Source organism: Vibrio sp. A2-1 (genome assembly GCF_021728355.1).
Classification (GTDB): Bacteria; Pseudomonadota; Gammaproteobacteria; order Enterobacterales; family Vibrionaceae; genus Vibrio; species Vibrio splendidus_K.
Map to the genome: position 1 here is coordinate 1 of NZ_JAKKCO010000010.1, position 57,671 is coordinate 57,671.

Here is a 57,671-nt window from a genome sequence, read left to right on the forward strand (position 1 = left end):
CATTGAAACCAAAGTTGATTCCGAGGAATCTGTTTTACTTCTCTTAATAAAAAGGGAAGATAAAACGTTTTGATATTCATCAACGAGTGCCCACACAGATTGATAGGTTTAAATTGTTAAAGAGCTTTACTTATTGAGCGTTCCTTTTAGTAAGGAGCCTCTCTAAGTGGACGGCCATTCTAGCGAATTGGGTTCCAGTGTCAAACACTTTTTCCAGCTAATTTTTCAAAGCATCTTAAATGCTTAATGTCGTCTCGTTACTTAGTTCAAACCGCTTAGTTATCCCTGGCAACGGAGGCGCATTATAGAGAGAATCCCCCTTTGCACAAGGCCAAAAACGAAAAAAGACCGCAGCAGGCGATCGTTCGGACACTATTCACACAAAGCGTTCAAAATAGGTACGATTACGTCTTAATTTCGACTAATCGTACCTATCGTTCTTACCTTGATTATTGGTGAGCAATAATTCGGTCGTTATTCACTAATAGCTGCACTTTCTTATCCGGATTGATTTTCCCTGCAAGTATCGCTTTCGCTAATGGGTTCTCAACACTCTGCTGAATTGCTCTTTTAAGAGGCCTCGCACCATAGACAGGATCAAAACCGACTTGAGAGATCAACTTCAGTGCTTTGTCCGAAACTTCAAGCTCATAGCCGTTGTCTTCCATTCGTTTCTTCAAATGCTCAAGCTGAATAGCGGCTATTGACTCGATGTGAGCTTGGCCTAATGGATGGAACACGACACTTTCATCAACACGGTTCAAAAACTCAGGGCGGAAATGCTTACCTACCACTTCCATCACTTCATTCTTTATTCCTTGGTAATCGAGCGTATTGAAGTTTTCTTGAATTCTCGAAGAGCCAAGATTAGATGTCATGATCACTACGGTATTTCTGAAATCGACCGTGCGACCTTGTCCATCGGTTAATCGTCCATCATCTAAAACCTGCAATAGAATATTGAAAACATCAGGGTGCGCTTTCTCTACCTCATCAAGCAGAATCACAGAATAAGGTTTTCGACGAACAGCTTCAGTTAAGTAACCACCTTCTTCATACCCAACGTAACCTGGAGGAGCACCAACCAAACGAGCCACTGAGTGTTTCTCCATAAACTCAGACATATCGATACGAACCATGGCATCGTCACTATCAAACATGAAGTTAGCCAATGTTTTACACAGTTCGGTTTTACCTACGCCCGTTGGACCAAGAAATAAGAAAGAACCAATCGGCTTATTTGGATCGGATAAACCAGCACGACTACGACGAATCGCATTCGATACCACTTCTACCGCTTCGGCTTGCCCAATAACCCGCTTATGCAGAACACCTTCCATTTTCAGAAGCTTCTCTTTTTCTGCCTCTAGCATTTTAGAAACCGGAATGCCGGTTTGCTTTGAAAGAACATCGGCAATTTCAGCGTCAGTTACCTTATTACGTAATAAGGTCATTTCTTGCATTTCAGCTTGAGTCGCGAGGTCTAACTGCTTCTCTAACTCTGGGATTCGACCATATTGCAATTCAGACATTCGGTTAAGATCGCCAGCACGCCTTGCAAAGTCCATATCCATACGAGCTTGTTCTAACTCTGATTTGATATGTTGCGTCCCGGAAAGCGCCGCTTTTTCAGCGTTCCAAACTTCTTCAAGCTCTGCAAAATCCCGCTCCTTCTCAGAAAGTTCACTTTGCAGCGTGCGAAGCCTCTTTTCACTGGCTTCATCATTTTCATTAGTGAGAGCTTGCTGTTCGATCTTCAATTGAATGATTTTACGCTCGAGCTTATCTAGCGACTCAGGTTTTGAATCGATCTGCATACGAATGCTCGAAGCCGCTTCATCAATGAGATCAATCGCCTTATCTGGTAACTGACGATCTGAAACGTATCGATGAGATAACGTTGCCGCCGCTACGATAGCTGGGTCAGTAATTTCTACATGATGGTGAAGTTCATAGCGCTCTTTCAAACCACGAAGAATCGCAACTGTGTCTTCAACGGTTGGCTCATCGACTATCACTTTTTGGAATCGACGCTCTAATGCAGGATCTTTCTCTATATACTGACGATGTTCATCGAGTGTCGTTGCGCCTACACAATGCAGCTCACCACGAGCCAATGCTGGTTTCAGCATATTACCGGCGTCCATAGAGCCTTCGCCTTTACCTGCTCCTACCATGGTGTGAATTTCATCGATGAAGAGAATAATGTTGCCCTCTTCTTTCGATAATTCGTTGAGAACCGATTTCAAGCGCTCTTCAAATTCACCACGATATTTAGCACCTGCAATCAAAGAGCCCATGTCTAATGAAAGAACTCGTCGCCCTCTCAAGCCTTCCGGTACTTCATTATTGATAATGCGCTGCGCCAAACCTTCAACGATTGCCGTTTTTCCGACACCAGGTTCACCAATAATAACGGGGTTATTCTTAGTACGGCGTTGAAGTACTTGGATAGTACGACGGATTTCATCGTCTCGACCAATCACAGGATCTAGTTTGCCTTGCTCTGCTCTTTCAGTCAGATCAATGGTGAACTTCTCTAATGCTTGGCGTCTATCTTCCGCATTCGGGTCATCGACTTTTTGACCACCACGAACTTGCTCGATAGCTTGAGATAGTTTTTGCTCAGTAAGGCCTAACTCTTTAAGTAAGTTCCCTAAAGGACCTTTGTCTTCAATTGCAGCGAGTAGGAATACTTCTGAAGATATGTAACTGTCTTGGCGCTTTTGCGCGACCTTGTCACATAGGTTGAACAACGTTCCCATGGCATTCGAAAGCTGAACATCACCACCAATACCACTTACTTTTGGCACTCGGTCTAATATTTCGCTCAATTTAGAACGCAATTGAACAACATCAATGTTCAGCATAGTAAGCAATGGACGAATCGCACTGCCATCTTGATTAAGCAAAGACACCATTAGGTGTACAGGTTCTATATATTGGTGATCACGACCTAATGCGAGCGACTGAGCATCAGATATCGCAATTTGGAATTTACTAGTGAACCGATCGAGACGCATGCCAACCTTCCTACTCTTAGATATGTTTATCTTATGGTTAGAAGATGGATACGGTAACGCGGATTTTCAAGGGATAAGAGTGAAGAATAGAGCTTATATGAAAATATAAATGAGCTGGATGAGTGGTTGTGCTAGCCAGAGATTACTCTAACCAAATAAATGTAGCCTGACGTCCAGTAATGCCATCACGGCGATAAGAATAGAAAGCATCTGAATCTGCGTATGTACATAGATTCGAGTCTGTCACTGAAGTCACGCCAACTTTCATTAATCGTTGAGTCGCGAGTTGAGACATGTTTGCCAGCCATTTGCCAGGTTCAGCTTTGGCTTGAAATGCTAATTTAGCTTGAGGGTCAAAACGAACAAAAGCTTCCAACACATCGTTGCCAACCTCAAATGCATCTTTGCCAATTGCAGGGCCAAGCCAAGCCATGATCTGATTATCTGAATCTAGATTTGAAAACTTTGCGACGGCATTTTCAAGAATGCCACCAGCAAGACCACGCCAACCCGCATGAACAGCCGCGACTTGAGTGCCTTTGGTATCAGTAAGAATTACTGGCAAGCAATCAGCCGTCATCGCTGAACACACAACACCCTTTGCAGAGGTAAATGCACCATCAGCATCAAGAACATTCGTCACCGGTTCTAAAACCGTAACGACATCCGTTGAGTGAGTTTGATTTAGCCATACTGGAGCCGTGGGCATCTTAGATTGTTGCTTTAGCCATGCTCGATTGCTTTCAACAAGCGAAGTATCATCCCCAACGTGCATACCGAGGTTTAACCCTTGATAAGCACCCGTAGAACAACCATCGAAACGACTCGAAGCAAATGCTTTCACGTTTTGAGGAGCGTTCCAGTCAGGGATGATCATTGACATGATTAAATGTCGTCTTCGTGATTTTCGCGAGCATCAACACGTAATGCTTCTGCCATCACAACCATGTCATTTGGCACAGGTGCGTGGAACTCAACTTCTTCACCAGTAATAGGGTGAACAAATTTAAGCATTACAGCATGCAGCGCTTGGCGATCAAAAGAACGAATCATTGTCGTCAGCTCTTCAGATGCACCTTTTGGTATACGTGCACGACCACCGTATGCAATATCACCTAACAGCGGATGCTGAAGGTATGACATGTGAACACGGATTTGGTGAGTACGACCCGTTTCTAGGCGTAGACGAATACGAGTATGTTCGCGGAAGTGCTCCGCAACACGGTAGTGAGTTACCGCAGGCTTACCTAATTCATTCACGTCCATTAAAGTACGTTTAGTTGCATGACGGCTAATGCCTTTCTCAACCACACCACCCGCGGTCATTTTACCAATAGCAATTGCTTCATATTCACGAGTAATACGACGTTTAGCAAGAGCACGTACAAGGCGAGTTTGAGCTGGAACCGTCTTAGCCACAACCATAAGACCGGTTGTGTCTTTATCAAGACGGTGCACAATACCCGCACGAGGTACTTCTGCAATCTGAGGGTAATGGAAAAGCAATGCGTTTAGTATGGTTCCATCCGGCGTACCTGCGCCTGGGTGTACAACCAGATCGCGAGGCTTATTGATAACCAATAAATCATCATCTTCATAGACAATGTTTAGCGGAATATCTTGTGCTTCCCAGCGCTCTTCATCTGCAAGCTCCGCTTGTAGGATGATCGCTTCACCGCCCAAAACTATGGTGCGCGGTTTAGTGATAACTTCGCCATCCACTTGGATTTTGCCGTCAAGAAGCCACTCTTTAATACGAGAGCGAGAAAAATCGGTAAATAGTTCAGCGACAGCTTGGTCTAAACGTTGACCTAACTGGCTGCTTTTTACTGTGTCTGTTAATGTTATCTGCTGAGCCATATCGAACTTTTTTAAAAACCGTGAGACTAATACCCATTAGTATGGATAAAATAGAATAATTGCATCATTGTATCTGTTACTGGTTAGAAAGTAACGGAAGCTTACGAAATATTTAATTCAAGGAATCGACGCCTGACATGAAACACCTTACTTTATCCGGTCTATTAGCCGTATCACTCTTAGTTGGCTGTTCAAGTACTGAAGAAATAGTACCGGATGTACCACCATCGGTTCTTTACTCTGACGCTCAAGAGTCCCTACAGAGCGGTAGCTGGCTTTCTGCAATCGAAAAGCTAGAAGCTTTAGACTCTCGTTACCCATTCGGCGCCTATTCGGAACAAGTACAGCTAGATCTGATTTACGCGTACTACAAAAATGATGACTTGGCGTTAGGCCTTGCCACCATTTCTCGATTCCTACGCTTAAACCCGACTCATGAAAAACAAGACTGGGTGCTTTACATGCGCGGCCTAACGCACATGGCACAAGACCGTAACTTCATGCACGACATTTTTAATATCGACCGTAGTGACCGAGATCCAGAGCCAGTGAAACTCGCGTTTGCTGACTTCAAACGACTACTGGAACGCTTCCCTAGCAGCCCTTATGCGGAAGATGCGCAAAAACGCATGTTCGCACTTAAGAACCGCCTCGCAGAGTATGACTTAGCAACCGCTGATTTCTACCTACGCCGTGAAGCTTGGATTGCAGCTGTAAACCGAACACAAGAGCTGCAGAAGACTTACCCAGACACCATTGCTGCACGTAAGTCTTTGGATATTCAGTTAGAAGCTTATAAACAACTAGGTTTAGAAGACGCAGCTTCAAGAACAGAAAAATTGATTGAGTTAAACCCACTGCCTTAATCAACGTTGTCATATTTATTCGAAAACGCGCTAATTTATTAGCGCGTTTTTTTTGAACTTAATTTCGTAAACTTGATGAATCGCATAATACACGGTATCTTCAAAAGATAACTTTTAACAAAACATCAACATGGAGTGTGGATGTGAGTAGGTTGTTATTATTTATCTGGATATCGCTATTTAGCCAATTATCCTACGCATTAGAACTGTCCCCGTTAAGCAACAAGCCTTACATGGGTGACTTAGATGTGCTCAAAACCAAAGGGACGGTTAGAGTGCTCGTGTCTGCTGATCTTGGTTTTTATTATATCGAGGATGGCAAACCAAAAGGCATCGTGGCTGAAATGCTCTACCACTTTGAGAAGAGCCTTCGTAAGAAACACCCTTACCTCAATGTTCAAATCATCCCAGTGCAGCGAGATGATCTACTTCCCTCATTAGAATCTGGTTATGGAGACGTCGCTGTCGCGAACCTGACGATCACCGACAAGCGATTGCGAATCATCGATTTTTCCGACCCAATGATTAAAGATGGAAAAGAGCTGATTATCACAGGAAAGAATTCAGCCCCTATCACCGAAATCAAGCAACTGAGCGGTAAAGAGGTTTGGATCCGTGCGAGTTCGAGTTACTTCGAGAGTGTACAAAGAGTCAATAAAGAACTTAATGAATTAGACTTACCACCGCTGCATGTCCACTTTATTGAGGAGTCATTACAAGACTACGAGCTGATAGAGTTGGTCAACCAAGGCTATATACAAGGCACAATCCTAGATAGCCATAAAGCAAAGTTATGGACTGACGTAATGGAAAACATTCAGGTCCATCACGATTTACCCTTACGTGAAAATGGCCAAATAGCATGGGCATTAAGAAAAAATAGCCCTCAACTAAAAAAAGAGATCAACAAATACGTCAAGACGGCACGAACAGGTACCCTACTCGGAAATGTTATCTATCAGAAATACATCGACAACACTCGCTGGTTAGGTAGAGCGCTCAACCCAAATAAAATAGACCGAGTGGCTAAGCTGTCAGATGTTTTTGAAAAGTATTCGAGTAAATACGAATTCGACCCTTTGATGATGTCTGCACAAGGTTTCCAAGAGTCTGGACTGGATCAAAGCAGAGTTTCTCATCGTGGAGCTATTGGTGTGATGCAGGTGTTGCCAAGTACCGCCAAAGACAAAAACGTCAATATCAAAAACATACATAAGGTGGATAACAACATCCATGCGGGTGTGAAATACATGCGTTTCATTAAGGACCGGTATTTTGACGACCCTGCCATTACGCCAGATAATCAAATCTACTTCACTTTGGCTTCTTACAACGCTGGTCCAGCTAAGATCAGAAAGATGAGGCGCATTGCCAAGCAGAAAGGTTACAACCCAAACATCTGGTTTAAAAACGTAGAAATCATCACTCGTAAATACGTGAGCAAAGAACCGGTGACCTATGTCGCCAACATCAACCGTTACTTTGTAATCTATAAGCAGTTACAAGCTATCAATGCTATCCGAGAAAATGGGACAGCGAGACTACTAAAAACCAACGATTAGTTTGTCTTCAACCCTAAGAGCCTGAGGATCAAAGGTGCTAAGGAAAATTAAAAACACAAAAGCCGCATAAGAAAACTTATGCGGCTTTTGCTTATCAAATTCAGAGAAAGCTTACATAGTGATATATATCACGAGATCTACATCACAAAACACTATTGAGTAAATTTCAATCAAACACTTTCAATAAGCTGTAAGGCGCCCCTAAAAACTGGTTTAATTTTTAGCGAAGCCTTGCCTCCAAGTTATCGTTTTTCATAGAGATAACAAGCATTTTTCGCCAAAAAGATACTAAGACTTGCGTGAGATCACATTTGATTTTAATGCTTATCCCACCCAACCAAAACAAGATCTAGATCACATTCTTTATTCCTAAAAGTCGTAATCTGAAGTTAACCCATGAGGGATACAACAGAGGAAAACTTCTATGAAAATGAACATCACTGGTAAAAACATCGACATTACCTCTGCAATCCGTGATCACATAGAAAGCAAATTTAAAAAGCTGGATAAATGGCAAGTAGACATCATTGGCTGCCAAGCGAGCTTTAGCGAAGAACCAAACAAGAAGAAAAAATTTGAAGCGGTTCTAACCGTACCAAAAGGCCAACTTGTTGCTTCATCAATCCATGACGACCTCTACGTAGCTATCAACGAAGTAGAACAAAAACTAGAGCGTCAACTCAACAAGCTACGCCATAAACCTGAAGCGCGCCGCGCTGAAAAGCCTGAAATCGAAGAGCTAGAGGCTGAAGTAGAATAAGGAAAGAGAACAGATTAAAAAATAGCGCCTCAGGGCGCTATTTTTTTGCTTGACGCTCGTAGCTCGCTTGCTTATTGTGTTTAAACATTCATAAAACAATCACTTTTTATGCACACTCAATCTTTGTTTATTTTTGACTTCTTTTTTCTTCCGTAAATCGGAGGCTGAGTCGTTTTAGAAAAACAAGTCAAAAACGAACAAGAAGCCTCCCACACTAGGGAGGCTTTTTTATAAGGACACATTTATGACTGACCGCTCAATTTCACTGGATGATATCCGCCTTCGTCTTAATGATTTAGATGACGAACTGCTGAGTTTACTTTCCGAACGTCGCAAACTCAGTATCGAAGTTGCGAAAAGCAAGGTAGAAACATCAAAACCTGTACGCGATGCCGTTCGTGAGCAGCAGCTTCTGGTTAAGCTGATTAACAACGGCAAAGATAAATACGAACTTGATGCGCAGTACATTACTAAACTGTTTCACACCATCATCGAAGATTCCGTTTTACTACAGCAGTCATACTTACAAAACCTAGCGAACCCGCAAAGCCGTAAACCTCTGGCTCGGGTTGCATTCTTAGGTTCTAAGGGATCATATTCTCATCTTGCTAGCCGTGAATATTTCAGCCGTAAGAATATGGAATTGATAGAGCTTAACTGCAATCATTTCAAAGAAGTGGCATCGACGGTGGAGTCTGGTCATGCAGATTACGGTGTGCTGCCGATTGAGAACACCAGTTCAGGTTCAATCAACGAGGTCTACGACCTACTGCAACACACAACGCTTTATATCGTTGGTGAACTGTCTCAACCAATTGAACACTGCTTGGTTGCGAAAAATGATATTCGTTTAGAAGACATCAAAACCCTCTATTCACACCCTCAACCTCACCAACAGTGCAGTGAGTTTTTGAGTCGTCTTAAAGGTGTTAGCCTTGAGTCTTGCGCAAGTACGGCTGACGCAATGAAGAAAGTGAAAGATCTGGAGGGCGATGATGTGGCAGCAATTGGCAATGCATCGAGCGGCAAGCTTTATGGGCTTCAGCCAATCCAAGGCAACATTGCAAACCAAACTGAGAACCACACTCGTTTCATCGTTGTGGCGCGTAAGCCGGTAGAAGTATCAACTCAAATCCCAGCTAAAACGACACTGATCATGTCGACTTCTCAAGAGGCGGGTTCTTTGGTAGAAACTCTACTAATCCTACAACGCTTGGGCATCAACATGACTAAGCTGGAATCTCGTCCTATCATGGGCAACCCATGGGAAGAGATGTTCTACGTTGATTTAGAAGCACACTTGGATGCAGATAATATGCAGCAAGCGATAACAGAACTAACTGCCATTACTCGTCACCTTAAAGTGTTGGGTTGTTATCCAAGTGAAAACATCAAAGCGACGCAGGTTAAGTTGTCATAGCTTTCAACGAACATAAGCTCTTAACAAACATAAGTTTTCAGCGAATATAAGCTGTTGGCGAACATAAGTTTTTAACGAACAAACGTTTAAAGCTGGCATAAGTTTAAATCTGCTATAAGTATTTGGCCTACAGTAGGCCAAATGCTAAAACCTACGGCTAGTGGAATAACTCGTACTCAGGAATACTCACACTACGTATTCCTAAGACATGACTCGATTATTTCACTGGCTGTACATGCCTTCCAACCCACACCATTCAACACCTTCTTAACAAAAAACTCATTAGTGGCTTTTTTATCAATAAAGACAAAACCTTACCCCCTTCACAGGAAATCATCGAACTACGTGTAATTAATAGCGAGTAAGTATTAAGTAACATAAACTTACGCGCTTAAATTATAAATAGTGTTGTCATTAACTATGAAGCTAAGTACGAAAATCTTACTACTGATAACCCCTGTGATACTGATCAGTACCGCAGCTTCTAGCTATATTATTTATTCAACGCAGAAAAGCAGTTTTATCAAACGCGAAGACAACGCACTTCAGCTGAACATGGAAAAGTTGGCAGGATATTTTCGACAGTCTCGCTCGTTCCTAAATAGCTACTCTTACACCTTGACCCAAAGTGACATGGTGAAGCGTTACTTTCTCACTGAACAAAACTTATCTCGCGATCTTGAACTGGTTAGTAACCTTCGAGAAGCCATACACTTCTTGCAAGATGACGATGAAAGCTATACCGGGTTAGCGCTTCTCAATAGTCAGCGAAAGTTGAGTTATTACGCTGATAATAACAGCGACTCACGCACTCAGATTGACAGCAAAATATTGGATTTTGTGGATCAGTACTATCAAGACACCTTAGCAGCATCAAGTACCAACTATATTCAAAACTCTCAAGGTGAAGGGATGTTGGTTCACTACGAAAAGGTAGACAAAAAAACGATTTTCCCAACCGCAAACAATCACCCCGACGATGTGTTCTTTGTTGTTGTGTCAGTCTCTCTCGATAAATTTAATGCGCTGAGAAAACAGATAGAGTTCGACTACCAAACCAGCTTATTCTTCACATCTATAGCGGTTTCTCTGGAAAATAATGTCACCCACTCAGTCAAGCTTGCGCCAGAACTATACGCCACAGTTGACCCGGCGCCATTCCTATTGGAAAACAAGCTCGAATCAATTTGGAATAAGCTGAGTTTGTCCTTTGCACTATCCGCGTTTGTGACGGTTGCTCTGCTACTCATGCTTTTGTCTCGCAGTGTGATATCCCCGATAACACGACTCGACCGACAACTGCAGCAAGTCGAAAAAAAACAACGTAAGAACATCGAACGCTTAGGCACTCGTGATGAGCTTGGCCGCCTATCACAGCGTTTTTATGACATGTACCAAGAGTTAGATAACACCTACCAACAGACCAAGCTATTGGCCGAGAATGATCAATTAACCCAAATAGCCAATAGGCATCAATTTCAAACCTTCGTTCAGCAATCATTACCCAAGCCTAGCTCGAATACCAAAACCTGGGTTCTCTACTTTGACCTAGATAACTTCAAGTTTGTGAACGACAAATATGGACATCAAATCGGCGACTCCATTCTAGTCAGTTTTGCTCAGCGTATTTCAGATATTTGTAGCCACTATAAAACAGAGTTTGACGCTCATTGTATGCCAGCCCGACTTTCTGGAGACGAGTTCGTTGTGTACATTAACGCGCCTACTCGCCAAGGGAATATCGCGCATAGATTCTCTGATAGCTTACTGACGCCACTACAAAAAGGTTTTATCACAGAATCAGGGAGCTTTCCGATCACGGTCAGTATTGGTATTGCTACCTACCCCAATGATGGCCACTCCATCGAAAAGCTATTGTCGAACGCTGATACCGCGATGTACCAAGCCAAACGCGCAGGTAAAAACCAATTTGCTGACTATTCACGAGATTTAGACAAAGCGATTCAACGCCAAGCAAACATTGAACGCGCACTCAGAGACAAGAACTTTGATGATGAATTTAGGCTCGTTTATATGCCGTACATGGATTCAACCGGAACCCATGTTATTGGTGTTGAGGTGTTATTACGTTGGAATTCGGAGCAACTAGGCTTGGTTCCACCTGATGAATTCATTCCAATTGCCGAGCAAACTGGATTATTCGATCAGGTTGATCAGTGGGTCATTCAGAATGCATTTGCTTCTTTTCATCGACTTCAGGCTCAGTTTGATCACGCAATTCAGTTGTCGATTAACTTATCTTCTGCTGGGATTGAGACGACTGATCTTGCTGACTTCATCAAAGAGCACGCCGATTTAAATCGAATTCCGCCAAGTTTGATTGATTTTGAAATTACCGAAACCTTTTACTCAAACTCTGAAGGTTTTCCGCTGCTTAACGAACTATCTGATATGGGCTATCGATTAGCCATTGATGACTTTGGATCTGGCTACACCTCCATCACTCAACTGGTGCAGTATCCAACTCAAAAAATTAAGCTCGATAAAGCCTTTTTAGACACCTTAATTGAGACCGATAATCAGAACATAGTAAAACCGGTTATCGGGTTATGTCATGCTCAGGGTAAGAAGGTCACAGCCGAGGGCATCGAAACTGAAAGCATGCATCAGTGGTTGCAAGAAGCACAGTGCGATATGCTACAAGGCTATTACTTCGGTAAACCTATGCCATTAGAAGAACTGAGTGATTGGTACCGACAGCATCAACTCAATTTAATCGATAACAAAAAGAATCCAATACATGAAATCTGTAATCATCGCATCGCTGAACCCAGCTAAAATTAACGCCGTTAAAAGTGCATTCTTATCTGCTTTTCCTGATACTGAATTTGATTTCAAAGGCATCAGCGTCCCTAGCGGTGTCGCCGATCAACCGATGAGCAACGACGAAACCTATCAAGGTGCGGTAAATCGCGTTCACAACGCAACTCAAGCTCAACCTGATGCGGATTTTTATGTTGGATTAGAGTCTGGAATAGAAGGAAAGGTTACATTTGCTTGGATGGTCGTTGAAGCAAACGGTCAGCGCGGAGAATCTCGATCTGCAAGCTTGATGCTGCCACCCGTTGTGCTTGATAAACTCCAGCATGCGAATGAGCTAGGTGATGTGATGGATGAAGTCTTCGGCACCGACAACATAAAACAAAAAGGCGGTGCGATTGGCTTATTGACACATAACCAACTATCTCGCAGCTCTGTATATAGCCAAGCTTTAATCCTAGCGCTGATCCCATTTGTTAACCCTAAGCACTTCCCTGCTTAGTCTTGTTTAAGAAACACGATATTTCGCCTCTCTAGAGGTAATATCATTGAGCGGGATAAAAACAAAAAACGCTAACCTATGGTTAGCGTTTTTATCAAGTTCTTAAGGCTTACTGTTTAAATGCTTACTTGAGTAACAGCTCTGCAATTGCCGCTTTCTCTTGCTCAGATTTAGCCTTTAGCTCATTAGAGCCTCGCGTGATCGTAGCCACACCCACACCTAACATTTGGCTCACCTGTCTTTGTGACATGTCCCCTTTCATGAGTTCACAAAGAATATTCACTCGAGCGACCAAAGCATCTCGCTCATCAGGTGTCATCATCATGGTCAACAACAGTTCATGCTGATCTTTCTCAGCCGCTGTTTTTACCAAATCCATTAGTTGTTGCCAATTCTCATATTCAGGTTGTGATGCCATATCTCTACACTTACTTTTAAATTTTGGCTTGAAGTAGCCGCTTAATGATTGAAAGCGTTTAACACTTTATACCGAAACACTTGCTTTGATCCAATGTAAAAAGGCAGCAAGTGGAACTGGTTCGCACTCACTGCCTTTAATATTACTCAGTTTCGGAGAAAGTACCGAACACCTAGTATTTCGTTTCGGCCTCATGAGGCGCTAAAAACATCCCTTTCTCGCCCAAGATATCTCGATAGTAAGTCTCAAACATCAAGATATTCTGAACGTAGCCCCGAGTCTCTTTGAATGGGATCATTTCGATAAAAGCAAATGCATCGAGCTTTTCATCGCTGCGTGAACGCCATTGTTTCACACGACTCGGGCCTGCATTATAAGCAGCAAATGCAAAAATACGGTTGTTATCATATTGAGCTAATAGGCCATCTAGATAGTGGCTACCAATCTCAATGTTCTTGCCGACATCATAAAGATCATCGCTGTCCTGGTACTTAATCTTATGTTTTTTAGCCGTATATTGCGCCGTCTTTGGCATAATTTGCATGATGCCACGCGCGCCAACTGGAGAGCGAGCCTCTGAATCCATCGCACTCTCTTGCCTCGCTAAAGACATTAAGGTAATCGGGTCTATATCGTGCTTTTCTGCGTAGAAGTTAAACCACCACTTATGAGCAACAGGGAAGCGTAAAGCGATGTTGTCCCACATCTTCGCAGAGATGCTCGCAGTCACTGTAAAGTGGTTCCAACGCTGCGTCGCAGCATGAGCTGCGAGCATTGATTTCTGATCTTTATCAGCATTGGTTAACAACCAACGCCATTCACTCTTCGCTGCCGCAATTTTGTCTCGGTCAATCAGCTCGCCAATACGAACCAAAGAGGTGTCGAACGGCTTCACCATTTCGGCATTGTATTTAAGTGTCGACGTTGGATAGCTAACCGGCTTACCTAATTGCTTAGCCGCCGCCACACTGTAGAAATTACGCTGCCCCAAAATGTCTGACAGTCGCTTGTTACCTTCAGCAGTATCGCCTAGTGCTATCTCAGCTCTACCTTGCCAATATTGCCAGCGAAGCGAAGCCTGATGCTTATCATCTAAGCGCGCAATCCACTCTTTCAAGCCAGTCCAATCTGCATGCTGAATAGCTAAGCGAGCACGTCTTTCCAACAAGACTTGCTTTGATGAACTCTCGAGCATTTTGTCTCGCCACGCCATCAACTCTTCAGAGTCGGTATTGATCAAGCGGAACGTTAGGTAGTCCGCTAGTTCTTGGGATTTTTCTTTCGAAAACTTTTGAGCTTTCACAACATCATCAAAAACCTCTTGAGCGCTGCTTGCTGATTTCCTTGCTAGCTTCTCGAAACCAAATTCGGTTTGAGCTTGGTAGAATTCATTCGCTGGGTGCTTCTTAGCAAACGCGAGTACATTTTCAGGCTTGTTGTACAACGCCTTCATCTGCTTAGCTTGAGCAATTGACTCATCATGATCCAATTGCTTGATCAGATAGGTCATTAACTTGCCGTTTCGTTTATCAAACGCCAATAGCATTCGCTGTAATATCAGCTCATCCGTTCTTAAACCCGCCTCATCCCAACTTTCGAAGAGCGGATCACAGCTATCATCGACACCACTGCCACTCAACCAAAGCTGCTTCGCACCTTTGAAGGCGAGCTCTTTGTTTCCTTGTTCATAATTCGCACGGTAGTAGATGCATTGATATTTTTCACCAACAGGCTCTTTGGTTTGAAACTCAAGGATCGTCTTCCACTGTTTTTGAGCCGCCAATAAATCTAAATAAGGCGCACGCATACGATTCGAAAATGGTAGGGCTTTATTCTCTTCAATAAAGGCATCCACTTCAGCAGGTGTGCGATCACCTAAGCCTAATAAGAAGGCGCGATAATCAGTGTAAGGCGTTAACGGATATGTTTGAATTTTGTTACGTAGCGCGGAATAAGCTTCTAGATCGCGGTTGTCTAAAATCTCTTGCGCTCTGTCATAAACATCACGCTGCATTTCAAGCTCGGAGGCATTGCTAGCCATAGCCATCGGAGCCAGTGAAAATGAAGACAAAATTGCCGATGCAGCCACAGCAATTTTCGTATTACCAATGCGGAAAAACATTCGCTCTTTCCTTAGTGCGTGTATGAATACGTGAAGTCTATTTACGCCCGACATCACATCAAATGTAAAGAGATTGAGTGTAAATATTATTAATATTTAACACTTCGCCTCAGAAGCTTATTAAATATAGTTTTAATGACCAATGTGACAATAATAGGTAAGGATTAGTTCAAGAATGGCTTTTCTGTCCTAGGAGTAACATCTTTGGGGATATTGGTATAAAATAGACGACAATTTTGAACAATAAATTAGGATCGATCGGCAATGGCTGAATACGTATATACCATGTCTCGGGTGAGCAAAACTGTCCCACCTAAGCGTCAAATTCTTAAAGACATTTCTCTTAGCTTTTTTCCTGGCGCTAAAATCGGTGTTTTGGGTCTAAATGGTTCAGGTAAATCTACCCTACTACGTATCATGGCTGGTATTGATACTGATATTGATGGTGAAGCTCGTGCACAACAAGGTCTTAAAGTCGGTTACCTACCGCAAGAGCCTGTACTAGACGAATCAAAAACAGTGCGTGAAATCGTAGAAGAAGCGGTTTCTGATGTTGCAGACGCACTTAAGCGTATCGACGCAGTTTACGCAGCTTACGCAGAACCTGAAGCAGATTTCGACGCTCTTGCTAAAGAACAAGGCGAGCTTGAAGCGCTGATCCAAGCAAAAGACGGCCACAACCTAGAGACAGCTCTAGAGCGTGCTGCTGATGCACTTCGTCTTCCTGAGTGGGATGCGAAAATCGAACTCCTATCCGGTGGTGAACGTCGTCGTGTTGCGATCTGTCGTCTACTTCTAGAGAAGCCAGACATGCTGCTTCTTGATGAACCAACTAACCACTTGGATGCAGAATCAGTGGCTTGGCTTGAGCACTTCCTTGTTGATTACAGCGGTACTGTTGTGGCAATTACCCACGACCGTTACTTCCTAGACAACGCTGCTGGCTGGATTCTAGAACTTGACCGTGGTGAAGGTATTCCATGGGAAGGTAACTACACATCTTGGCTAGAACAGAAAGATGAGCGTCTGAAGCAAGAGAAATCAGGCGAAAGCGCACGTCAAAAGACTATCGAGAAAGAACTTGAATGGGTTCGTCAGAATCCTAAAGGCCGTCAGGCTAAATCTAAAGCTCGTATGGCTCGTTTTGAAGAACTAACAACTGGCCAATACCAGAAGCGTAACGAAACCAACGAACTGTTCATCCCGCCAGGTGAGCGTTTAGGTGACAAGGTACTTGAAGTTAAGAACCTAACTAAGTCATTTGGTGACCGTGTTCTTATCGACGACTTATCGTTCAGCATGCCTAAAGGCGCTATCGTCGGTATCGTTGGTGCCAACGGTGCGGGTAAATCAACACTATTCAAGATGCTAAGCGGCGCAGAACAGCCAGATTCAGGCACAGTTGAATTAGGCGAAACGGTTAAGCTTGCTTCTGTTGATCAGTTCCGTGACAGCATGGATGACACCAAAACAGTATTCCAAGAGATCTCTGAAGGCGCTGATATCATTAAGATCAACAACTTCGAAATCCCTGCTCGTGCATACTGCTCTCGCTTCAACTTCAAAGGCAACGACCAACAGAAAATCATCGGTCAGCTTTCTGGTGGTGAACGTAACCGTGTTCACCTAGCGAAACTGCTAAAAGCGGGCGGTAACGTACTGCTACTCGATGAGCCAACCAATGACCTTGATGTCGAAACTCTGCGTGCACTTGAAGAAGCGCTGCTTGAGTTCCCTGGCTGTGCAATGGTTATCTCGCATGACCGTTGGTTCCTTGACCGTATTGCGACCCATATCTTAGACTACCGTGATGAAGGTCAAGTTAACTTCTACGAAGGTAACTATACTGAGTACACAGAGTGGCTGAAGAAGACTCTGGGCGCACAAGCGGCTGAACCGCACCGTATCAAGTACAAGCGTATTGCTAAGTAAATTAGCTTGTATTTTGAACAAAGGCCGCGATAATAGCGGCCTTTGATATATCTGGCTTACTATTTACCTATTGATATAGAGAAATTACCTATGCTTGAAAGACGTCAATTTTCACGAGTTATTTATCAAGTCCCGACTGAGATCTCACAAGGACAAGTAAATGTATCAGGCTCAGTGCAAGACTTATCTCTCCATGGTTTACTCATTCAATGTGATAAATGGCAGCAACTCAGCCACGATGCTCCTGTTCAAGTCAGCTTTAAGCTCACCAACAGTGATATCAATATTCAGTTAGAAGCAATGATAGTCTCTACCATCAATACCTCAATGCGTTTACGCATAGAGCATTTAGATATTGATAGTATTGGCCACCTTAAGCGCCTTGTTGAGCTTAATGTCGGCGACGATGAACTGCTTTATAGAGAGATTGAACACCTTACCGATTTAGGTAAGGAATAATATCTCCATTACCTTTTTCTATTAGAAGCATTTAGTTAATACAGAACCATGTCTAAAAAAATTTCCATTACTATTCCCTCTAACAATGGGGAACAGACGTTTTACTTCGGCCGAAAAGCCGTGCTCATGTGTACCACTGCAATTTTTTCAGTGCCGCTGTTAATTGGCGGAGCTGCATACATGCACTTCGAAGGTAAACAAGAGCTCGCGATGCAAGCGGGTGATGCACAACAGTTAATTGAAACGCTGATTGTTGAAAAAGAGCAAACCGAGTTTCTTTATGCTGAACAGGTAGAAACCAATCACTCGTTATCGCAAACACTCACCGAAAAAGAAGGCACCATTCAACTGCTTGGTAAGCGTGTATTTGATGTGGAATCCGTGCTGGGTCTTGCCGATGAAGAACTGCTTACCGATGATATCTCTTTAGAAGATCGCATTGATGCTGCGGCGGTAGATTCAGCAGTAAGAGCGACGATGTTCCGTTTGATTCCAAACGACAGTCCTATGGCTTATCAACGTATCTCTTCTTCTTATGGTAGCCGCACTAACCCTATTTCAGGTAAACGCCATGTACATACTGGTATCGATCTAACTTGTAAGCGTGGTGAAGATATTGTAGCGCCCGCAGATGGAGTCATTGAAACGGTACGCCCAAGTAAAAAAGGCTTCGGTAACTTTATTACTATGCGTCACTCGTTCGGTTTCATGAGTTCTTACGCGCACCTACAAAAATTCAAAGTTCGCAGCGGTCAGTTTGTGAGTAAAGGTGATGTGATTGCAAGCTGTGGTAACTCAGGCAACTCTACCGGCCCACACTTGCATTATGAAGTACGCTTCCTTGGTCGTTCACTGAACCCTCAATACTTGATGGATTGGACACCGGAAAACTTCAACTACGTGTTCGAGAAAGAGAAAAAGGTTAAGTGGGGCCCACTGGTTCAGCTTATTGATAATGTGGTTCGCTTGCAGATCAACCTGACTAACGTGCCTTACATTAGCTCGACCATCGACACGGTATCGAGTGAAGAGAGCAAAAAACCTATCACGACTAACTAGTTGTTACTGGCTAACTATTTATTAATGGCCAAGTTCTGTTGGTTTGGCCTATGATGATCTAATTGCTTTTAGCCTACAGTAGGCCAACTACTTTTAGTTCTGAATTAGATAAAAAAAGAGCGACCATCAGGTCGCTCTTTTTTATGATTTCAAATCAGTATTAGCCACGATGAATCGAGTCATGCGCTTGCTTTAAAAGATTTTGGCTCTCTTGCAAGAACTGCTGCGAGTAGTCGCCAAACCAATCACTGACTTGATTAAAGCTATCAACGAATTTGGCTTTATCTTTCCCATCCAAGATTTCTAATGCTTCACCGAAACGACTATGGAAACGTCGAATCATCTCTATGTTCTCATCTGAAGAAAGAATGATATCACCGTACAAGTTCGGGTCTTGAGCAAACAGACGACCAACCATCGCAATCTCAAGTCGGTAGATTGGCGAACTTAGCTTCAGAAGCTGATCAATGTTCGGGTTCTCTTTACTTAGGTGCAAGCCGTAAGCAAAAGAGGTGAAGTGGCGTAGTGCTTGAATCAGAGTCATACCGTGATCGTGTTCAGCAGCATCCATCTGGCAAAGGCTCGCGCCCCAAATACCAAATTGATTCAGTAACCATTGGTAGCTTTCAGAGCCACGCCCATCACTGTAAACAATCACTTGTTTCGCAAGGCTTGGAACATCAGGACCAAACATTGGATGCAACCCAACCACTGGGCCTTGGTGCATGTTCATCATTGCTTGTAGAGGCTTTGATTTAATCGACGTCAAATCACAAAGAATACAATCGCTTGGTAGGTTACCCAGCTTCGCAATCACCCCTTCTGTCAGGTGAATTGGAACCGTAACAACCACAAGGCCAGCATTATCTAAGATCTCATCGGCTTTATCCCAATCTTGGCTGCCGAGAATTTTCACTTCGTAACCAGAAAGCTTGAACATACGTCCAAACAAACCACCAAGCTGACCATTACCACCAACGATAACCACTGAACGCAACTCTGGGTTAAGGCACTTAAAGCCAGAGTCTTTCTCACTGGCATAAGACTCACGCATAGTACGACGCAAAATATCTTCGATTAACTGCGGTGGAACCCCTATTTTCTCGGCTTCTTGACGACGAGATGCCAGCATCGCAGCTTCGCGCTCTGGTACATAAATAGGTAAACCATGTTCGCTTTTCACTTCGCCTACTTTCTCTACTAGAGCAAGACGTTGAGCCAGTAAATCCAACATTTGTTTATCGACAGCATCGATTTGGTCGCGTAATTCGTTCAGTTCAACGGCCATTTTATTCCTTACTCATCTATAAGCCCGTGCTAATCTTTAAGCCCACCTGGCGCAGGTTCGTTAGCAACAGATCTTAAAATGCCCCATTAGATGAGGCACTTAAATTTTAAACCCTGACTAACCTTTCAAGCGGTTCTCTAAGAACGGGACTAATTCCGTATGTGCATGCTTCAATAGTGCCTCAGTTGACTCCCAATTGATACACGCGTCCGTGATAGATACCCCGTATTTCATCTCATTGAGAGGTATATCTGAAGATTGGTTTCCTTCGTTAATATGGCTCTCAATCATCAGGCCGATAATCGACTTATTACCTTCACGAATCTGATGGATGACATCTTCAGCCACCAGCGGTTGGCGACGGAAATCTTTACGAGAGTTCGCATGGCTACAGTCAACCATTAGTGCCGCCTCTAAGCCAGACTTACCCAGCTCTTGCTCACATTCGTGTACAGATACTGAATCGTAGTTCGTCTGCTTACCGCCACGTAAAATTACGTGACCATTTGGGTTACCTTGCGTCGTGAGTAGTGCGACTTGACCTTCACGGCTGATACCCATGAAACGGTGGCTAGAAGAAGCCGCCTGCATTGCATTGATTGCAGTACCTAGATTGCCATCCGTACCATTCTTAAAGCCGATTGGCATTGAAAGACCACTCGCCATTTCGCGGTGGGTTTGTGACTCAGTCGTACGTGCGCCGATTGCTGCCCAGCTGAATGTATCTGCTAGGTATTGTGGGCTGATTGGGTCTAGCGCTTCGGTCGCTAGTGGGATTTCCATCTCAGCTAACTCAACTAAAAGCTCACGACCAACATGCAGACCATGCTCAATATCGAACGTACCATCTAGATGTGGGTCATTGATCAAGCCTTTCCAACCAACAGTGGTACGAGGCTTTTCAAAGTAAACACGCATAACAATATACAGTTGGTCGCTCAGTTCTTCAGAAAGTGCTTTGAGGCGTTTCGCGTACTCTTTCGCAGCTTCAATATCATGGATAGAACATGGGCCACATACTACAAGCATGCGATGATCTTTCTTATGAATGATATTTGCTATAGTTTCACGAGACTCTTGAATGAAACGACGAGCATTATCACTCAAAGGCAGTTTTGCTTTTAACTCCTCTGGAGTAATCAGTACCTGTTCGTCGATGATATTGACATTGCTTAATTCACTTTTCTGCATAACTCAACCTGTATATTTATTTTTACACCCAATATTTCCATTTGGGCTGACAATCTTTAAAAACACAATAACAGCTACAAAAACGATTGCAAGTGTAAACAATAAAAAACATTTACTGTAAATTTAAATTTACACGCTCTCTTTAGTTCACTCTGATACACAAACCAGTTTAAACCGCGCCCCACACATACAAAAAAGGCGATATTTCTCATATCGCCTTCTTCAAACTTATAGAGTGTTTATTTATCACCCAGCGTTTAACATTCGCTTAATTTGCTCTGAGGCCTTTTTCCATCGACTATCTGAGTGAAGCGTCGATAAATCAAAGCTGTGCTTTTTAAGCAATGAGTTGGCTAAAAGCACCTCTTGAATCGCTAAGTGATCAAGAGCCTCAATTTGTGCATCTCGCTTATTACACATCAGCACCATGTCACACCCCGCATTCAGAGCAGCCTTCGCTCTATCGGCTGGCCCACCCATAATCGCAGCACCTTCCATAGTTAGGTCATCAGAGAACACCAAGCCTTTAAATCCAAGCTGTTGCTTCAATACTTTCTGCAACCAATACTCAGAGCCACTCGCTGGCTGATCATCATAGTGCGAAAAAACCACGTGCGCAGGCATCATCGCATCTAATATTCCAGCTTCAATTTGAGCCTTGAAGATGGCCATGTCGGTTTCAAAGATGTCGTCTCTAGGATCGTAAGGCGTTTCAAGATGCGAATCAGCAATCACACCGCCGTGTCCTGGGAAGTGCTTGCCTGTTGTCGCCATGCCAACCGATTTCATGCCCTTAATAAAAGCACTACTGTGGCGAACGATAGTATCAATATCTTCACCAAACGCTCGGCTACCAATCGCTTTACACTCATGGCCTTTGTCTAATACAGGCGCAAAGCTAAGATCGATATCATGGGCAATCAATTCCGCCGCCATCAACCAACCGGCTTGTTCTGCTAACTGCTCACCATTATTCTTAGTCGCGAATTCTTGAGCGGCAGGGATAATTGAAAATCCATCGCGGAAGCGCTGAACTCGGCCACCTTCTTGGTCAACACCAATCAAAATAGGACGTTTCGCTACCTTGCGGATCTCTTTGTTTAACGCCGAAAGCTGTTTGCTATCGTGGTAGTTTCGAGCAAATAAGATGAGACCACCAACGGTTGGATGCTCTAAAATTTCTCTGTCTTCAGCTGTTAGCTCATAGCCCGCAACATCTACCCACAACGGTCCCATATTTATCCCTTATTAAACCTAATTTCATAAACTTCCCGAGATTATTCTCTTTAAATTTGCTTTACAATGTTTTTAAACCAATCTGTGGAAGACTTTAAGAATGCAGGGCAAGAGCTTAGGAATGGATCATAAAGAACTGTATATAGGTGTGATGTCGGGGACGAGTATGGACGGTGTTGATACAGCCTTAGTCTCGATTGAAGACGATAGCATTACATTGCTTGCTCATGATGAGTTCCCAATGCCAGAGGATATCAAAGCGCGTTTGCTTGAAGTTTGTATTGGTCAGAAAACGGATTTGATTGCCATTGGCGAACTCGACCACCAGCTTGGTCATCTATTTGCTGATGCCGTTCTGCAACTTCTCGACAAGTCAGGCACGCCTGCATCTTCTGTGACTGCGATTGGTAACCATGGCCAAACAGTATTCCACCAGCCAACCGGTGATTCGCCATTTACCATGCAGTTGGGTGACGCCAATATCATTGCCGCTAAAACACAGATTCAAACAGTCGCTGATTTCAGACGCAAAGACATGGCGCTTGGCGGACAAGGTGCGCCATTAGTACCAGCGTTTCACCATACGATTTTTCACCCGCGAGACAGCTCGGTTGTGGTGTTGAACATTGGTGGAATCTCGAATATTTCAGTGCTGCGCCCGAATCAGCCTACTCTTGGTTATGATACTGGCCCGGGCAATATGTTGATGGACGCTTGGGTAGATAAACACACGGGTGAGAAGTTTGACCGTGATGCGCTGTTCGCGCTAAAAGGCCAACTAAGTCCAGCTTTACTCGAACAGCTGTTGAACGAATCTTATCTATCTCAAATGCCACCGAAAAGCACTGGCAGAGAGCTGTTTAATCTACCGTGGCTAGAGCAACAATTAACAGAATTTAAAGGCCTTGCAGCAGAAGATGTTCAGTACACACTTTGTGAATACACCGCATTGACGATAGCCAATGAAGTGGAAACTTATCGCTTGGGTAACCAACCTGCACTGTATGTGTGTGGCGGTGGTACGAGAAATCCATTGTTGATGAAGAGACTGTCTGAACTGCTTCTTAGCTGGGAGGTTGAGTCGACGACCAGTAAAGGCGTTGATGCCGATTACATGGAAGCCATGGCCTTTGCGTGGCTTGCTCAACGTCATATTCATCAACTGCCAAGCAATTTACCGGAAGTGACTGGCGCAAGCAGAGCGGCCTCTCTAGGCGTTCTATATCGTGCAGATTAACTTGATAGCCGTGCTGACTTAGTAACAATACTGACTTCGCGGTGCTGTCTAAACAATTTTAGAACCATCATTTAAGGATCACTATGAGTAACGACGCTCTCATATCAGCGCTCTCGCACCTCGTTTCGGAGGGGAGAAACCCTGATACTATGGATATTGATCTGCTCACCTCTCTCGAAGTGGTTGAAAAGATTAATCAACAAGATAAGCAAGTCCCACTGGCAATCGAAGTAGAGCTGCCACAGATAGCTCAGGCCGTTGATAAAATCGCTCACGCCTTTCAACATGGTGGCCGATTGATTTACATGGGCGCAGGAACCAGTGGTCGATTGGGCGTGTTAGATGCCTCAGAATGCCCTCCGACTTTCGGCGTTTCAGACAAGATGGTTATCGGTCTCATCGCTGGCGGACCAGAGGCGATTTTAAAAGCCAAAGAAGGTGCGGAAGACTCGCTGACTCTCGGAATTGAAGATCTCAAAGCGATTCAGTTTTCAGAAAATGATGTCGTGGTAGGCATCGCTGCTAGTGGCCGTACACCTTACGTAATTGGTGCACTCAACTACGCAAATCAAATAGGAGCAGTAACGGTTGCGCTGTCTTGTAATCCTGGCTCTCCGATTGCTGAGATTGCTCAAATCGCGATAAGCCCAGTGGTTGGCCCGGAAGCATTGACTGGCTCAACACGCCTCAAATCAGGTACGGCGCAAAAATTAGTGCTAAATATGCTAACGACTGCCAGCATGATTCGTATCGGTAAGAGCTACCAAAATCTGATGGTCGACGTAAAAGCAACCAATGAAAAATTGGTTGCCCGCGCTGCTCGTATCGTTATCCAAGCGACGGAGTGTGATAAAGCCCTTGCTGTTTCGACACTTAAAACCACCGATTATGATGTAAAACTGTCTATTTTGATGATTCTGACAGGGCTAGATTTAGAATCAGCTAAGGCTCAGCTTGATCAACAAAATGGTTTCTTGAGAAAAGCGGTCGAGAATAATCAGTAATCTTAATTTGGTTTGTAGCTTCTCATTTAGACAGCTACTTTAACGACATACAAAAAGACCAGTACACATGCGGCACTGGTCTTTTTATTTTCTAATCGCTAGTTTGAGCTTAGTAGTCGTTAGAAAACTCATCCCAGCCGCGCTGCCATTCCATACGGAAACGTTGAGCGTCTTCCGTACCTGAACAAACGCCTTCATAAACCTGGCCAGATAAGCCAATTTGATAAGCATGGTTTGGGTTGCAGTATTCAGCAACACCTAGATAGTAACCTTTGCTGTAGCTTGATTGGTCTACCGTTCCAAGCTTAGTCATCTCTTGGTAAGAACGTTGAGTATTACCTTTGATACCGTCACGATAGCCAATCTCTTGCCAATTGCCTTCGGCCGCTAAATCTTGAACATTGGCGCTGCATCCTGCAAGGCTAAATGCCACGGCGAATAGTGCTATTATTTTTTTCATTTCAATCCTTTATATTGTTACTTCACCACTTCCTGACGAAGCGCTGCCATTGTGGCGATTCTCCGCTGAACACGTACTGATGTCCACTCATTGTCTGTTGTTGTCCTCTTAAGCAAGAGAACAAACCGCTCAATCAGTTATAACACCACTTAATTAGCTATTCGACCACTCACTCTCATAGCGGAAGTTTCTTCTCATACACTCCTTTAATATACACCCTGACTTAATTAATACATTCAGGGATAACAAATTATGATGTGGTTTCTTACCTGTGTTGCAGCACTCATTGGTGGCTACTTTATTTACGGTGCCTTTATCGAGAAGATTTTCGGTATCAATGAAAAGCGTCAAACACCCGCTCATACCAAGCAAGACGGCGTGGACTTCGTTCCAATGTCGACGCCAAAGGTTTACCTAGTTCAACTGCTTAACATTGCAGGTGTAGGTCCAATCTTCGGCCCTATCATGGGTGCCCTTTACGGCCCAGCAGCAATGCTTTGGATCGTGCTAGGTTGTATCTTCGCAGGTGCCGTACACGACTACTTCTCAGGTATGTTATCTATCCGCAATGGTGGCGCTTCGGTTCCAACCATCACTGGACGTTACCTAGGCAATGGCGCAAAACACTTTATGAACATCTTTGCCATTGTTCTACTGCTTCTTGTTGGTGTGGTATTCGTTTCAGCTCCAGCAGGCATGATCACTAACCTAGTGAACGACCAAACTGATTTCGTAATGTCTACGAGCACCATGGTTGTCATCATCTTTGCTTACTACATCATCGCAACGATTGTCCCTGTCGATAAAATCATTGGTCGCTTCTACCCACTGTTCGGTGCACTGCTTATCTTTATGTCTGTTGGCCTAATCACTGCGATTGGTCTATCTGACGAGCACCAAATCATGGGTGGCTTCGAGATGAAAGACATGTTCACTAACATGAACCCTAACGATCTACCGCTTTGGCCTGCTCTATTCATCACCATCGCTTGTGGTGCTATCTCTGGCTTCCACGCAACTCAGTCTCCACTAATGGCACGTTGCATGGAAAACGAGAAAAATGGTCGCTTCGTATTCTACGGTGCAATGATTGGTGAAGGCATCATCGCTCTAATCTGGTGTGCGCTTGCTCTGTCATTCTTCGGTTCAGTTGAGTCTTTGTCTGACGCGATTGCAAACGGCGGCCCTGGTAACGTGGTATACAGCGCTTCATTTGGCCTACTGGGTGTATTTGGCGGTATCCTTGCTTTCCTTGGCGTGGTTATCCTACCTATCACTTCTGGTGATACAGCGTTCCGTTCAAGCCGTCTTATCCTTGCTGAATACTTCAACATGGAACAGAAGACACTGCGTAACCGCCTACTGATGGCTCTACCACTGTTCGTTATCGGTGGCATCCTGACTCAAGTAGACTTCGGCATCATCTGGCGCTACTTCGGTTTTGCTAACCAATCAACAGCAGTCATGATGCTATGGACAGCTTCGGCTTACCTACTTCGTCACAATAAACTACACTGGGTAACAACGGTTCCAGCTGTGTTCATGACATCTGTGTGTATCACATTTATCCTCAACAACAGCCAACTGGGCTTCGGTCTACCAATGCAGCTTTCAACCATCATCGGCGTGGTGAGTGCATTCGGAATTGCGGCTTACGTTATCAAAATTTCAAAAGGCAAAGGCGATATCGACCTTGCTGATGAAGAAGAAAAAGAAGCAAAAGGCGTCACCAAAACCGCCTAGTTCTTTCAGACTCTTGAGAACAAGAGACACGTCTTCATAGAGAGACGAAAGAACAAGCCAAACACACTTCGCTTGCTCCCGTAATCACCCAGTGATTCGTGGAAATTATGACTAAAGCCCGTCCTCTGTGATGGGCTTTACTGTATCTCAGCATTAGTACATCAATATTGGTATCTCCGCCCGACAAGCAATCGTCACTCGATATAACCAACGAAAACACAAGCAAAGCTACCGTTACCACGCAATGAGCTTTACACTTAACCAGCGTCTCAATAGGTGAAAATATGGAACTCATTCTCTCTCTGCTGCAACAAACCTGTGTTTACTTAGTAATTGCTTACATGCTAAGTAAAACTCCACTGATTCTCCCTTTGTTGAGCATCTCTTCACGCTTAAGTCATAAAGTCAGCTGTTATGTTCTGTTTTCTCTGTTCTGTATTATGGGCACCTATTTTGGACTACAGATTAATGACGCGATAGCCAATACGCGCGCGATGGGTGCGGTCATGGGTGGTCTATTTGGCGGCCCTGTCGTTGGCTTTGCCGTCGGCTTTACTGGCGGTATTCACCGTTACTCATTAGGCGGCTTCACAGACTTGGCTTGTGCTATTTCCACCACAGCTGAAGGCTTGATTGGCGGCCTATTGCACGTTTATCTCGTCAGAAAGAACAAAGCGAGCCAGCTGTTTAATCCATTGGTGGTTTTCTCTGTTACCTTGTTTGCAGAGATTATTCAGATGCTAATTCTGTTAGCGGTCGCGAAACCATTCGAGCAGTCCTATGCTCTGGTTTCTGATATTGCCGCGCCAATGATCATTGCTAACTCGGTCGGTGCGGCGCTGTTCATGAGCATCATCCAAGATCGGAAAACCATCTTCGAGAAGTATTCGGCAACTTTCTCACGCCGCGCATTAACCATCGCCGAGCGTTCAGTGGGTATTTTGCATGGAGGATTCAATTCGGATAACGCGCAAAAAATCGTGCGGATCATTTACGAAGAGACCAACGTTGGTGCGGTGGCGATCACCGACCGAGAAAAAATCCTCGCGTTCATCGGCATTGGTGATGAACACCATATTCCGAACACCCCTATTTCATCGCAGAGCACGCTCACTTCGATGGAACAGAACGACATCATCTACCTTGATGGCAAAGAGAATCCGTACCAATGCTCCCTTTCGCAAGATTGTAAGTTAGGCTCCGCGCTAATTATCCCGTTAAGAGCAGGAAACGAAGTCATCGGAACCATCAAACTGTATGAGCCAAAGCTGAAACTATTCTCGACCATCAATATGTCGATGGGTGAAGGTATCGCTCAGCTATTGTCGAGCCAGATACTGTTTAGTAATTATCAACAACAGCAAACGCTACTTACCCAAGCAGAAATAAAACTGCTGCACGCTCAAGTGAACCCACACTTCTTGTTCAATGCGCTTAACACCATCAGCGCAGTGACACGTCGCGACCCAGATAAAGCTCGGGAGCTAATTCAGCATCTGTCTCACTTCTTTAGAAGTAACCTGAAGCAGAACATCAACACTGTAAAACTCAAAGATGAACTGGCACACGTGAATGCGTATCTAACCATAGAGAAAGCACGCTTTACCGATCGATTAGAAGTGGAATGGGATATCGACCCACAACTGTACGAGTCGCAACTGCCAAGCTTTACCCTACAACCGCTAGTAGAAAATGCCATCAAACATGGGATTTCTAACATGCTGGAAGGCGGCCAAGTGAAGATCTATAGCGAAGCCTTCGAGGGTGGATTTAAGCTGATCGTGGAAGACAATGCAGGCAACTATCAAAAGCCTTCTCAAGACCATGTCGGTTTAGGGATGGAAATTGTTGATAAACGACTCACTAATTTCTTTGGACAAGATTCAGCACTAAAAATAGAATCTCAACCACAGCAATTCACTCGAATGAGCTTTATCATACCTATACTAAAATAAAGGTATTTTCGGAGACGAATCGCTCCGAGTTGAAACATTTAGAAGCAGACATTTAAAAGATAAGCGTGAATCAAGCAGGGATAGAACCAAGATGAAGATTGTAGGATGTTAAAGGCATTAGTTGTCGATGATGAGCTTTTTGCTCGCGAAGAACTGATTGAACTACTGACCGAAACAGGAGAAGTGGAAATCATCGGCCAAGCAAGTAACGCGATCGAAGGACTTAAACAGATCAATCTGCTTAAGCCTGACGTGGTGTATTTGGATATCCAAATGCCGCAGGTTACCGGGATTGAACTGTTAAGCATGCTTGATCCAGACACCATGCCTTACGTGGTATTCGTCACTGCCTACGACCAATATGCAATTCAGGCATTTGAAGATAACGCATTTGACTACCTACTCAAACCGGTTGAACCTTGTCGATTAAACAAGAGTGTTTGTCGTCTGAATAAGGTCATCAAGCAGAACCACAAAGCGCCGGAGCAAGACATCTCTGCCATTGCTCCGTGCCGTTTAGAGCAGATCCCGTGTATCGGCCATAACCGCATTGTGATCATGGCAAGCCAAACGGTCGAGTGCGCTTATTCGGATATCAGTGGTGTGCATGTTCGTAGCTCCTCACAAACGGCGACCTCACAGTTAACGCTAAAGATCTTGGAAGAAAAAACCGATTTGATCCGTTGTCATCGACAATATGTGATCAACATAAAATCGATCCAAGAGATCAAACTGTTGGAAAATGGATTAGCGGAGATCATCACACTGACCGGTTTTGAAGTACCAGTCAGTCGTCGCTACCTCAAAACACTGAAAGAGCTACTCGGTCTCCAGTAACCCATTAGAAATTCGACGCCTTCTTCCAAAGTACGATCAAAAAAGCCAACGCATCAACATTGGCTTCCTGCTGTTTACAAATCAATAGTGTTTACAAATCGATAGTGTTTGCGAATCGATAGAGTTACGAATCGATCTTGTCACAAATCAATAGCGATTAGTCGACTTGCTTAATCTGTAGCTCTTTCGGTACTTCGAAGAACATGTTCTCTTCACGACCTTGAATCTCTTCAACCTCAGTAGCACCCAGCTCACGAATACGATCTAAGATTTGGTTTACCAACTCTTCAGGAGCAGAAGCACCGGCTGTTACACCGATTTTCTTTTTCCCTTCAACCCATTCAGTTTGAATGTCTTCAGGGCAGTCTGTTAGATAACCTGGCGTGCCTAGCTTCTCAGCCAGCTCTTTCAAACGTGTTGAGTTCGATGAGTTCTTAGAACCAACAACTATCACCACATCAACATCACCGGCCATCTCACGAATTGCGTCCTGACGGTTTTGAGTCGCGTAGCAGATGTCGTCTTTACGTGGGCCTTGGATCTCAGGGAACACTCGACGCAGCTCTTCGATCACATCCGCCGTTTCATCAACTGACAACGTAGTTTGGCTAACGTAATGCAGGTTACTTGGATCATTCACCACTAGACTTTGTACATCCTCTGGTTTCTCAACCAAGTACATTCCACCTGTTTGGCTAGCGTACTGACCCATGGTGCCTTCCACTTCTGGGTGACCCGCGTGACCAATTAGAACCACTTCCATATGCTTGCGGCTCGCACGAGCAACTTCCATATGGACTTTAGTTACCAAAGGACACGTTGCATCAAATACGGTGAGTTCGCGCTCTTTCGCTTCTTTACGAACGGCTTGAGAAACACCGTGAGCAGAGAAGATCACGATGTTATCGTCTGGCACTTCACTTAACTCTTCGACAAAAATAGCACCACGTTGCTTTAGCCCTTCAACAACAAAGCGGTTGTGTACCACTTCATGACGAACATAGATCGGTGGCTGGTACATTTCGAGTGCACGCTCAACAATACTGATCGCACGATCGACACCGGCACAAAAGCCACGAGGGTTAGCTAACATTATTTTCATTTCATTGCTCATCATTTACCGCAGTACTAAGGTTGCTTCTATAGAGTTCGCTGTCAGCGAGGCTCGCATTCTACAGTGAAGCGCCTAGACAGTGAAGCTCTGGGTTACATCACAGCTGTAAGGTGATGTTATTCAACCGTCAAGATAGCGATTCTAACGTTAAGATAGCGATTCTAACGCTAAGATAGTTAGTCCACCGCTAAAATAGTTAATCCACTGCTAAGATGTTGACGTCAAACGTAACGTCTTGGCCTGCTAATGGATGATTAAAATCAACCGTCACTGAATCACCCGCGATCTCAGTGATAATACCTGGGATTTCCATACCATCAGGACCTGAGAAAGCCATAATAGTGCCAACTTCGACTTCAGAATCGCCAACAAACTTAGCACGATCCATATGATGGATATGATCTGGATTTGGCATACCAAAGGCGTCTTGCGCCTTCAATTCGATAGACTTTTCAGTCCCCGTTTCAAGACCAATCAGGCACTGTTCAAAGTTCTCACTTAGGCTGCCATCACCCATAACGAACTTCGCAGGCTTACCCATATTTTCGGTGCTATCGGCAACTGAACCATCCTTCATTTTAATCGTAAAATGTAGAGTTACTGCTGAATCATTTTTAATTGCTGCCACGTTACTTTCCTTAGATTTCTTTATTATTTGAGGATGCGCTGTGCTTTGCTTCCTTGTTGACTGAAGCATAAAAAAAAGCGCCGTCGGAATCAACCGACAGCGCTTAGGGCTATTCTATTCTGTGAGTCATAGACTGACTTTAGGGCAATCTATTTAAAAGCGATTTACTTAATACTCATTAATGCTTGAGTCGCCTATTTACTTTCATCTTTCTTGCGAAAGCCATCTAAGATAATCATCGCAGCACCGATACAGATCCCCATATCAGCCAAGTTGAATGCAGGCCAATGGTAAGTACCCCAGTAGAAATCTAAGTAATCGACAACAAAGCCGTGTACTACTCGGTCAAATACGTTACCTACCGCGCCACCAATGATGATCGCATAAGCAATGTTATTCCACTTCTCTGCTGCAGGTAGTTTACTCATCCAGTATGTCAGCATGCCAGTTACCGCAAAGGCGATACCAGTAAATAACCAACGCTGCCAGCCACTCTGATCGCTCAGAAAGCTAAATGCTGCACCATAATTATGGACATACAAAAAGTTAAAGAATGGCAACACCTCAATACGGTTTGCCCAGCCATAACCCATATTGTCCATAACGAATAGTTTGATGCCAATATCTGCAAGGAAGACCAACAGAGCCAGCCATAACCAACGCACACCAGATTGTTTTAACGAAACTTCACTCATTTCTATTCCTAGTATTTACGAAGCCAGTACCCATTTAATCATCCTGTTTAAGGGATGATGAGCACTCAACTCGGTTAAACACATTTCCTATAATTAAAAATAACCCCAGTTGATACTGGGGCTATGATTTTTACAAAAAGTTCAGTCTTTCTCTGAGTCGTTATGCGTATTTACGCACTTCGCCTTCACCGTCGATGTTCGACACACAACGACCACAAATTTTCTCGTGACCTTCGATTGTGCCTACATCTGGAGTGTGGTGCCAGCAACGGTCACACTTCTCAGCTTCAGTTGCTGCAACTTCAACGTATAAGCCTGCAACGTCTGTCGCTTGAGCTGTATCAGACTTATCGCTAAGCGGCTTAACAACAGCAGCAGAGGTGATAAGTACGAAACGTAGCTCATCTTCTAGCTTGTTGATTTTAGCAGCCAGTGCGTCATCAGCGTATAGAGTCACTTCAGCCTGCAATGCACCACCGATCGTTTTCTCTTTACGAGCATCCTCAAGAAGCTTGTTCACTGCGCCACGAACTGACTGTATTTCAGTCCAGAATTCGTTGCTTAGCTCTTCGTCGTCAGCAAGACCAAATAGGCCTTCGAACCACTCGCCAGTGAATACAAACGTGTCGCGTTCGCCAGGCATCTCGTTCCAGATTTCATCTGCAGTGAACGACATGATAGGCGCCATCCAACGAACTAGAGCTTCTACAATGTAGTAAAGCGCCGTTTGACAGCTACGTTGAGCATGGCTGCCCTGTTTCGCTGTGTACTGACGGTCTTTAATTACGTCTAGGTAGAAAGAACCCATTTCGATAGAACAGAACTGCATTAGACGTTGAGTCACACCGTGAGTGTTGTACTCACCGTATGCTTTAACAATCTCTTCTTGTGCAGCTTGAGCACGGCCAACAGCCCAACGATCAAGTGCTACCATTTCTTCAGCAGGCACTAGGTCAGTTTCAGGGTTGAAACCGTTCAAGTTCGCTAGGAAGAAACGAGCCGTGTTACGAATACGACGGTATGCATCAGCAGAACGCTTAAGGATCTCATCAGAAACCGCAACTTCGTTAGTGTAATCCGTAGAAGCAACCCATAGACGTAGAATATCGGCGCCTAGCTTGTTGGTTACATCTTTAGGAGCAACCACGTTACCGATAGATTTAGACATCTTACGGCCGTTACCATCAACCACGAAACCGTGCGTTAGCACTTGCTTGTATGGTGCTTCGTCTTTCATCGCGATAGATGAAATCAATGATGACTGGAACCAGCCACGGTGTTGGTCAGAACCTTCAAGGTAAAGATCAGCACTGTGCGTTCTTTCTTCATTCGGGAAGTTGTACTCTTCACGTGAATCCACAACAGAGAAGTGCGTTACACCTGAGTCAAACCATACGTCTAGCGTATCAAGTACTTTCTCGTACTTGTCAGCGTCTTCAGCACCCATCAGTTCAGCAGCATCTACATCCCACCAAGCTTGAATGCCTTTTTCTTCCACAAGCTTCGCTACTTTTTCAATAAGAGCTGGGCTATCTGGGTGAAGTTCTGATGTTTCTTTATGAACGAACAGAGCAATTGGCACACCCCAAGTACGTTGACGAGAGATACACCACTCAGGGCGACCTTCGATCATACCTTCGATACGGCTTTGACCCCATTCTGGCATCCATTCAACACTCTTCGTTGACTCAAGTGCTTTTGCACGTAGGCCAGCTTGATCCATAGAGATGAACCACTGCGGTGTTGCACGGAAGATGATTGGAGTTTTATGTCTCCAACAGTGTGGGTAGCTGTGCTCGTAAGCGTGGTGATGTAGTAGTGCACCTTTCTCTTTTAGAACTTCTAAAACAGAATCGTTCGCTTTGAATACATGCTGACCAGCAAATAGCTCAGTATCTGGCAGGTAAACGCCGTTTGAGCCTACTGGGTTAGCGATTTCTAGGTCGTACTTTTTACCAACCACGAAATCCTCTTGACCATGACCAGGCGCAGTGTGAACCACACCAGTACCTGAGTCAGTTGTTACGTGATCGCCAAGAACAGCAGGAACAGTAAAGTCGTAGAACGGGTGATTGAACTGAGAAAGCTCAAGATCAGCACCAGTCGCAAAACCAAGGTTATGGAAGTGCTCGATACCTGTACGATCCATTACGTCTTTTGCTAGTTCAGAAGCAACAACGATACGTTGAGCTGGCTGTTCGCCATTCGCTTCAACTTGGATAAGTACGTATTCAAGATCATCACGTAGACATACTGCGCGGTTAGCCGGCAGAGTCCACGGTGTTGTCGTCCAGATAACGATAGAGATTTCGCCCTGACCCGCGTGACCTTCTGCTAGAGTAAATTTCTCTAGAAGCGCCGCTTCGTCAGCTGCTGTAAATTTCACATCGATAGATGGAGAAACTTTATCTTTATATTCAACTTCAGCTTCAGCCAAAGCAGAACCACAGTCAGTACACCAGTGAACTGGTTTGAAACCTTTAAGAAGGTGACCTTTGTCTGCGATTTTGCCTAGAGAACGAATGATATTCGCTTCAGTGCCGAAATCCATAGTGCGGTAAGGTTTATCCCACTCGCCCATGATACCAAGACGTTTGAAGCTCTCTTTCTGACCTTCAACTTGGCCCGCAGCGTACTTACGACACTCTTCGCGGAATTCAGCAGCCGAAATCTTCTGACCTGGCTTACCTTTCTTCTTCTCAACCATCAACTCGATTGGAAGACCGTGACAGTCCCAACCTGGGATGTACGGTGCATCAAAACCAGAAAGGGTCTTAGATTTGATAATAATGTCTTTAAGAATCTTATTCAGCGCGTGGCCAATGTGAATGTCGCCGTTCGCGTATGGAGGGCCATCATGCAGCACGAAAGATTTTTTACCTTTCTTTGCCTTACGGATTTCACCGTAAAGATCTTCTTTGTACCAACGCTTCAGCATTTCTGGTTCACGATTTGCCAGATTGCCGCGCATTGGGAACCCTGTTTCTGGTAAGTTCAGGGTATCTTTATAATCACTCATCGATTCTTAATTCCGTTATATTGGGCGAAGTTAGACATTATGTTAATCGGTGGAATCATCCGACTAATTCTTTAGCTGAAGCAGCCACACCCTTGCGGCTTCAGCATCCAATTCTATTTGATTCTTTAGTGCGTCGAACGATTCAAATTTTATCTCGTCGCGCAGTTTGTGCAAAAGTCGTACTTCTAACTGTTTACCATATAAATTGGCTTTAAAGTCAAAAAAGTGCACTTCTAATTGCTGCCTTACACCATTAACCGTTGGTCGTTGTCCAATATTAGCAACGCCACCGACAGGAACACCGTCGATATCCAATGCTTCAACAACATACACTCCCGATACAGGAGAAACACAACGTTTTAATGGAATGTTAGCGGTAGGGAAACCGATAGTTCTCCCTAGTTTTCGACCATGAGACACACGACCACTAATACTGTAATCACGCCCTAACATGGTAGCACTTGCAGCCAAATCATCGACCGCTAGTGCATTCCGTATCTCAGTGCTGCTTACTCGTAATTGATTTAAGCAATAGCTTTGGGTGCTTACCACCTCAAAACCATATTTTTCGCCCGCTTCTTTAAGCATCGCGAAATTACCTGTTCGACCTTTGCCAAAGCAAAAATCGTCACCAACCACCAAGAATTTCACACCAAGCTTATCAACCAAAAGATCCTTAATGAATGCTTCTGCGGATAAGCTTGCAAAATACTGATTGAAATTCACACACAACAACCGACTGATATCTAGCTTACTCAATTGCACATATTTATCTCGTAAGCGAGTTAAACGTGCTGGCGCTTTACCTCGGGCAAACAGCTCCATAGGCTGTGGTTCAAACGTCATGACAACAGAAGGGAGCCCTAATGCTGCAGCTTGTTTAGAAACCTGACTCAGAACCTCTTGATGTCCTAAATGAACACCATCGAAGTTACCTATGGTTAATACACAGCCATGATGCTGCGCTTTAATATTGTGTATACCTCGGATCAGTTCCATTATGATCAGCTAAAACCTGTTATTTGCATCATTTATTGTGTGAAACCGACGGATTATATACTAATCAGTATTAATCTGTCGCTGCTTTTAAATGTTTTACTCGGATACCTAAAATCAGTACCGAAACAATATAAACAAAGCCACCAAGTCCAATCAAGCCTGTTAATGTCAGCGCTCTCTGGCTAAAGCTCCATTCAAGCCAATGTTGCATATTATCCAACTGCCATAAAATCGCCGCGACCATGACTACGCCAGAGATAATCAATTTGGCACTGAACAACAAGGTTGTCTTAGATAATTGATAGACACCCGCAAGATGCAAACCCCGATATAGCAAGGCCATATTCACAAAGGCAGACAAGGCCGTCGCAATCGCCAAACCAACATAACCATAGAAGTAAGCAAAGATCGCGTTGAACACCATGTTGGTGACCATGGCGATAATACCGTACTTCACAGGGGTTTTAGTATCTTGGCGAGAGTAATAGCCCGGAGCTAACACTTTAATCAGCATGAAGTTAAGCAAACCCGATGCGTAAGCAACCAATGACATTGATGCTTGCTGTACATCATGTGGCGAAAACTCACCACGCATGAAGAGCACCATCAGCATCGGCTTAGCTAACACTATCAGGCCTAACATCGCAGGAATGCCAAGCAGCAACACCATACGCACACCCCAGTCCATTGTGTGCGCAAACCCTTCACCTTGAGCTTCAACGTGTTTACGAGACAAAGCAGGAAGAATGACAGTCGCAATCGCAATACCGAATAGACCGAGTGGGAATTCAAGCAGTCGGTCTGAATAATACAACCAACTGATCGAACCGGTCGCTAGGAAGCTAGCAATAAAGGTATCAAACAATAAGTTAATTTGGCTGACCGATACACCGAACAGAGCTGGGATCATTAGCGTGCGGATCTTTACAACGCCCGGATCTCTCCAGCCCCACTTCGGCTTAACCAGAACACCCGCTTTTATCAAGAAAGGCATTTGGAAAAGAAATTGGACTAAACCACCAAGAAACACACCGATTGCCAAGCCAATTTCAGGCTGCTCTAAATTAGGAGCAAGAAACCAAGCACAAGCAATGATCATTACGTTCAAGAAAACAGGTGTAAAAGAGGAGACGGCAAACTTACCTAATGTGTTAAGAATGGCACCAGATAAAGCAACAAAGGTAATAAACCATAAATAAGGAAAGGTAATCTTGAGCATAAAGCTCGCCAGCTCAAATTTAGGGGCTGCTGGGCCATCATTCAACCAGTCGATAAACCAACCTGCACCAAACATCGCAGTGATCACACCCGAGCCCAAGACTCCGATAACGGTCACTATAGACACTAAAACCCCGAGCGTACCCGACACTTTAGCAATTAAATCTCGTGTCTTATCTTTATCACCTGCGGCGTGATATTCTGTTAATACAGGAACAAACGCTTGAGAAAACGCACCTTCTGCAAAAAGTCGACGTAAGAAATTAGGAATTTTATTAGCGAAGAAAAATACGTCGGCACTCGCTCCTGCTCCCATCAAATTTGCTACTACTACATCACGTACTAGCCCCAACACACGGGAAACAAAAGTCATTGCACTGACAATCAGGCCTGACTTTAATAGTCGTTTACTCACAGAAACCTCTGACACTGGTTGATTACTTTCAAGCAAGGATAAATACTATCCTGTCCTTAGAAGCATAATTATTAGCATTGGTCTAAAAATGCTGTTAGAATCCCCGCCATCTTAACCGCGATGACCTTTCCATACCAAAATTTGTTTTGGCTGAGATTGGTTTTTGCACAAATCATTTGACAATTAAGCGCCTATGAGGGATAGTCCTCGCCCTTAAATTGTCACCGAACTAAGTTTTTGGGAGTTAGACCTTGGCAAACAGTAAATCTGCTAAGAAGCGCGCTATCCAAGCTGAGAAACGTCGCCAGCACAATGCTAGCCGTCGTTCTATGATGCGCACTTACATGAAAAAAACTATTGCAGCTATTGAAGCTGGCAATAAAGAAGCTGCAACTGCTGCTCTTGTAGAAGTTACACCTCTTCTAGACCGCATGGCGACTAAAGGCCTTATTCATAAGAATAAAGCTGCACGTCATAAGTCTCGTTTCGCTGCTGCAATCAAAGCTCTTTAATAGAAATTTGATTACAACGCAAAACGAAAAAAACCGGCCTCGGCCGGTTTTTTTATATCTAAATTTTGAGTAACACAGCGATTTTTCTTACTGAACATTACTTAGCTTACTTAAAAGCACGTGGTTTGCCGACAGACACCAGCTTACTAAAAGGCATTTGGCTAACTGACACGCATTTGCTGACTAAAAGGTATATCGCTTACTAAAGGCATGCTGACTACAAGATATATCGCTGACCGATAGACAACTAAGCATATAAAAAACAGACAACTAGAAAATAAACAGACAAGAAAATAGATAAATAGGTAGGTAAATAGATAGGCACTAACATTCGACATGAAATACTGACACTTCCTTGTGTCATTCTATCACTGATAAGAAATCCCCCTCCTACCAGCAATAAGCTACTTGCAGTAAATACCATGCAGTAGGTTAATCATCGCTTTTACTTCTTCACTGCTCAATGTGTAATACACAGTTTGAGCTTCTTTGCGAGTTTCGACCAAACCATCTCTTCTCAACCAAGCAAGATGTTGAGATAAAGCAGACTGACTCAGTTCCAACTTGCCACACAACTCCCCAACTGACAGCTCAGTACCATGTAATAGGCACAAAATCTGTAAGCGACGCTCGTTGGCCATGGCTTTGAGTAGAATCACAGCTTGCGCTGAGTTCTTCTCCATCTCTTTTAAGTTCATAGTTTGGCTCCCTACAACCTTTACACCAACTACGGCTATTAGTATTTCCGGCATATGGTGGCGTTATGATAATCGATATCAATTCATTAACAAACCGCCTCACTCGAACAATTTGCTAAAATCTGCGTCACATACATTTTTTACTGCTGGATGTTGGATCATCCTCTCAGCAAATATGACGTAGTACTCCTCTTTTAACTCTTCAATACCAACCAATAACTGCAGTGATGAATCCTCTTCAACTTCAGACATATAAAGCGTAGGCGCTAAGAAGATAGCGTCATCGTGATAACGAGCAAAGGCCTTCATCAATGCCGCGTCATCAAACTCACCCAAAATATCGGGTTTAAGTCCTTGTCTATCAAACCATTGCAGCACTTTACGCCCCATCGAGGTTCGACTTCCTGGGATCAAAAGCTTTCTTTGCTCTAATACAGCCGGGAAGCTAACACCTTCAACCTTACCCGAACTGAAAAAACTCATTCCACTCTCACCCAACTTCTTACTAAACAGGCCAGGACTTTGACTAGAATCCACCGGACAGTCAGACAAGATCATATCGAGCTTATGTTGAGACAGTTGCTCAAGTAGCATTTCATGGGTCGATTCAAAGCAGCGTAAATGAATACTGTTATCTGGGGGAATAGTCGACATCAGAATCTTGCTGACAAGCCTTTTAGACAGCGCATCTGCAACACCAACATCAAACAGAATATTGGAGTGCTGGCTGTAATTCACGATATCCAACATCTCGTAGCTCAGGCCAAACATACGATCGGAATATTTAAAGACTAGCTGTCCAAGCTCTGTAGGCTCAACACTGCGACCATTGCGCTTGGTCAACTTGCCATCCATACGCTCTTCTAACGCTTTTATCTGACCTGTTACCGTTTGTGGTGTTAGGAATAGAGCTTCTGCTGCTTTAGTAACAGAGCCTTGCTTGCAAACCATCCAGAAGTAATAAAGGTGGTTATAGTTGAGGTGCGACATAGATGTGCCGTAATAAAAGAGTAGATACCCTTGTTATATCAAATATGACACCTTCGCTCAACAAACTCGGAAAAACCTAACCAAACTAGTTATTACCACTTATTTTTTCGAAGTGTCTGATTTCATAATGTAATATTTCAGCAATTATTTTTAATTTTTCTCTAACTTTTAAGATCTATATCACCTATCAAAAACACAAATAAAATCCAATAAAAACAACAAGTTAATACAGTGTTATTTCAAGAGAAAATATTTAAAGGGCAAATCATCACAAAAAAGTCTCACCTAAACCAAAATGTAATATTACTGAAATATTTGTTCTCTAACATCACGCTCAGATTAAACAAACAGACCAAACACAGACTTAAACGGTCCAATGGAGAAAACATTATGAACCAAGCTACTACTGCAGCAGCGCCTATCTCGAGCACAACTCGTTGGCTACGCTGGGCTAACTTGGCATTCATGCTTTACCTACTATTACTTTCAGTTTCAATGGTTGGTACAGGCTTCAAATGGGCAACAGGCGAGCAAGCAAAGGTTCTTTTCGAATTTGCTTCACACCCAGTTGCAGGCTTAATGATTGGTTTAGTGGCAACAGCACTTATTCAATCATCAAGTACAGTTACTTCAATTATCGTTGGCCTTGTGGCAGGTGGTTTACCTGTTGAGCTAGCAATCCCTATGATCATGGGTGCGAACATTGGTACTACAGTAACCAATACGCTAGTTAGCCTTGGTCATGTTCGTTGTAAAGATGAGTTCAAACGTGCATTCGCAAGTGCGACGATTCACGACTTCTTTAACCTATTAGCTGTTGCTATCTTCCTACCACTAGAGATGGCGTTTGGTATTCTAGAGAAGATTTCTCACTGGTTAGTATCACCGATGCTAGCAACAGGTGATATGAGCATGGGTGGTCTTAACTTCATCAAGCCAATCACTAAACCAGTAGTCAGTGCGATTAAAGAGCCACTATCGACATTTGGCGACACTGTTGGCGGTATCATGCTTATCGTTCTAGGTATCGCGACTATCTTCGTAGCTATCACGGTAATGGGTAAGCTAATGAAGAGCCTGATGGTGGGTCGTGCTCGTGAGATTCTAAAGAACGCAATCGGTCGTGGTCCTATCCACGGTATCGCTTCTGGCTCTATCGTTACTATCCTTGTTCAGTCTTCTTCTACGACAACAAGCTTGATGGTTCCACTAGTAGGTTCAGGTGTTCTTAAAGTACGTGACGTTTACCCATTCACTCTGGGTGCAAACATCGGTACGTGTATTACCGCGCTATTAGCAGCGACAGCAGTATCTGGTGAGTTCGCAGTATTCGCACTACAGATTGCTCTAGTACACTTGGTGTTCAACATCATGGCAACGGTATTCATCTTTGGTATTCCGTTCCTACGTGAACTACCAGTAAAAGCCGCTGATATTATTTCTGACATGGCTGTGAAGAACAAATCTGTAGTGGCTGGTTACCTTATTGCGGTATTCCTTGTACTGCCTGGTACCGTGTTAGCACTGACGGCTTAATCGCTAAATAATTAGATAGCTTAACCGCTAACAAGACACATCGCTTATAACAAAGCCCGCAACCTCCTGGTTGCGGGCTTTTTCTTTTTAAGAGCAGATGAGGGAAGAAAAAAGCAGATACGGGATGCGAGTGAACGAGTAACGAAGAGCTAAAAGAAGATACGAGATTCGGGTAGAGAGTAACGAAAAGCGACTACCTCTCATTATCTGCGTTTTGATATTTAGTATCTTACGGACTCAAATCTAAACACGCTCTTCGTATCCCTTATCTCGTTTACTCGTATCTAAACAATCTCACACCTAACCACCCGTCATTCCCTACAGCGAGGAACGAGCGTGATAGGGAATCTATCTAACACATAACACTCAGAGATTCCCTACTCCTTCCTTCGTCAATCTAGAGAATGACGAGTTGAAAAGAAGATACGAGATTCGGGTAGAGAGTGACGAAAAGCGACTGCCTCTCATTATCTGCGTTTTGATATTTCGTATCTTACTGACTCAAATCTAAACACGTTCTTCGTATCCCGCATCTCGTTTACTCGTATCTAGCTACCCTTCGTATCTCACATCCCGTTTATTCACATCTAAAAAAACGCTTACTTACCTTGCTCATTACGCAGATACATAATGGCAACCATGCTAAAGCCGATAAATTGCCATAAATACTGCCCATCGCTTGCGCCAGTGATGGTTTGAGTGAAAGCCATACAAGCAGTCACAAACAAAGAAGCGAAAGCAGCATAGAGCAACCACGGACGCTCCTTGCCAGACATGAACTCACCTGCAAATACCGAACGGATAACCAGTAAAAACGGCACACATTGCAAAGCAATCAGAATCGGGAACATAAAATCGAATGTTGGACTCAGTAGAGCATGACCGATTTGGCTCTTATCCCAAGTTCCTACAATATAGCCTTTCCAGCCAGCCCAAGTGTCACCTGAATAAGCGGTATCGGGCGTAATAAAGCCAAGCACAACGCCCATCACTTTATCGATAAAGCCATTTTTGAACCAAAAGACGAATAAGAAGATCTGAATTGGAATGATCTGAAAAGCAAACTTCTTCAACATGTGTGTACCCCAAATAATTAATGATTTGGTTACCAGTATGTGGAAGTCGATATTTTTACGCTTGATGCAAGGCAATCGAGCCTGAATCCAAACAATAATCAAACATGTTGAGAAGCCTGTCGGCACAAGAAAACCTTGCGGAAGAGCCGTTACTATTAGCGGTAACTCAACGTCTTCACTTCAAAGAGAATTATGTGGTTTAGGAAAGGTTTGTTTTTTATAAAGATTCAATAAGATCAAACAGTTGGCCATTATACTCTTTTTTCACTTCGGTATAGCGCTGATAGTTGTATTGCGAACCTTCGGGGTTATCCGACAGCTTGTCAGCCACACTAAGTAGATAAAAACTGATTGGGCTCGGTGTACTTTCGGCAGCATAAAAAAGGTAAGGGAAAGCTTGATTAGCATGTTGGTTGATTAACAGTGCAAGACCCAAGGTAAGGTTAGCAATATCACAACGCGGATTCATCTCAAAGGCTTGCTTTGCCAGTTGCAGTGCATGTTCGCGATCTTCTTGCTCATGACTTTGCAAATAAGCCAAAGATTCCGAATACGACAATAAGGCATTGACCAGATAATTGTCTCTTCCTTGCTGTTGAATCGTATCCAACTGAAGTGCGATCTCTGCAAATGGCTGTCCACCTTTGCCTTGGTAGAAAAGCGATATCCCCTCTGAAATAACCTTCCAATCATCGTAGTTATCAATAGCGGTCACTCGATGACTGACTACGCCGTATTCTGAACTCATTGGGGCAATAATGGCTTTAATCTCAAGAATCACATCCCCAATGGCATCAAAGAAGTTGTCTTGGCTAAAGCTCTTTTCCACTTTCTGGCTTTGATTGGACTGGCGGTTGTTTTGTATCAGCACGCTCAGTACATAGTCACCGCCCTTTTTCTTGAGCCAACCTTTAAGTTCGACACCATTATTGGCAAGTGACTGCTTGCCCTGTTTCGATAGCTGAGAGAAGTGGTAACCTGATAAGTTTTTAGCCGAATTCAATCCATAGAAAAGATAGTTGTATACACTTTCCGACATCTCATAATCGTCCGCAGAATCGAGCGTAATATCATGGATATAAACGGGAATCACATTACTTTGATGAGCGGCAATACCCACAGTGTCATTGGTTGGGACATCGCTTTTCCATGCCAAAATTGCGATCAAACCGAACGCTAATACAGCGGTTGTAATAAAGGCGATAGTTCTATTTTTGGTCTTAGAAACAACAACTTTGGTTTCAGGTGGGAGTATATCTTCTACAGGAGTAGTCTCAACGCTAGGCTGAATTATTTCAATATCAAACAGATAACCTCGCTTAGGAATGGTTTGAATGATGCGATACGGACGTGCTTTATCCAGAAGCTGACTACGCAATAAACTGATGACCTGTCTGACCAAGTTGTCAGACACTTGAGTTCTTTGCCACACATCAGCAGCTATCTGCTGAGTGCTCATTACTTGCCCGCGATTTTCGATGAAATAGCTGAGCAGCCTTGCTTGTAGTGGCTCTAAATGAATCTCTTCACTATCAATCACCAACTGGTTTTTATCAGGGTAGAAAGAAATAGGAAAGTCGTGTTGCAATACAAAGCAATGCGAGCGAGTCATAGTAGTTCTGTGGTTAGAAAAGACCACTCAAGATTATTGGTTTTACGAATGGTAAGCAAGCCAAGCATCAGAAATAAAAAAGGCTGCGCAGAGGCAACCTTTCAATCAGTCAATCAGTCAATCAAAGCAGATTAGATTAAACCGAGAACGGGTACTTAATCGCTTCGTGGCATTCGTAACCTTCAACCCAGAAGTCATCCATCGTTACCCACGTTTCTAAATCTTCTAGAGACTTAATTTCAGGATTGATATGGAATGTTGGCCCCGCTAAAGGCTCACGCTTCAACTGGATATCACGCATAGGTGCGAGTTGATCTTCGTAGATATGAGCGTTAACAAGCTTGTGATAAGCCACACCCGCTTTCTTGCCGGTGATCTGCGCCATGATAGCGAGGAACACATACACTTGAACCATATTGAAGTTCAGACCTAATGGAACATCACAAGAGCGCTGAGTACTGTTTAGGTACAAAGTGTCACCAAGTAGAGAGAAGTGGTGGCTGTACATACACGGACGTAAACAACCCATGTGGAACTCACCTGGGTTATAGAAGTTTAAGATCTCGCCGCGGTCATCAATGCCGTTCGTTAGATCATCAACAATCTTCTTCAGTTGGTCGATATGACCGCCGTCAGGTTTTGCCCATGCACGTCCTTGAACGCCATAAACACGGCCCATGTCGTCTTCACCCTTGCGGTAAGGGTTATTTAGCCATGCTTCATTCAGGTTAGAATTCGCATCCCAAGTTTTAGTCCCTAGCTTACGAAAATCTTCAGCATTGTCGTAACCACGGATATAGCCAAGCAGCTCGGCAACTGCGGCTTTCCAAAAACTTTTACGTGTTGTTACCAGTGGGAATTGGTTATTACCTACATCATATTCAAGGTCAGCATTGATTACGGTTAGGCAGCGCTTGCCTGTGCGTTCATTTTCAATCCAAGTACCGTCATTAACGATACGCTGACAGAGATCTAAATACTGTTTCACACCAATTCCTTACTTCGTTTGTTGTGGTAATTCATCTTTGTAGTGACCACGCTTGTATGCCCAAACCATCATCAGCACACCGATGATAACCATTGGCAGTGACAAAATTTGTCCCATAGAGATAAATCCACCGAACAAACCTAGCTGAGCATCAGGTTCACGTACGTATTCAACTAGGAAGCGGAATGTACCATATCCTGCTAGGAATAACCCTGATACAGAACCAAGAGGGCGCGGCTTTTTGATGAACCAGTTCAAGATGAAGAACAGTACAATACCTTCAAGCGCCATTTCATAAAGCTGAGATGGATGACGAGGAAGCGGACCACCGTTAGGGAATACAATCGCCCATGGCACATCAGTTACACGACCCCATAGCTCACTGTTCATGAAGTTGCCCATGCGGCCCATACCTAAACCAAATGGAACCAATGGTGCAATCATGTCAGCGACACCAAAAAAGGTTCTACCGTTCTTTTTGGCATACCAAAGCATCGCGGTGATCACACCAAGCAAACCACCGTGGAAAGACATACCGCCAGTCCATACCTTAAATAGGTAGAGTGGATCATCAATGAAAAGGCCAAAGTTGTAGAAAAGTACGTAGCCAATACGACCACCAAGCACCACACCTAGAAAGCCAGCAAACAGTAGGTCTGATACTTGCTCTCGAGTCCAACCACTACCGGGTTGATCAGCTCGGCGATTTGCTAACCAAAGAGCAAACATAAAACCGACAAGGTACATTAGGCCGTACCAACGAACTGAGATTGGTCCTAGTTCAATAAGAACAGGATCGATATTTGGGAATTCGATAAAACCCTGAGACATACTTGGCTCTCTATCTAAAATTGAATAACGGTTAACTCAACAGCTAACAGAAAAGACACTACAGCAGCATAGTGGCTGCTATAAACATTAAAAATACCGCAAAGAATTTCTTCAGCACGGGGGTTGGCAATTGAGTGGCCAGTTTAGCGCCAACTCGTGTGGTCAGTACTGAGGTACAAGATATCGCTATCAAAGCCGGTAGATAAACATAACCCAAGCTATACGCCGGAAGATCATCGACAGAAGAGCCATGCCAAATAAAGCCTAGCATTCCCGAAATCGCGATAACACAACCACATACAGAGGATGAGCCTACAGCTTTGCGCATTTCCACACCGTGATGGTTAAGGAAAGGCACCGATAAAGAACCACCACCAATACCAGCCAAGCTTGAAACCAAACCAATACCGCCACCACATAACATGGTTTTAGCTGAACCCGGCATCGACTTTTGACTCTTAGAGCGGATCGACAACAGCATCTGCAACGCCAATACTAAGACAATCACACCAAAGACTTTTGGCAGATATTGAGCAGGAATAACGTCGGCGACAAAAGAACCTAGGAAACCACCAATCACCACGCCAGGCATCAACCACTTAACGACAAAAAGCTCCACATTACCCAATTTTAAATGGTTAATCGCAGACGACCCTGAGGTAACAATAATGGTTGATAACGAGGTTGCCAATGCCATTTGCATCGCAAACTCTTGAGGAATACCCGCTTTAGGAAGCAAAAATAGCAAGGCAGGAACGACCAGCAAACCACCACCAATGCCTAGCAAGCCCGCTAAAACACCAACAATAGCACCAAGGCCCGCTAACAAGCCTATCAGTTCATATGACACGTTAAATCCTATTTTTTACCTGCTCGAATGAAGCCTGTAAATTCACGCTCTTCGAAATAGTTCAGCATCATACTATAGATGTCACTACCATATGGTTTTGAAAGCGCTCTATTTGCCAAATCCTGTAATTCACTCAAGTTAGATTGGCGAATCAAATATTTAGTCCTCGCGACATTCGAGGTATTCATACTTAACGTCTCATACCCCAACCCAATCAGTAACAACGCGCCCATAGGATCACCGGCTAGCTCGCCACAAATACACACAGGTAATTGATGTTGCTTACAAGTATCATGAATTTGTTTTAATGCCATGATCACCGCAGGGTGCATTGATTCATAGACATCGGATACTCGTGAATTGTTCCGATCAACCGCTAATAAATATTGAGTTAAGTCGTTGGTACCGACTGAAACAAAGTCGACCTTATCAGCAATCAGCGGCAGTATGTAAAGCATTGATGGCACTTCAATCATGATACCAACGCGAGGCATACGCACTCGGTTATCAAGCTCATGCACTTCGTCATACGCTTGTTCAATAAGTTGTAGCGCGTCATCCAGTTCCTGCGCACCAGAGATCATCGGCAGCAAAATACTCAAGTTATGGCTTTCACAGCTCGCACGTAGCATGGCACGTAACTGAATAATAAAGATGTCAGGATGATCGAGCGTAAAACGAATACCACGCCAACCAAGGAATGGGTTGTCCTCTTCAATAGGGAAATAAGGTAAGGCCTTATCGCCACCGATATCGAGTGTACGCATCACCACTTGCTTCTCAGGGTAGCTCGCGAGTACTGAACGGTATTGCTTGAATTGTTCGTCCTCTGACGGAAACCTCTGCTGCAACAAGAAAGAAATTTCGGTTCGATACAGACCCACCCCATCAACGCCTTGGTTGATAGCGATATTGGTGTCGGCACTCAAGCCCGCATTAAGCAGGATCTCGACTTGCTGGTTGTCTTGCGTTTTTGCCGGTAAGTATAGTTCTCGATTGACCATAGAAGAGAGCTCACTCTCTTCTAAAATCAGCCCTTGATATTCTTTGAGCAGGTTTTGAGTCGGCTCAATAAAGATCTCGCCACTATACCCGTCGACAATCGCTTGCTTACCATTAGCTTGCGCAAGATTTAGGTTAACCCCCATAACAGAAGGAATACCCAAAGCTCGAGATAAAATCGCGGCATGTGAGTTCGCCGCCCCTTCCAAAGAAATAACAGCTAAAAGTTTTTCTTTGGGAATAGAGGCCAATACCGAAGCCGTTAACTCTCGAACCACCAAAATAATTGGCTTATCTAGCGTGCGAAGTTCATGTTCAGAATTGTGAAGGAAATAGAGCAATCTTTGACCAAGCTCTCGGATGTCTTGTGCCCTCTCACGAAGGTACACGTCTGACATACGAGCAAAGCGATTCGAGTAACTCTCAACAACCTGCCTTAATGCCCAATCGGCTTTATCGCCTTTCTGGATTTGGCTCTTAAGATCCTTACGCAACATTGGATCGTTGAGTAAGTGAGTAAACAGGTCAAAGATCGCCAACGCGTCTTTATTGATTTCACTGTCTAGGCGCTTTCGCATTCGCTTAAAGTCATTGAGAGCATTTTCGACGGCGACTGCCAGCATTTCATGCTCTCTTTCAACATTAAGCGTCGATGCTGGATAAACATCGGTGAGTTCAGGCTGAGTGTTATCCCACCATAAATCACCAATCGCAACGCCCGATGAAGCTGCAATACCTTTAATCTTAGGTAGCTTCTGTTGCTCTAAAAGCCAATGGCCTTGAGTTTGAGCGTGCGCCACAATGACCGCAAGTTGTGCTGAGAGTGTGACAAGGAAGGATTCCTCCATCTCACTGAATAAACGAGGAGACTTCTGTTGAATGACCAATACGCCAAGCACTTGCTTACGATGGATAATCGGAGTGCCGAGAAAAGAGTGATAAACCTTTTCTCCAAGCTCTGGAAAAAACTTATAAGCAGGGTGAGCAGACGCTTGTGCAAGGTTGATAGGTTCAGCACTTCTTTTGACAAGGCCAACCAGACCTTCGTCAAAACCAATGTGAATGCTATTGCCTTTGAAGATCAGGCCTTGAGTTGCCATCAACTCAAGACGCTGCATATCATTATTTGCCAAATACACGGTGCAACATTCCGTCTGCATCGCACTGCATGTCTCTTTAACCAAAATATCAAGAGCCGTCGACACATCTTCAACTCTTGATACGTGTTCAACTATTTCCCTTAGTTGACTGAGCATGCTTAACCTCTACGCAATTTGCGTTTTCCTTTTGTTTTTCGCTCTTTAAACGGCATTGCTAAAGATGCGAATTCTTTCATCGCTCGACGGTAAACATCTCGCTTGAAAGAAACAACTTGTCGAACTGGGTACCAGTAACTCACCCAACGCCAACCATCAAACTCAGGTGTACTTCCACGCTGCATATTGATCTGCGATTCATCGCAATCTAAGCGTAAAAGGAACCACTTCTGTTTTTGTCCAATACAGACAGGTTTAGAATCCCACCGAACCAGTCGTTTGGGCAGCTTATAGCGTAACCAATGACGACTTGTCGCGACGATCTTTACATCCTTTTTAGTAAGGCCAACCTCTTCATACAACTCGCGGTACATTGCCTGTTCCGGAGTTTCACCTTCATCTATTCCCCCTTGAGGGAATTGCCATGAATGTTGCCCGTATCGTTTAGCCCAGAAGACCTGACCATGGTTGTTACAGATTACAATACCAACATTTAATCGGTAACCATCGCCATCTATCACTGGCCAACCTCTATCTAAATTTTTAATTACTCTGATTTTTCCACATATCCCCAATCGGAGCAAACTTAGTGACGTGACAAGCGCTATATTTATGAATATTAACTAAGAATATGGATAAGTTTTGCTCAAATTCTAGTTACCCACACAAGAGTGAGACATAGACCACATTTATTCACCTTTTCTGTGAATAACTATGTGAAGAATTACCCGCAATCGTTTTTTTTAATCCATAGATTCATCAACATCAAAAACACCAAGTCGAGTAAATACAATTTATTTAATTAAAAATCAATTAATTAGAGTTAGAATTTCATTTTTAAAAACATTAGAAAAGTAAAAGATCTTTCAAAAACAGAACGTGGTTAAAGATCAACCACTCCGATGTTTATCCACACTAGTAAGCGAAAGATTCATTTTGAACCCCATTTGGCAAGCATTTAATCCACCATAAACCCCTGTTTATTTATCCACTAAATTAATATTTCAATTAATTACCTTTATGTCCTGTGGATAACCATGAGTTTGATCCCTTCCCTAACAAGGAGATCATTTCTTAACCAGTCGTCATATGGTGATAACTTCTGGTAAAATCATTTTTTTGATCATGTCTTTTATTATGAAACCAGAACCACAAACACAACAAGAGCTGCTAGACAGAGCGTATGCTATCGCCGGAATGACCTTTAAAGAGCTCGCCGATGAAGCTGAGATGGTGATGCCAAACGACCTCAAGCGTGATAAAGGCTGGGTTGGACAGCTATTGGAATGGCACTTGGGTGCGCCCGCTGGCAGTAAACCAGAACAAGATTTTGCCAAACTCGGTATCGAGCTTAAAAGCATCCCGATTGGCTACTCTGGAAAGCCACTCGAAACCACCTTTGTTTGTGTCGCTCCATTGATGGGCGTGCAAGGCATAACTTGGGAAACCAGTCACGTTCGCAACAAGCTGTCTAAAGTGTTGTGGATCCCAGTTGAGGGAGAAAGAGAGATCCCGCTGGCAGAAAGGCATGTTGGCTCCCCATTACTCTGGACACCAAGCCTAGCTGAAAACGAACTCCTGAAAAGAGACTGGGAAGAACTGATGGAGTTGATCGTGTTGGGTAATGTTGAACAGATAACAGCAAGACACGGCGAAGCACTGCATTTGCGACCAAAAGCGGCCAACAGTCGCGTGTTAACAGAAGCTTACGGTGCAAGTGGAAAACCTATCAAGACTAAGCCACGTGGTTTCTATCTACGGACTCAATTCACCCATAAATTACTGACAACTCATTACGCATAGAGCTTTTATCTAGCATAGATGGACCAAACTATCAGTATGTTACAAACCGCCAGTAACTAGAATCAATCTCTAGCTACAAATGCTCTCTAATGAGGTTTAAGCGCCAGTTCAATATCACAGTAGCTTTGGCTCGGCTCATTACCAAACTCATCATAGGCGTTGTGTAAGCGAAGATACGCCTTTTCAAAACCGAGCCGGAGCAACTCTTCTTTCACTTGATCCAAGGATCCAAAATGAAGCGGCTCACCGTCTTGCTTTACCGGTTCTAGCTTGTGTTTATATTCCACTGCTAATAGATATTCCGAGATATCGGAACAGCCAATAACGTATACCTTCGGTGTTTGATAAGAGTCTTTGTGCTCTCCATGTAACCACATGTCTAATTGATGCTTTTGCATAGCCAGCCTCCCTTGCTCTATAAAGCGTAGTAGAACTCTTTTTCTTTACTAGATAACGACTTAAAAAAGCACACATAACGGCTTAAAAAAGCAAAAAAGAGAAGCAAGTGCTTCTCTTCTTTGGCCTGTTTTAGTTCAAAAGCTTGCACTTTCGACGCCACAACTATCACTGATATTTATCTTAAGGGGTGAAAGGCGCTATCACCCCACAAGATTACGTCGGTATTCGCGCGCTTAAGACTCGACGAAGATGACGAACTCGACGTTCAATCGTAACGACTTCAGGTTCAGAAAAACCAATTGGTCGACCATCGGCTTCAAGGCCAATATCTCTCAATAAGTGAGTATTGTTCCATGGTAGATCGTATGAACTACGACGAACTTTTCGTTGCCATTCACGTTCTTCACGACGAAGGTCTGCACGGATAAGGACTGTTGCTAGTTTTAAGTATACTGAGTGACGCATAATAATTCTCCAGTTGTAAAATAAACTGAGGAAAAATAGCGTGTTAGATAGTATGAGGGCTTCTCACTTAGCTGCTATTTTTCCGCAGCCAAATAAGGGTACGGATCTATTAGTTAGGTTTATCTTGGGTGTTTCGATCGGCCATGGCTGATGCTTGTGACATAACAGTCACCATGTCAGTACACGGATCAAACGACGCGCAAATATGCTGTATAAAATCGAAATGTTTCATTTGCGCCTCCAAACTAACTAAAAAATCCAAAAAGAAATGAGATAATAAAAGCAAATAAGTCTCTGTTAAGCTATTGCTTTCACGGTTAAAGTCTAACCAAGTGAGTATATTATTCAACCGATAATTGATTAACAATTTCAAAACAAATGATTCACCCAAAATATCAGTTGCATATCACTTTATATATAACATATTCACTATGATTATATAAAATCACAGAACATCTCTCTTAAAGACCGAGCCTCCAATAGCTCAATCTGTCAGCAGTCAACGATCAACGAGAAGTTGTAGCAATAGATATAAAAAAACCACGCATCATGCGTGGCTCTTATATTTACATTAACTGGATAGAATCAATGAATAGAGAGCTCTAAACAACACCTTCAGAAATCAGGCCATGCTTATTCAGCAATCTGTACATGGTTGCACGCGAAACTCCAAGCTCCTTAGCGGCCAACGATACTTGACCACCATAAGATTCCAGAACAATCAGCAACGCATCTCGCTCTGAACGCTCACGGATACTTTTGAGACTGCGGCGCTCATCATTCTGTTTTGGTAAATCAAGTTGTTGATCGTCAATGATCACCGCATCCGACATCAGCACGACACGCTTAATTTGATTCATCAGCTCACGCACATTGCCCGGCCAGTGATAACGATTCATCGAGCGGATAGCATCGTCTGAAAAGCTCTTGGCTTGAGCATTAAACTCTTTTGAATACTCACGTAAAAAATGATTAGCCAGTACTGAAATATCACTCACTCGCTCTTTCAAGCTCGGAACGTGAATACGCAGAACATTGATGTAATGATAAAGCTCTTCATTGAAGTCGCCCTCGATCAATGCCTTTTCTATGTCAGAAGAGTTCGCGGCCAGAATACGCACATCGACAGGCTTAGGACCATCCGCAGTTTCAATTTTACCTTCTTGTAAGAAACGCAGCAGGTTCAACTGCTGATTGCGTGGCATTGCCAATACATCGTTAAGCAAGATGGTTCCGCCATCGGCTTCTTCCAACAGACAAGGTGCTGCAGCGGGCTGTGCTGAGATACCAAATACCTCTGCCTCTATTCTCATTTCAGACAAGGCACGACAATTGACCGTTAAAAATGGCTTTTGCGCTCGCGAAGAGTTTTGATGAATAGAGCGTGCAATCGTCTCTTTGCCAGCCCCACTCTCGCCGTAAATCAGGATACTGACATCAGTTGGCCCAATTCGCTTTACTTGGTCTCTTAGGCGCTTTACTGCCACCGAGTCGCCCAGCAAGCCCATATTGTTGTTAATGCCGTAGTTTGGCCATACTTTCTGCTCAAGCTTAAGCATGCCAAGCTGGTGACCAATGGTACTCAGTAGCTGTGCATCTGGAATGGGTGCCGTGAAAAAGTCGATACAGAAGTTAACGATAAACTGGCAAATAGTATCGGAGCTTAATTGCGATTCACGGATAAAGGCGAGCCATCTAACCTGCTTATTGTTACTCACCAAGTTTGCAATGCCATTTAGGCTGAACTCATCATGGCTAAGGTCCACAATGCCAATGCATGGGCCTATGTCGGCAATCAATGCATCGGCTTTTCGTAAATCTGCACACTGGGTACATTGCCAACCCACTTGCTCTAACACTGATAACCAGGGTTCGTACGCACCACCAACGACGATAAGAGAACCTGGTAAGGAATCCATCTTAAATTGAGTTCCCATCCTTCTTCCTTATTCTATTTTTATTTAAATCAAGCTAATACGAGTCACTGCTTCATCGTTCGACAAAATGCCACGAGATCGTATTCAGCGCAGGACGTATAGTAGTGAGACTATCTTAGATTTTATGTCTCAATAGTAAGACTATGTCAGAAATAATGGTTTTTCGAATCAAGAGTGCGGTACAGGCTAGGTTTTGCAGCCTAAAAACAGAAAAAGCCACCCGAAGGTGGCTTTTTTAATTAGATGGGCTGTTACATCACATAAGCGAGTATTACGCTTGTGGACGCATTGCCGGGAACAAGATCACGTCACGGATTGTGTGCGTATTTGTAAATAGCATCGCTAGACGATCGATACCAATACCTTGACCCGCTGTTGGCGGTAAGCCGTGCTCTAGTGCAGTAATGTAGTCTGCATCGTAGTACATCGCTTCGTCATCACCCGCGTCTTTTGCGTTAACTTGCGCTTTAAAACGCTCATCTTGGTCTTGTGCATCGTTAAGCTCAGAGAAACCATTCGCTACTTCACGGCCACCGATGAAGAACTCAAAGCGGTCTGTGAAGAATGGGTTGCTGTCGCTACGACGAGCCAATGGAGAAATATCCGCTGGGTAACCCGTGATGAACGTTGGTTGAATTAGCTGAGGCTCAGCCGTTTCACCAAAGATCTCTTCAAGAAGCTGACCACAAGTCCAGAATTTCTCAACGTACAGACCCACTTCTTCTGCAATTTTAACCATCAATTCTCTGTTCTGAAGATCATCTTCAGTCAGAGCTTGAATGTTTGCATTTTCAGGCGTGTAGTGTTTGATTGCATCGAACATGCTCATGCGAGCGTAAGTGCCACCGAACTCAACCGTTTCGTCACCGTAAGGCATAGAAGTAGAACCAAGAACGTCCATCGCTGCTGTGCTTAGCATCTCTTCAGTTAGATCCATTAGATCTTTGTAGTCAGAGTACGCTTGGTAGAATTCCATCATTGTGAATTCTGGGTTGTGACGTGGAGATAGACCTTCGTTACGGAAGTTACGGTTGATCTCAAATACACGGTCAAAACCACCAACCACTAGACGCTTAAGGTAAAGCTCAGGTGCAACACGTAGGTACATGTCGATGTCTAATGCGTTGTGATGAGTGATAAATGGACGTGCTGTAGCACCGCCTGGGATCACGTGCATCATTGGCGTTTCAACTTCTAGGTAGCCTTTTGAGCTCATGAAGTTACGGATTGAAGACACAAGCTTAGAACGCACGATGAATGTGTTACGAGAGTCTTCGTTCACGATTAAGTCAACGTAACGCTGACGGTAACGCATCTCTTGGTCAGTTAGACCGTGGAACTTCTCTGGTAGAGGACGAAGTGCTTTCGTTAGCAGTTCAAACTCTTCCATGTTCACGTAAAGGTCGCCTTTACCAGATTTGTGAAGCGCACCTTTAACACCGATGATGTCACCGATATCTAGGCCTTGGTACTTCTCTTTCAGTACTTTTTGTACGTCTTTCGCTGCGTATGCTTGGATACGACCAGAAGTTTCTTGAATCGCAAGGAATGGACCACGCTTCGCCATAACACGACCAGCGATCGCAACGATGTGGTTAAGCTCTTCTAGCTCTTCCTTAGTCTTCTCACCGAATTCCGCTTGAAGATCGCCAGCTAGGTGCTCGCGACGGAAATCATTTGGGTGACCGTTCGCTTTGCAGTTCAAGCGGATGTGATCCAGCTTGCTACGGCGTTCAGCGATTAGTTTGTTCTCTTCAGGTGAAGAAGCTTCTTGTGCGTTTTCGTTTTGAACAGCATCAGTCATTAGAGATGTACCTTGCTTTTATAATTTGGACAGCTATATTCTTGAAAATATAGGCATTTTTACCAATATTATTGGTAAAGCTTAATAGTTGGTAAAGCTTACAGACCTGATTTCAGGCTAGCTTCAATAAACTTGTCTAAGTCACCGTCAAGAACCGCTTGAGTATTACGGTTTTCGATGCCGGTGCGCAAATCTTTGATACGAGAATCATCCAGTACGTAAGAGCGGATTTGACTGCCCCAACCAATGTCTGATTTCGTTTCTTCGCTCGCTTGTTTTTCAGCATTTTGTTTTTGAATCTCAAGTTCAAAAAGCTTAGCACGTAGCTGCTTCATCGCTTGGTCTTTGTTCTTATGCTGCGAACGGTCATTCTGACATTGAACCACGGTGTTGGTTGGAACGTGAGTAATACGTACCGCCGATTCCGTGGTGTTTACGTGTTGACCACCAGCACCAGAGGCACGGTATACGTCAATACGTAAGTCAGAAGGATTAATATCGATCGTAATGTTGTCATCAATCTCTGGGTATATAAACGCAGATGCAAATGAAGTATGACGACGGCCACTTGAATCAAATGGTGACTTACGAACTAGACGGTGAACACCTGTCTCTGTACGTAACCAACCATAAGCGTATTCACCAGAAATACGTACCGTTGCGCCTTTAAGGCCAGCAACATCACCATCAGACACTTCGATCACTTCAGTCTTGAAGCCTTTCGAATCTGCCCAACGTAAGTACATACGCAACATCATTGAAGTCCAGTCTTGAGCTTCTGTACCGCCCGAGCCTGACTGTAAATCGATGTAGCAATCTGATGCGTCGTGATCGCCAGCAAACATACGACGGAATTCCAGTTTTTCTAGCTTAGCTTCTAGCTCTGCAAGTTCTGGTTCGATTTCGTCAAACGTTTCTTGGTCTTCTTCCTCAACCGCAAGCTCTAATAGACCCTCAACATCCTCAACACCTTGGTCAAGTTGGTCGATCGTTTCTACTACTGCTTCCAATGCAGAACGTTCTTTACCTAGCGCTTGAGCACGCTCAGGTTCGTTCCATACATCCGGTTGTTCTAATTCTGCGTTTACTTCTTCTAGACGCTCTTTTCTAGCGTCATAGTCAAAGATACCCCCTCAGGATATTTGTGCGTTCAGACACATCCTGCAGACGGTTTTTAATAGGATTGATTTCAAACATTTTAGCTCATCATTTATGAGTAGAATTTAACCGAAGAATTGTACTCAAAAGTGTGACGGAGATACAGAATTTTTTAGAGCGGAAAGCCAAGATTCAACAACTTAATGGAATATAAAATTGACAGACAGAAAAAACACGTAAAATTTGTAAGGGAAAGAAAGAAAACAAGCCCTGTTTTTGAACAGAGCTTGTTGAATTTGGGGCTAAATGATGAACATTATTCAGTGAACGATAACGCTATTTGCGCTTTAACTATTTGGCTTCAATATGGTCAACCATCAACTGCAACGATTGGTTGCCACGAAACTCGTTGATATCCAGCTTAAATGCAAGATGAACCGTTTTCACGGACGCATCAGGCCAGCGACGTAAATCAACATTGAAAGCAATACCATCAATCATCACATTGGTTGGGTGGCCTTTGTATAGAGGTTCTAGCATCAATTTAAGGTGCTTTTCACCTACCAGTTTTTGATGCAGCACTTTAAACTCACCATCAAAGATGGGTTCTGGAAAAGCTTGGCCCCACGGACCACCTGAACGCAACGTCTCAGCGGTGTGCATTGAGAACTCTTCAGGTAACAGCTCACCATCAGACAAGATAATGCCCTTAAGTGCCGTCTCACCGAGTTCTTTACGCACAACGTCATCAAACATCTTGCTGAATCGGTCGAAGTCTTTTTCCATAATGGTTAAGCCAGCAGCCATTGCGTGACCACCAAACTTCAAGATTAGGCCAGGGTTTTGAGTATCGATTCTGTCTAGCGCATCGCGCATGTGCAAACCTGGAATCGAACGACATGAACCCTTAATGCTGCCTTCACCACCATCAGCAAATGCGATTACTGGGCGGTGGTATTTGTCTTTGATACGCGAAGCCAAAATACCAATCACACCTTGGTGCCAATCACG

General features: G+C 43.8%; 47 protein-coding genes and 1 other annotated feature (1 of these 48 running past the window's edge). Of the genes, 17 read left to right on the top strand and 30 right to left on the bottom strand.

What is annotated here, in order from left to right; genetic code table 11:
- Positions 1-449: 449 nt before the first annotated feature.
- The 3 genes from clpB to rluD all read right to left on the bottom strand — a co-directional run bounded on the left by clpB (position 450) and on the right by rluD (position 4,883).
- Positions 450-3,023: an ATP-dependent chaperone ClpB gene (gene clpB / locus L3V33_RS20680; RefSeq protein WP_017077748.1), complete on the bottom strand. Its 2,574-nt coding sequence runs from the start codon at positions 3,021-3,023 to the stop codon at positions 450-452.
- Between the two features lie 142 nt (positions 3,024-3,165).
- Positions 3,166-3,906, bottom strand: coding sequence for a peptidoglycan editing factor PgeF (pgeF, locus tag L3V33_RS20685; RefSeq protein ID WP_237291127.1), 741 nt, complete (start codon positions 3,904-3,906; stop codon positions 3,166-3,168).
- A gap of 2 nt (positions 3,907-3,908) precedes the next feature.
- Positions 3,909-4,883: a 23S rRNA pseudouridine(1911/1915/1917) synthase RluD gene (gene rluD, locus L3V33_RS20690; RefSeq protein WP_017077746.1), complete on the bottom strand. Its 975-nt coding sequence runs from the start codon at positions 4,881-4,883 to the stop codon at positions 3,909-3,911.
- Between the two features lie 137 nt (positions 4,884-5,020).
- Between rluD and L3V33_RS20695 the strand changes: the two genes are divergently transcribed.
- The 6 genes from L3V33_RS20695 to yjjX all read left to right on the top strand — a co-directional run bounded on the left by L3V33_RS20695 (position 5,021) and on the right by yjjX (position 12,774).
- Positions 5,021-5,749 carry an outer membrane protein assembly factor BamD gene (locus L3V33_RS20695; RefSeq protein ID WP_004735032.1) on the top strand — a complete coding sequence of 243 codons (729 nt, stop codon included), beginning with the start codon at positions 5,021-5,023 and terminating at the stop codon, positions 5,747-5,749.
- Between the two features lie 137 nt (positions 5,750-5,886).
- Entirely contained in the window at positions 5,887-7,311 is a 1,425-nt protein-coding gene (locus L3V33_RS20700) for a lytic transglycosylase F (RefSeq protein WP_338121297.1), read from the top strand.
- Between the two features lie 424 nt (positions 7,312-7,735).
- Positions 7,736-8,071 (top strand): ribosome-associated translation inhibitor RaiA, encoded by a 336-nt coding sequence (gene raiA / locus L3V33_RS20705; RefSeq protein WP_004735034.1) that lies wholly within the window; start codon positions 7,736-7,738, stop codon positions 8,069-8,071.
- 110 nt (positions 8,072-8,181) lie between these two features.
- Positions 8,182-8,303: a sequence feature (Phe leader region), on the top strand.
- Between the two features lie 12 nt (positions 8,304-8,315).
- Complete coding sequence (gene pheA, locus L3V33_RS20710) at positions 8,316-9,491, top strand: prephenate dehydratase (RefSeq protein WP_004735035.1); 1,176 nt, start codon at positions 8,316-8,318, stop codon at positions 9,489-9,491.
- A 420-nt stretch (positions 9,492-9,911) separates the two neighbouring features.
- Entirely contained in the window at positions 9,912-12,290 is a 2,379-nt protein-coding gene (locus tag L3V33_RS20715; protein WP_065207264.1) for an EAL domain-containing protein, read from the top strand.
- Positions 12,253-12,774: an inosine/xanthosine triphosphatase gene (gene yjjX / locus L3V33_RS20720; RefSeq protein ID WP_004735037.1), complete on the top strand. Its 522-nt coding sequence runs from the start codon at positions 12,253-12,255 to the stop codon at positions 12,772-12,774. The genes L3V33_RS20715 and yjjX overlap by 38 nt, the downstream gene beginning before the upstream one ends.
- A 124-nt stretch (positions 12,775-12,898) precedes the next feature.
- Here yjjX and trpR read toward each other — a convergent pair whose 3' ends face one another.
- Positions 12,899-13,192, bottom strand: coding sequence for a trp operon repressor (gene trpR, locus L3V33_RS20725; protein WP_017084809.1), 294 nt, complete (start codon positions 13,190-13,192; stop codon positions 12,899-12,901).
- A gap of 172 nt (positions 13,193-13,364) precedes the next feature.
- Entirely contained in the window at positions 13,365-15,314 is a 1,950-nt protein-coding gene (gene sltY, locus L3V33_RS20730; RefSeq protein WP_237291128.1) for a murein transglycosylase, read from the bottom strand.
- Positions 15,315-15,578: 264 nt separating this feature from the next.
- Here sltY and ettA point away from each other — a divergent pair, with 264 nt between their 5' ends.
- From ettA to L3V33_RS20745, 3 genes are all read left to right on the top strand, one after another.
- Positions 15,579-17,246, top strand: a complete 1,668-nt coding sequence (ettA, locus tag L3V33_RS20735; protein ID WP_237291129.1) for an energy-dependent translational throttle protein EttA — start codon at positions 15,579-15,581, stop codon at positions 17,244-17,246.
- Positions 17,247-17,336: 90 nt separating this feature from the next.
- Positions 17,337-17,705 carry a PilZ domain-containing protein gene (locus tag L3V33_RS20740; protein WP_171308531.1) on the top strand — a complete coding sequence of 123 codons (369 nt, stop codon included), beginning with the start codon at positions 17,337-17,339 and terminating at the stop codon, positions 17,703-17,705.
- Positions 17,706-17,753: 48 nt separating this feature from the next.
- Entirely contained in the window at positions 17,754-18,764 is a 1,011-nt protein-coding gene (locus tag L3V33_RS20745; protein WP_017077738.1) for a M23 family metallopeptidase, read from the top strand.
- Positions 18,765-18,924: 160 nt separating this feature from the next.
- On the opposite strand, the gene tyrA is transcribed toward L3V33_RS20745, so the two are convergent.
- From tyrA to nagZ, 3 genes are all read right to left on the bottom strand, one after another.
- Positions 18,925-20,052, bottom strand: coding sequence for a bifunctional chorismate mutase/prephenate dehydrogenase (gene tyrA / locus L3V33_RS20750; protein WP_017072892.1), 1,128 nt, complete (start codon positions 20,050-20,052; stop codon positions 18,925-18,927).
- 117 nt (positions 20,053-20,169) lie between these two features.
- Positions 20,170-21,243, bottom strand: coding sequence for a 3-deoxy-7-phosphoheptulonate synthase (locus L3V33_RS20755; protein ID WP_237291130.1), 1,074 nt, complete (start codon positions 21,241-21,243; stop codon positions 20,170-20,172).
- A 246-nt stretch (positions 21,244-21,489) separates the two neighbouring features.
- Positions 21,490-22,479, bottom strand: coding sequence for a beta-N-acetylhexosaminidase (nagZ, locus tag L3V33_RS20760; protein ID WP_171308534.1), 990 nt, complete (start codon positions 22,477-22,479; stop codon positions 21,490-21,492).
- A gap of 121 nt (positions 22,480-22,600) precedes the next feature.
- Between nagZ and L3V33_RS20765 the strand changes: the two genes are divergently transcribed.
- Both L3V33_RS20765 and murQ read left to right on the top strand, forming a co-directional pair.
- Positions 22,601-23,716, top strand: a complete 1,116-nt coding sequence (locus L3V33_RS20765; RefSeq protein ID WP_237291131.1) for an anhydro-N-acetylmuramic acid kinase — start codon at positions 22,601-22,603, stop codon at positions 23,714-23,716.
- Between the two features lie 83 nt (positions 23,717-23,799).
- Positions 23,800-24,720: an N-acetylmuramic acid 6-phosphate etherase gene (gene murQ / locus L3V33_RS20770; RefSeq protein ID WP_146457881.1), complete on the top strand. Its 921-nt coding sequence runs from the start codon at positions 23,800-23,802 to the stop codon at positions 24,718-24,720.
- A 109-nt stretch (positions 24,721-24,829) separates the two neighbouring features.
- Here the strand turns inward: murQ and L3V33_RS20775 are convergent, their stop codons facing one another.
- Positions 24,830-25,180 carry a DUF2799 domain-containing protein gene (locus L3V33_RS20775; protein ID WP_017091341.1) on the bottom strand — a complete coding sequence of 117 codons (351 nt, stop codon included), beginning with the start codon at positions 25,178-25,180 and terminating at the stop codon, positions 24,830-24,832.
- Between the two features lie 252 nt (positions 25,181-25,432).
- Between L3V33_RS20775 and L3V33_RS20780 the strand changes: the two genes are divergently transcribed.
- The 3 genes from L3V33_RS20780 to btsR all read left to right on the top strand — a co-directional run bounded on the left by L3V33_RS20780 (position 25,433) and on the right by btsR (position 29,715).
- Positions 25,433-26,923 carry a carbon starvation protein A gene (locus L3V33_RS20780; protein ID WP_017077728.1) on the top strand — a complete coding sequence of 497 codons (1,491 nt, stop codon included), beginning with the start codon at positions 25,433-25,435 and terminating at the stop codon, positions 26,921-26,923.
- 284 nt (positions 26,924-27,207) lie between these two features.
- A complete protein-coding gene (locus tag L3V33_RS20785) occupies positions 27,208-28,878 on the top strand; it encodes a sensor histidine kinase (protein ID WP_114632993.1) in 1,671 nt (556 codons plus the stop codon).
- A gap of 105 nt (positions 28,879-28,983) precedes the next feature.
- Complete coding sequence (gene btsR, locus L3V33_RS20790) at positions 28,984-29,715, top strand: two-component system response regulator BtsR (RefSeq protein ID WP_237291132.1); 732 nt, start codon at positions 28,984-28,986, stop codon at positions 29,713-29,715.
- A 157-nt stretch (positions 29,716-29,872) separates the two neighbouring features.
- Here btsR and ispH read toward each other — a convergent pair whose 3' ends face one another.
- From ispH to murJ, 6 genes are all read right to left on the bottom strand, one after another.
- Positions 29,873-30,829 carry a 4-hydroxy-3-methylbut-2-enyl diphosphate reductase gene (gene ispH, locus L3V33_RS20795; protein WP_108155649.1) on the bottom strand — a complete coding sequence of 319 codons (957 nt, stop codon included), beginning with the start codon at positions 30,827-30,829 and terminating at the stop codon, positions 29,873-29,875.
- A gap of 196 nt (positions 30,830-31,025) precedes the next feature.
- Positions 31,026-31,457, bottom strand: coding sequence for an FKBP-type peptidyl-prolyl cis-trans isomerase (gene fkpB, locus L3V33_RS20800; RefSeq protein ID WP_012603277.1), 432 nt, complete (start codon positions 31,455-31,457; stop codon positions 31,026-31,028).
- A 194-nt stretch (positions 31,458-31,651) separates the two neighbouring features.
- Entirely contained in the window at positions 31,652-32,152 is a 501-nt protein-coding gene (gene lspA / locus L3V33_RS20805) for a signal peptidase II (RefSeq protein ID WP_004735054.1), read from the bottom strand.
- 160 nt (positions 32,153-32,312) lie between these two features.
- Entirely contained in the window at positions 32,313-35,171 is a 2,859-nt protein-coding gene (gene ileS, locus L3V33_RS20810; protein ID WP_004735055.1) for an isoleucine--tRNA ligase, read from the bottom strand.
- A gap of 63 nt (positions 35,172-35,234) precedes the next feature.
- Positions 35,235-36,170: a bifunctional riboflavin kinase/FAD synthetase gene (gene ribF / locus L3V33_RS20815; RefSeq protein ID WP_017077722.1), complete on the bottom strand. Its 936-nt coding sequence runs from the start codon at positions 36,168-36,170 to the stop codon at positions 35,235-35,237.
- A 70-nt stretch (positions 36,171-36,240) separates the two neighbouring features.
- Positions 36,241-37,803 carry a murein biosynthesis integral membrane protein MurJ gene (gene murJ, locus L3V33_RS20820; protein WP_065207270.1) on the bottom strand — a complete coding sequence of 521 codons (1,563 nt, stop codon included), beginning with the start codon at positions 37,801-37,803 and terminating at the stop codon, positions 36,241-36,243.
- Between the two features lie 251 nt (positions 37,804-38,054).
- On the opposite strand from murJ, the gene rpsT reads away from it, so the two are divergent.
- Positions 38,055-38,315: a 30S ribosomal protein S20 gene (gene rpsT / locus L3V33_RS20825; RefSeq protein ID WP_012603273.1), complete on the top strand. Its 261-nt coding sequence runs from the start codon at positions 38,055-38,057 to the stop codon at positions 38,313-38,315.
- Between the two features lie 404 nt (positions 38,316-38,719).
- On the opposite strand, the gene L3V33_RS20830 is transcribed toward rpsT, so the two are convergent.
- Together L3V33_RS20830 and nhaR are read right to left on the bottom strand one after the other, a co-directional pair.
- Positions 38,720-39,013, bottom strand: a complete 294-nt coding sequence (locus L3V33_RS20830) for a metalloregulator ArsR/SmtB family transcription factor (protein ID WP_004735028.1) — start codon at positions 39,011-39,013, stop codon at positions 38,720-38,722.
- A gap of 99 nt (positions 39,014-39,112) precedes the next feature.
- On the bottom strand, positions 39,113-40,003 hold the full coding sequence (gene nhaR / locus L3V33_RS20835; RefSeq protein WP_004735027.1) for a transcriptional activator NhaR: 891 nt from the start codon (positions 40,001-40,003) through the stop codon (positions 39,113-39,115).
- A gap of 390 nt (positions 40,004-40,393) precedes the next feature.
- On the opposite strand from nhaR, the gene L3V33_RS20840 reads away from it, so the two are divergent.
- Positions 40,394-41,539 carry a Na/Pi symporter gene (locus L3V33_RS20840; protein WP_004735026.1) on the top strand — a complete coding sequence of 382 codons (1,146 nt, stop codon included), beginning with the start codon at positions 40,394-40,396 and terminating at the stop codon, positions 41,537-41,539.
- Between the two features lie 599 nt (positions 41,540-42,138).
- Here L3V33_RS20840 and L3V33_RS20845 read toward each other — a convergent pair.
- The 7 genes from L3V33_RS20845 to rppH form a co-directional block, all read right to left on the bottom strand.
- Entirely contained in the window at positions 42,139-42,615 is a 477-nt protein-coding gene (locus L3V33_RS20845) for a hypothetical protein (RefSeq protein WP_237291133.1), read from the bottom strand.
- Between the two features lie 217 nt (positions 42,616-42,832).
- On the bottom strand, positions 42,833-44,227 hold the full coding sequence (locus L3V33_RS20850) for a winged helix-turn-helix domain-containing protein (protein ID WP_237291134.1): 1,395 nt from the start codon (positions 44,225-44,227) through the stop codon (positions 42,833-42,835).
- Positions 44,228-44,363: 136 nt separating this feature from the next.
- Entirely contained in the window at positions 44,364-45,215 is an 852-nt protein-coding gene (locus L3V33_RS20855) for a thymidylate synthase (protein ID WP_009848438.1), read from the bottom strand.
- A 9-nt stretch (positions 45,216-45,224) separates the two neighbouring features.
- Positions 45,225-46,046, bottom strand: a complete 822-nt coding sequence (gene lgt / locus L3V33_RS20860; RefSeq protein ID WP_004735021.1) for a prolipoprotein diacylglyceryl transferase — start codon at positions 46,044-46,046, stop codon at positions 45,225-45,227.
- Positions 46,047-46,104: 58 nt separating this feature from the next.
- Entirely contained in the window at positions 46,105-46,896 is a 792-nt protein-coding gene (locus tag L3V33_RS20865; protein ID WP_004735020.1) for a sulfite exporter TauE/SafE family protein, read from the bottom strand.
- A gap of 8 nt (positions 46,897-46,904) precedes the next feature.
- A complete protein-coding gene (gene ptsP / locus L3V33_RS20870) occupies positions 46,905-49,154 on the bottom strand; it encodes a phosphoenolpyruvate--protein phosphotransferase (protein ID WP_004735019.1) in 2,250 nt (749 codons plus the stop codon).
- A gap of 2 nt (positions 49,155-49,156) precedes the next feature.
- Positions 49,157-49,675, bottom strand: coding sequence for an RNA pyrophosphohydrolase (rppH, locus tag L3V33_RS20875; RefSeq protein ID WP_004735018.1), 519 nt, complete (start codon positions 49,673-49,675; stop codon positions 49,157-49,159).
- 616 nt (positions 49,676-50,291) lie between these two features.
- Here rppH and mutH point away from each other — a divergent pair.
- Positions 50,292-50,957: a DNA mismatch repair endonuclease MutH gene (mutH, locus tag L3V33_RS20880; protein WP_086027492.1), complete on the top strand. Its 666-nt coding sequence runs from the start codon at positions 50,292-50,294 to the stop codon at positions 50,955-50,957.
- An 86-nt stretch (positions 50,958-51,043) separates the two neighbouring features.
- Here the strand turns inward: mutH and L3V33_RS20885 are convergent, their stop codons facing one another.
- The 6 genes from L3V33_RS20885 to recJ form a co-directional block, all read right to left on the bottom strand.
- Positions 51,044-51,355 carry a DUF6482 family protein gene (locus L3V33_RS20885; RefSeq protein ID WP_004735016.1) on the bottom strand — a complete coding sequence of 104 codons (312 nt, stop codon included), beginning with the start codon at positions 51,353-51,355 and terminating at the stop codon, positions 51,044-51,046.
- 214 nt (positions 51,356-51,569) lie between these two features.
- On the bottom strand, positions 51,570-51,821 hold the full coding sequence (locus L3V33_RS20890; RefSeq protein ID WP_004735015.1) for a hypothetical protein: 252 nt from the start codon (positions 51,819-51,821) through the stop codon (positions 51,570-51,572).
- Positions 51,822-52,423: 602 nt separating this feature from the next.
- Positions 52,424-53,758 (bottom strand): cyclic-di-GMP-binding transcriptional regulator VpsR, encoded by a 1,335-nt coding sequence (gene vpsR, locus L3V33_RS20895; RefSeq protein ID WP_237291135.1) that lies wholly within the window; start codon positions 53,756-53,758, stop codon positions 52,424-52,426.
- A 271-nt stretch (positions 53,759-54,029) separates the two neighbouring features.
- Positions 54,030-55,562 carry a lysine--tRNA ligase gene (lysS, locus tag L3V33_RS20900; protein ID WP_004735013.1) on the bottom strand — a complete coding sequence of 511 codons (1,533 nt, stop codon included), beginning with the start codon at positions 55,560-55,562 and terminating at the stop codon, positions 54,030-54,032.
- 98 nt (positions 55,563-55,660) lie between these two features.
- Positions 55,661-56,759 (bottom strand): peptide chain release factor 2 gene (gene prfB / locus L3V33_RS20905; RefSeq protein ID WP_099426155.1). Its coding sequence is split into 2 segments (ribosomal slippage): positions 55,661-56,683 and positions 56,685-56,759, totalling 1,098 coding nucleotides; the frame shifts between segments, so codons are not numbered across the junction.
- Between the two features lie 252 nt (positions 56,760-57,011).
- Positions 57,012-57,671, bottom strand: the final stretch of a protein-coding gene (gene recJ / locus L3V33_RS20910) for a single-stranded-DNA-specific exonuclease RecJ (protein ID WP_237291136.1). It continues 1,077 nt past the right edge of the window; 660 of the gene's 1,737 nt are visible here — the last part of the coding sequence; its start codon lies off the right edge, out of view; it ends in the stop codon at positions 57,012-57,014.

Excerpts from the sequence above, each read along its gene's own strand:
- clpB (WP_017077748.1), bottom strand. The coding sequence starts at position 3,023 with ATGCGTCTCGATCGGTTCACTAGTAAATTCCAAATTGCGATATCTGAT.
- pgeF (WP_237291127.1), bottom strand. The coding sequence starts at position 3,906 with ATGTCAATGATCATCCCTGACTGGAACGCTCCTCAAAACGTGAAAGCA.
- rluD (WP_017077746.1), bottom strand. The coding sequence starts at position 4,883 with ATGGCTCAGCAGATAACATTAACAGACACAGTAAAAAGCAGCCAGTTA.
- L3V33_RS20695 (WP_004735032.1), top strand. The coding sequence starts at position 5,021 with ATGAAACACCTTACTTTATCCGGTCTATTAGCCGTATCACTCTTAGTT.
- raiA (WP_004735034.1), top strand. The coding sequence starts at position 7,736 with ATGAAAATGAACATCACTGGTAAAAACATCGACATTACCTCTGCAATC.
- pheA (WP_004735035.1), top strand. The coding sequence starts at position 8,316 with ATGACTGACCGCTCAATTTCACTGGATGATATCCGCCTTCGTCTTAAT.
- L3V33_RS20715 (WP_065207264.1), top strand. The coding sequence starts at position 9,912 with ATGAAGCTAAGTACGAAAATCTTACTACTGATAACCCCTGTGATACTG.
- yjjX (WP_004735037.1), top strand. The coding sequence starts at position 12,253 with ATGAAATCTGTAATCATCGCATCGCTGAACCCAGCTAAAATTAACGCC.
- trpR (WP_017084809.1), bottom strand. The coding sequence starts at position 13,192 with ATGGCATCACAACCTGAATATGAGAATTGGCAACAACTAATGGATTTG.
- sltY (WP_237291128.1), bottom strand. The coding sequence starts at position 15,314 with ATGTTTTTCCGCATTGGTAATACGAAAATTGCTGTGGCTGCATCGGCA.
- ettA (WP_237291129.1), top strand. The coding sequence starts at position 15,579 with ATGGCTGAATACGTATATACCATGTCTCGGGTGAGCAAAACTGTCCCA.
- L3V33_RS20740 (WP_171308531.1), top strand. The coding sequence starts at position 17,337 with ATGCTTGAAAGACGTCAATTTTCACGAGTTATTTATCAAGTCCCGACT.
- L3V33_RS20745 (WP_017077738.1), top strand. The coding sequence starts at position 17,754 with ATGTCTAAAAAAATTTCCATTACTATTCCCTCTAACAATGGGGAACAG.
- tyrA (WP_017072892.1), bottom strand. The coding sequence starts at position 20,052 with ATGGCCGTTGAACTGAACGAATTACGCGACCAAATCGATGCTGTCGAT.
- L3V33_RS20755 (WP_237291130.1), bottom strand. The coding sequence starts at position 21,243 with ATGCAGAAAAGTGAATTAAGCAATGTCAATATCATCGACGAACAGGTA.
- nagZ (WP_171308534.1), bottom strand. The coding sequence starts at position 22,479 with ATGGGACCGTTGTGGGTAGATGTTGCGGGCTATGAGCTAACAGCTGAA.
- L3V33_RS20765 (WP_237291131.1), top strand. The coding sequence starts at position 22,601 with ATGGATCATAAAGAACTGTATATAGGTGTGATGTCGGGGACGAGTATG.
- murQ (WP_146457881.1), top strand. The coding sequence starts at position 23,800 with ATGAGTAACGACGCTCTCATATCAGCGCTCTCGCACCTCGTTTCGGAG.
- L3V33_RS20775 (WP_017091341.1), bottom strand. The coding sequence starts at position 25,180 with ATGAAAAAAATAATAGCACTATTCGCCGTGGCATTTAGCCTTGCAGGA.
- L3V33_RS20780 (WP_017077728.1), top strand. The coding sequence starts at position 25,433 with ATGATGTGGTTTCTTACCTGTGTTGCAGCACTCATTGGTGGCTACTTT.
- L3V33_RS20785 (WP_114632993.1), top strand. The coding sequence starts at position 27,208 with ATGGAACTCATTCTCTCTCTGCTGCAACAAACCTGTGTTTACTTAGTA.
- btsR (WP_237291132.1), top strand. The coding sequence starts at position 28,984 with ATGTTAAAGGCATTAGTTGTCGATGATGAGCTTTTTGCTCGCGAAGAA.
- ispH (WP_108155649.1), bottom strand. The coding sequence starts at position 30,829 with ATGAGCAATGAAATGAAAATAATGTTAGCTAACCCTCGTGGCTTTTGT.
- lspA (WP_004735054.1), bottom strand. The coding sequence starts at position 32,152 with ATGAGTGAAGTTTCGTTAAAACAATCTGGTGTGCGTTGGTTATGGCTG.
- ileS (WP_004735055.1), bottom strand. The coding sequence starts at position 35,171 with ATGAGTGATTATAAAGATACCCTGAACTTACCAGAAACAGGGTTCCCA.
- ribF (WP_017077722.1), bottom strand. The coding sequence starts at position 36,170 with ATGGAACTGATCCGAGGTATACACAATATTAAAGCGCAGCATCATGGC.
- L3V33_RS20830 (WP_004735028.1), bottom strand. The coding sequence starts at position 39,013 with ATGAACTTAAAAGAGATGGAGAAGAACTCAGCGCAAGCTGTGATTCTA.
- nhaR (WP_004735027.1), bottom strand. The coding sequence starts at position 40,003 with ATGTCGCACCTCAACTATAACCACCTTTATTACTTCTGGATGGTTTGC.
- L3V33_RS20840 (WP_004735026.1), top strand. The coding sequence starts at position 40,394 with ATGAACCAAGCTACTACTGCAGCAGCGCCTATCTCGAGCACAACTCGT.
- L3V33_RS20845 (WP_237291133.1), bottom strand. The coding sequence starts at position 42,615 with ATGTTGAAGAAGTTTGCTTTTCAGATCATTCCAATTCAGATCTTCTTA.
- L3V33_RS20850 (WP_237291134.1), bottom strand. The coding sequence starts at position 44,227 with ATGACTCGCTCGCATTGCTTTGTATTGCAACACGACTTTCCTATTTCT.
- lgt (WP_004735021.1), bottom strand. The coding sequence starts at position 46,046 with ATGTCTCAGGGTTTTATCGAATTCCCAAATATCGATCCTGTTCTTATT.
- ptsP (WP_004735019.1), bottom strand. The coding sequence starts at position 49,154 with ATGCTCAGTCAACTAAGGGAAATAGTTGAACACGTATCAAGAGTTGAA.
- mutH (WP_086027492.1), top strand. The coding sequence starts at position 50,292 with ATGAAACCAGAACCACAAACACAACAAGAGCTGCTAGACAGAGCGTAT.
- L3V33_RS20885 (WP_004735016.1), bottom strand. The coding sequence starts at position 51,355 with ATGCAAAAGCATCAATTAGACATGTGGTTACATGGAGAGCACAAAGAC.
- L3V33_RS20890 (WP_004735015.1), bottom strand. The coding sequence starts at position 51,821 with ATGCGTCACTCAGTATACTTAAAACTAGCAACAGTCCTTATCCGTGCA.
- vpsR (WP_237291135.1), bottom strand. The coding sequence starts at position 53,758 with ATGGGAACTCAATTTAAGATGGATTCCTTACCAGGTTCTCTTATCGTC.
- lysS (WP_004735013.1), bottom strand. The coding sequence starts at position 55,562 with ATGACTGATGCTGTTCAAAACGAAAACGCACAAGAAGCTTCTTCACCT.